Below are 57671 nucleotides of genomic sequence, written 5' to 3'. Positions count from 1 at the left end.
CCTGAATTAGCCGAATGGCAAAATCGTCCTTTCAGTAACTATTACCCATTTGTATTTGTAGTTTGCTTCTATACAACAATTCGTATCGTGTATGAAATTAGGTTATACCATAGAAGGCAAGAAAGAGATTATGGGTTTATGGTTAAATGAAACAGAAAGTTAGCATAATTGGTTGTAAATTTTTGATGAAATCAAATCACGTGGTGTAGAAGATATTTTCTTTATTTCGATGGATGGCGTTAGTGGTCTGGAAGAAGGAGCATGTGCAATTTTTCCTGATGTCACCGTTCAGCGATGCATCGTTCATTTGGTTCGAAATTCCATCAAGTATATCCCAAGCAAAGACTATAAGCCTTTTACTGCTTCCTTAAAGAAAGTATATGGAGCTCCAAGCCTTAAGGCTTGTCACAGTGCGTTTGAATCCTTTAAAAATCAGTGGTCCGCGTACCCTGGTGCAGTAGATGTATGGAAACGAAATTTTCAACATGTAGAACAATTATACGATTATGGAAGTAACATTCGTAAAATCATGTACACAACCAATGCCGTTGAAAGCATTCACTCAAGCTTTCGAAAAGTCACGAAAAAAGGAGCATTCCCCATGAGAACGCTCTGTTAAAAGTATTATATTTGCGGATTAAAGAGTTAGAAAACAAATGGAATGGCGGCCATATTCAACACTGGGCTATGGTGATGAATCAACTACTCCTTCATGATCACCTTAAAGATCGTGTGTTAAAGTACTTAGAATAACTTACACACTTTAGTTGACAAGCCCGATAAATAAAAAGTATTAGAAAATACCGTAAATCATTAATTCACATTTGTACTTCCTGACTTCGTTGTAATTTCCATCTTATTCTCACCATTTCCGGAGAAACCTTGTAACTTTTTATTCGTTTGTGTTTTGCCGTTTAAAGTTAAGTCAATTGATTGTCTACCACTGTTTGTATTTATATTTAACTCTAAATTAGGCTGTTGTTCTTTAAAATTTACTGATACCTTACCACTTGTGGTTGTTAATTTTACATCGTTATTTAATTCTACAAAATAAAGTTTAATATTACCACTGCTTGTTCGTACTTCAATATCATTTTGAATCAATTCCTTACCAGAAACATTACCGGAAGATCCATCCATAATTATTTTCCCTTTAAATTGCTGTGGTACCTTTACCTCTAAAGATGTTTGGTTTTTAAGGTTAAACAGGCGTGTAATATCCTTATCTAAATCAATTGATAACCGTTTTGAAGACTTATCTAATATTGCACCGGTTCCGTCATCGTAAACATTTAAATGTGTTTCTAGTTGATCTGATTCACCCGGCGAAATTTTTACATCTGTACTTGCAAAATTTATCTTGATCTCCTCAATATCTTCTACGGATTCTTTATTTACGATTACTTCTTCCTCTCCTGTTGAACAGCCTGCAAGCATAATTAGTACTAAAAATAAACTTATGGTTGTTGGTTTGATCATTTTTCTCCCTCCTTAAACCTGATTATATTAAATGACGCAGGGTCAGTTTCAATTTTTTTCAATGAGATGTTTAAATTAGTTGAAAGTGACCTTACGTCATCTTTTATACTGTTATTAATACTTTTACTTTACAATTTATTGAAAAGGAGAATCCTAATTTGAAGAAAGACGATATTATTATTTATGCTTGCGTTATTATTGGAGCAGGAATAGGTTTATTTTTTGATAATGCTTTTCCAGGAGTACTTATTGGCTTAGGAATTGGTTACCTATTTAAAATCATGTTTTTTAATAATACTAATGAATAAGAAGGTAGGATATTAGCTTGTTTCATATTAACGAATTTAAAAAGCTAAGCGGTGTATCAGTTAGAACCTTGAGATATTATGACAAGATAGGACTTCTAAAACCTGTATCAAAAACTGAAGGAGGCCATCGATTATACACCAGCACTGAGTTGAAGAAACTTCAGCAAATACAATTCCTAAAAATTATAGGCTTTAAATTAGGTGAGATCAAAATTATGTTAGAGTCTGAGGAATGGGATTGGTCCAACGGTTTAATGAAACAACTATCTCACGTTTTGCATGAAAAGGATCGACTCTCAAAGATAGAAATGAGTTTAAGGGAACTAATAAACGGTATAGCGATTGATGGGGAAGAATTTAAGATTAAAAAAATCATGAATCTATATACTAGGGACTCTAGGGACTCTAAAAAAATATTAAATTATTATCGAGATGAATTAAATGTCAAAAACAAGGAAGTATTAAAAAAACTTCCCAATATGGCTAGTAGCGATCCTGACTCCTTGGAGTGGATTGCTTTAGTAGGGCAAATAAAAAAATATATGCACCTTGGGTTTAGAAATTCAAGAATACAAAATATCATAAAGAGAATGGATGTAAAAAAAGGTGAAGATTTTAAAAACGAAGAAGTTTTTTTAGACAAACTTTGGGGCATTAGAATGTCACCAAAGGAATCAAAAGATTATAATCTATATCCAATTGACCATGAAGCCCTTAACTTTATGGAAATGGCTTATAAGTATTATCTCGATAATAAATCATAGTTTTGAACACAAATGCTCATGTGGAGGGGGAAATGGAGATAGATATATTAATTTATATGGGTGGTTTAGCACTTTTAGATACATTAAGCCCTACAATAATTGGAGTTACGCTATATCTGGTTTTAACAGATAATAAAAACTTAACAACAAGGCTATTAGCATATCTATTTACGGTTGCACTTTTGTATTTTTCACTAGGTATCCTGATGATGTTTGGCTTGAATTATATTATAGAGGCATTTACAAATATCTTTCAAAACAAAATCTTTAGCTGGGTAATCTTCATTATAGGGATGATTTTATTTATTTCTAGTTTTCTTGTACCCGCAAATAAAAAAAGTAATATTCCTAAGCCTAAGTCTCAAAGCACCTTATCAATTATAATCATTGGTTTTATCACTTTTATCATTGAGGCAGGCACAGCTTTACCGTATTATGCCGCAATTGGTTTATTAACTTCAATTGATATTCCTTTTTATCAATGGATTCCAATTATAGCAACTTATAATATTATAATGATTTTTCCAGCCCTGCTTATATTTTTAGGATATAGATTATTTGGAAAGTCGATAAACCATATCTTAGTTAAGATCCGGAATAAAATATCAAAAAGTTCCAATTCAGTATTATCCTGGGTTATGTGTATAGTAGGGGTCATTTTAATATTTTACACCATAGATTATTTATAATTAATCTTTCGGGGGAAGGAGAAATTATCATTGGTCGTACAGAAAATTCTCAATATGTTGGACATCTTGAAGATATATTCCTAGCAAATGAACAGGTAGCTTTTGAAATGCTAACATAAAATAACAGACCTTATGACACGATTATTTAAGGAATATCGATTTTGCATGCGAAAGATACTCACTGAAATATTTTGCATATTAAAGCTATAACCAATACATTTGTGAAAAGATGTACTTAAAGTAATGGGTGCTTTCCTTAGATAAAAGGGGAAGCCTTTTTCTTATGGTGCTATAGGGGCAGTTTACTTGAAGAAGGAATTCACGTGAATATTGTGGAATCATTTGAGAATATAAAAGGAGGACTCGAACTAATTGTTAAAAAATAATGGATTTGAATTTCTCGACTTTATTAATGTAAAGGAGACAAGTATATGCCAATATACTCCCTTAGCAGGTTCTTTTGCAGTATTGAAATGCGATGGAAAATATCTCCTAGGATATAACACCTTACGTAAACAATGGGAACTACCTGCGGGTGGTAGAGAAAGTAATGAAACACCAAAGGAATGTGCCATAAGAGAACTGAATGAGGAAACAGGTCAATATGTAACTAAACTAGTCTTTATAGGTTTAATAAAAGTGCGAAAAATATCAGACGGACACATTAAATATAACCCAGTTTACTTCACGACAATTGAAAATCTACTTCCTTTTAAAGAAAACATAGAAACATCAGAAATAAAACTTTGGGACTTAAATGAAGAAATAGGTTTCATTGACTCCGTTGATAAAAAGGTACTTGACTATATTGATAAGAATATGTAAATCATTGTACTTAAACAAATGGGGGCATTGATTCAAGATGAACGAATGAATGCCTTTCTATCTTTTAATGCACTAAAGAGGCAGCATTCCTGTAATAAGTGAAAATGAGATTTGATAGAAAAAAGACCTCTTGATAAGATAAATGTGTCCTAAGCCGGCTAGCTAAAAGGGACAAAATATCTATTCGGAGGTCTCAAAATGAATTATAACCAAAATCATAAAATAGCTCAAATTACACCAAAAACCTTAATCATTGGTATTGATATTGCCAAACATCATCATGTAGCTAGAGCACAGGATTATCGTGGAATAGAGCTAGGTTCTACTTGCTTTTTTGATAATACTCAAGAAGGAATTCGAACATTTATTAATTGGATTAATCAAATAAAAGATTCATACCAAATGGAGTCTGTCATTACTGGAATGGAGCCAACAGGCCATTATTGGCTTAATTTAGCTCATATTCTAAAGGATGAACAGATTAAGTTCGTCACGGTCAACCCCTTACACGTCAAGCACAGTAAGGAACTAGACGATAATTCTCCAACTAAGAATGATGTGAAAGACGCAAAAGTCATTGCACAACTAGTCAAAGATGGTAGATACTCCGAACCAACGATACCACAAGGGGTTTTCGCAGAACTGCGTGTGGCTAAGAAATTGCGTGATCTATTAAATGTAGACTTACAAATAGTGCAAGGACAGATACACAACTGGATTGATCGGTATTTTCCAGAGTTCTTTACCGTCTTTAAAAGTTGGGAAGGGAAGGCAGCTCTTCATTTATTAAAGCTTGAAGCATTACCGGAAGAACTGGTGAGATATACAGAAGAAGAATTACTAGAATACCTTAGGCAAGCAGTGAAACGCAGTATAGGGATTAAGAAGATTCGTGCCTTAAAAGAAGCAGCCAATCGCTCGATTGGCATCCGCCAGGGTGCCATGATGGCTAAAATGGAGTTAAGAACGTTAATCCAAAAGTATGAACTCATTCAAAACAAGTTCGAAGAGCTTGACCAAACTCTGGATACACTACTTCAAGATATTCCAGGCGTTGATCAAATGTTAGAAATAACAGGAATTGGCCGCGATACAGTGGCGGGTTTCTTCGCTGAAGTAGGCGATTTGAGTGAATACAATCATCCTCGCCAGATAACTAAACTGGCTGGACTTAGCTTAAAAGAAAATACATCAGGTAAGCATAAAGGGAGAACCAGAATAACCAAACGTGGTCGAAAGAAATTACGAGCATTGTTATTCCGTTCATCTATGATTCTAGTAGCCAAGAACAAAGCCTTTAAAGCCCTCCATCATTACTACACAACGAGACCTGACAATCCGTTGAAAAAGATGCAGTCTTTAATTGCTTTGTGTAATAAGCTCATCCGTATACTATTCTCTATTGGTAAGAAAGAGTTTGTGTTTCAAGAGGAGAAGATGTTGAAGGATATACCCCATATGCATGCATTTATCCAAGAACCAATAGCAGCTTAATCACTATTAAACTAACGATTTAACCAATAGATTTGAAAAGATGAACAGACAAAATCAGCATGGGATTAGTTGGCAACGCAACTAACGTAAGGACTTAGATCCTGTGGGGCAGCATGACCGACATCCACCTTATGGAAAGGTTGAACGAAGGAATGTAGGAGCGTAGACTCTGTGAGACTTGGGAGGGTAGACCCCCATAAGAAATGTGGACATCCATTGGTGCGTACATAGCTATTTATCCAACTTTTAGAAATTAACCGAAGGTTGGCTAGTTTCTTGCGCTCATTTTCTTCGTAAACAGCTTGATTGTGTACTTTTCTCTCTAATCAAATCTGTAAAGTAAAACAAGATAGATAGCAATACGGTGAAAAACTGCGTAATTAAGAGATAAGTGTTTGTTTATTGAGGGAGGTTTGTTGAATAGAGAATATAAGGTCCCATTAATTCTACAGCTAAAGTTGTAGGGGATTTCAATCTATACATGGAGGTAATAATTTGGTGACTATTTAAAATTAAATGTAAGGAGCATTCCTGTTAGAAGGATTTTCGGGGACTTGAACAAAAAAGAGCCCTCTTGGTATGATTCGGGGTGTCAAATCGTGTGGCGAAATGACCCCTAACTTAGGTAACCAAGGAGGACTCCAAAATGGATTTTAAACAAAATCAGAAAATAAATCAAGTCACCGAAAAAACACTCGTAGTCGGAATCGACATTGCCAAGCGAAAACATTTTGCTTGCTTTGTAGATGATCGTGGACGGGTACTACAAAAATCTTTCTCGGTATTACAATCTAGTGATGGTTTCTTGAGTTTTTATCAACGTATTTTGGCTGCAATGAAAGAATACGAAAAAACGGAAGTCATTGTCGGGATTGAACCTACAGGCCATTACTGGCTTAATTTAGCCTATTTCCTCGAGGATCGGGGGATTCCCCTGGCTATGACCAACCCTATGCACGTCAAACGGTCAAAGGAGTTGGATGACAATTTACCAACCAAACATGACCGCAAAGATGCTTTAGTGATCGCTCGTCTTGTTAAAGATGGACGCTTTAGTTATCCGCGAATCTTGAAAGACGTGGAGGCAGAACTTCGTGTTGGGTCAACGTTTAAAAGTAAGTTGACAGAGGAACTTGGAGCTGTTAAAAACATGATGATTCGCTGGTTAGATCGCTATTTTCCTGAGTTCACCCAGGTCTTTCCGTCATTCGGAAAGATGGCAATGGCAGTACTAGAGTGTACCCCATTTCCTAGTGATCTTCACCAGAAACATCCCGATGAAGTATTAGCACTTTACCGCCAGGTTGATGGGCTCAAATCTCCCCAACGACCGAAAGCAATTCGCCTTATTGAAGTCGCTGCTAATTCCATCGGAGTAACAGAGGGACGTGAAATGGCCCGTATTGAAATCGCCACACTCGTTCGTCGTTACAACCAATTGGAACAAGAAATTGAAAGTATTACACAGCACTTAGTTGAGCTCGTTCAAACATCTGTAGAGTACGAATGGCTCTCAACGGTTCAAGGACTTGGTGATACCACAATTGTCGATTTGTTAGCTGAAATCGGTAGCTTTTCACACTATGAAGATCCACGCCAAATCATTAAACTCGCGGGATTAACATTACGTGAAAATTCCTCCGGTCAGCACAAAGGACAAAAACGCATCTCCAAACGGGGCAGAAGAAAGCTACGCGCCCTCCTTTTCCGAGTGATGATGCCAATGATTCGCCATAATGAAGCCTTTCGAAAGCTACATGAGTATTACACAAACCGTAAGGTTAATCCGTTACGTAAGAAGCAATCCATCGTGGTTCTATGCGGAAAACTATTAAAAGTGTTACATGGGATCAGTACCAAGCACAAAGCATTTGACGCACAGCGAATGATGAAGGATATTCCTAGTCTCGCAGAGGCTATGTAAAGTTCTACATCCCCTTAACAGACCTAGACAACAGGATGACACGGAGAAGCTGGCATTATTTTTTCCATTCGACCTCGAGTCCCTAAAGGAGCTTCGCTAGCCTCTGCCTTATGACTAGACCGAACGAAGGAATGTAGGCACTTAGATGCCCAGAGACATGGGAGGGTACGTCATCATAAGCTACGCAGAGATCCATTGTGCATCACATATTTTCCTAGCACTACTTACCATCATTATCCAGTAGTGACCGCGTAGCGTACCCATACGTTGGAATAGTTTCACATATTATTAAAATTTTGTTAGAAGACGTGTCGAAAAATATTTTTTTGACACCCCACCAACGGGTCAAACCGTTGATAAATCAACATTTATAGAGGGAGGTTATATAAATGATTAAAGGGATTTATGAAGCCCATTTACCTGTAAAAGATTTAGATAAATCAATAGAGTTTTATTATAATTTAGAATTAAAGCTTGCCTGGCGTAGTTCAGATACCGCATTCTTCTGGATAGTTGAAGGGGAAAGTTGGGTAGGGTTATGGGAAGGGAAAGAAGTTAAAACCCTATACCACCCTTCTTTAAGGCATTTAGCCTTTACTATTTCTTATGAGGATATGAAAAGTTCGTTAGGATGGTTAAAAAGTAAAGGTATTTCAGCTGTTCCTTTCGGAGGTAGAACATCAGTAGAACCTTTTGTAAGACCATATCAAGGAAATGCTTCTGTATATTTTGAAGATCCTGATGGAAACAGTTTAGAATTAATGTGTTACATTGAAATACCTGAACATTTAAGAAATATTGATAAGGTATCTATAGAAGAATGGGAAGAACTCTACATAGGTAAATAGAAAAAATCCGTTTTGCTTTTACCATTTAGAGTGATATGTTCAAGAACAGCTGCCAATTTAGGCGGCTTTTTTCTAATGGACTAAACGGGGCAGGTTAGCTAAGGAAAAAAGGATTTTAATAGAATATATTGAATTTAGAAGTTTGAAAAGAATTTGACCAATCTATAAATAATATGAGGTATTAATATGGCATTTAGAATTGAGTTCTTTGTAAACGATATTGAGAAATCAATTTTTTTCTATCAAAACCTTTTAAAGCTTGAATTATCACAACAGGGAGAAAAAAGTGTAAGTTTTATTAGCAACGAATCTTTTCTTCTTTTAACTTCAATTGAGGTTTTAGATGACAATCATTATTTTAAAAAGCATAACTTTGCTAAAATGGGTGGTGGTGTAGAATTTATCATTATAACAGATCAAGTTGAAGAGATATATAAAAATATAAAACAAAAAAATCCTAATTCAATTGAATCTGATTTAAAACTACAAACTTGGGGGATGCTTGATTTTAGAGTCATTGATCCTGATGGTTATTATATAAGAGTGTCCTCTAAACGAAAATAGTACCATAATCATGATATTTATTACTTTCAAAACTTTATAGCTGTAGTAAAAAAAGAAGTTTGTAATAAACTTCACTTAAACAAACAGATGCTTATGTTCAAGATCAGCTGCCAATTCAGGCGGCTTTTCTTATGTAACAAAAGGGGCAGCATTCCTGTAATAAGTGAAAATGAGATTTGATAGAAAAAAGACCTCTTGATAAGATAAATGTGTCCTAAGCCGGCTAGCTAAAAGGGACAAAATATCTACTCGGAGGTCTCAAAATGAATTATAACCAAAATCATAAAATAGCTCAAATTACACCAAAAACCTTAATCATTGGTATTGATATTGCCAAACATCATCATGTAGCTAGAGCACAGGATTATCGTGGAATAGAATTAGGTTCTACTTGCTTTTTTGATAATACTCAAGAGGGAGTCAGGACATTTATTAATTGGATTAATCAAATAAAAGATTCATACGAAATGGAGTCTGTCATTACTGGAATGGAGCCAACAGGCCATTATTGGCTCAATTTAGCTCATATTTTAAAGGAAGAACAGATTAAGTTCGTCACGGTCAACCCCTTACACGTCAAGCACAGTAAGGAGCTAGACGATAATTCTCCAACTAAGAATGATGTGAAAGACGCAAAAGTCATTGCACAACTAGTCAAAGATGGTAGATACTCCGAACCAACGATACCACAAGGAGTTTTTGCAGAACTGCGTGTGGCTAAGAAATTACGTGATCTATTAAATGTAGACTTACAAATAGTGCAAGGACAGGTACACAACTGGATTGATCGATATTTTCCAGAGTTCTTTACCGTCTTTAAAAGTTGGGAAGGGAAGGCAGCTCTTCATTTATTAAAGCTTGAAGCATTACCGGAAGAACTGGTGAGATATACAGAAGAAGAATTGCTTGAATATCTTAGGCAAGCAGTGAAACGAAGTATAGGGATTAAGAAGATTCGTGCTTTAAAAGAAGCAGCCAATCGCTCGATTGGCATCCGTCAGGGTGCCATGATGGCTAAAATGGAGTTAAGAACGTTAATCCAAAAGTATGAACTCATTCAAAACAAGTTTGAGGAACTTGACCAAACTCTGGATACACTACTTCAAGATATTCCAGGCGTTGATCAAATGTTAGAAATAACAGGAATTGGCCGCGATACAGTGGCGGGTTTCTTCGCTGAAGTAGGCGATTTGAGTGAATACAATCATCCTCGCCAGATAACTAAACTGGCTGGACTTAGCTTAAAAGAAAATACATCAGGTAAGCATAAAGGGAGAACCAGGATAACCAAACGTGGTCGAAAGAAATTACGAGCATTGTTATTCCGGGCATCTATGATTCTAGTAGCCAAGAACAAAGCCTTTAAAGCCCTCCATCATTACTACACAACGAGACCTGAAAATCCGTTGAAAAAGATGCAGTCTTTAATTGCTTTATGTAATAAGATCATCCGTATACTCTTCTCTATTGGTAAGAAACAGTTTGTGTTTCAAGAAGAGAAGATGTTGAAGGACATCCCCCATATGCATGCATTTATCCAAGAACCAATAGCAGCTTAATCACTATTAAACTAACGATTTAACCAATAGATTTGAAAAGATGAACAGACAAAATCAGCATGGGATTAGTTGGCAACGCAACTAACGTAAGGACTTAGATCCTGTGGGGCAGCATGACTGACATCCACCTTATGGAAAGGTTGAACGAAGGAATGTAGGAGCGTAGACTCTGTGAGACTTGGGAGGGTAGACCCCCATAAGAAATGTGGATATCCATTGGTGCGTACATACCTATTTATCCAACTTTTAGAAATTAACCGAAGGTTGGCTAGTTTCTTGCGCTCATTTTCTTCGTAAACAGCTTGATTGTGTACTTTTCTCTCTAATCAAATCTGTAAAGTAAAATAAGTTAGATAGCAATACGGTGAAAAACTGCGTATTTAAGAGAAAAGTGTTTGTTTATTGAGGGAGGTTAGTTCAATAAGTTAAGCTTATGGATATTTATAAATAATCCCTTATTCTATTTAAATTCCACATTGTGTATGTTGGAAAAAGGGGGTTTTAAGTGAAATCCACTTTAGTAGGAATGGGAGGGGTAACTTTGCAAATTGCTATTGTTCCAATAGCTCAAGTGAATAATAATCGTATAGTTATTGAGGATGACAATTGGGGGTCAGTTATATCAACTATTGAGTTAGCAGACAATATGAGTGAATCTTCTTTGGAAGGTATTAATGAATTCTCTCATTTGGAAATCATCTTTTACTTTGATAAGGTTGCAGATGATAAAATTCAACTTGAAGCAAGACATCCAAGAAATAACAAAGAGTATCCTAAAGTAGGTATTTTTGCACAAAGGGGTAAAAATAGACCTAATAAGTTAGGAGTTACTATTGTTGAACTCTTAGATAGTAATAATAAACAATTAATTGTAAAAGGGTTAGATGCAATAGATGGGACTCCTATAATAGACATCAAACCAGTAATGAAAGAATTTTTGCCAAAAGGTGAAGTGATTCAGCCGAATTGGTCAATATCTTTGATGGATAAATATTGGAACGCCTAAATCAAAAACTAAAATTCAAGTATGAATTAAAGTACTTTTTTATTTAGCTTAAAGGATCTATATGAAGCCCTGGCTGCCACTGAGGCAGCTTCTACTATTTCACTAAAGGGGCAGCATTCCTGTAATAAATGAAACTTTGCTTATGGTAGAAACGGGCAGGTTAGCTCCATAGGAAAAAATAGTTAATATGTTGAAAAAGTGCTAAAATTAACATTATTCTTTTATATTCGAGGTGTAAAAATTGATATTAGTTAGCTCTTGTTTAGCAGGGTTTAAAGTAAGGTATAACGGAACAGATAGTTTAGACGATAGAATACTTAACCTTTTATCAGAAAATAAAGCTATAACTGTTTGTCCAGAACTACTTGGAGGTTTTTCAACTCCAAGAGAGCCTGCTGAAATCGTCGGAGGAGATGGGGAAGATGTATTAGATGGGAAGGCAATAGTTATTGAAAAGTCAGGTAAAGATGTTACTGAATTATATATAAACGGTGCATACTTAACATTAAAGAAAGCTCAAGAGTTAAGCGCAACAACTATTATACTTAAGGAATACAGCCCATCTTGCGGTAGTTCACTTATTTATAATGGTGAGTTTAAAGGAATTAAAGTTACTGGAATAGGTGTCACTACGGCTTTGCTTAAAAGAAATGGTTTAAAAGTAATTTCCGAAGAAAATCTGTCTGATTTTCTTTATGAATTACAATAATGTTTTCAATTAACAAGTGTTAAGTTCAAACTCAGCTGCCAAACTCTAGGCGGCTTGTTTTATTCCATAAACGGGGCAGTTTTATTTATTAAGAAATCGACATAAATTTTTGTCTCTTTAGAGCCTTGCTACAATACATGTAGCAAGGTTTATAATTTTCTACTTTTAATTTTTATACTCCAATTTGACACACATATTAGAAATTGCTAATATAATATCACACATCATATTAGAATTTTCTAATATAAGGAGGGTATTTTATGTTAGAAGAAAAAATTGATATAGATACAAAAGTAAAATTCCTACAAGGATTTGCTCATAAAATAAGAATTCAGATTCTTGAATCGATAAAGGATGAAGAAAAAACGGTATCCGAAATATTAACTTCTCTTAGCTGTAGTCAATCAAGTGTATCTCAACATATAGCTTGTTTGAAGGGGTGCGGATTAATAAATGGCAGACAAGAGGGAAAATTTATTTACTACAGCTTGAGCAGTCAAAAAGTCAGGGAACTATTACAGATGTTTAATCATGTCCTTGATGATGTTCAAAACGATGTGGCCTGCTGTGAAAATCACATTGTCTAAGGAGATGAAAAAACATGGGGGAAAAATGTTGTGGAGTAAACCAGCAAAAACCATTAAATGAGGACACAGAAACAAGCTGCTGCAGCAAGACGAATGATGATAAAGCAGCTTCAAATATTAAATTAGATACTCAGGAATGCAGTTCTAACGTTGAACTTAAAGTGGTTGACTCATCCTGCAGTCAAAAACAAAGTCACGCTTGTTGCAGTACAGCAAGTAATAGGGGAAACGATCAATTAAACACCCTCTCAACTAAAGGTGATAAAACGGAATATCGGATCTTCGGCATGGATTGCCCATCTTGTGCAGTGACAATTGAAAAGGCACTAAATAAGATGAAGAATATAGAAACAGTACAAGTTAACTATAATACAAGCAAACTGCAAGTTATTGGAGATGCGAATTTAGAGCATATTGAGCCAGAAATACAAAAGCTTGGCTATAAGATTGAACCAATGAACCAAAATAAAAATGAACGCATTTACCATATTGAAGGCATGGATTGCGGTAGTTGTGCAAAAACCATCGAAAACCACCTCAGTATAATTCCTAAGGTGAAAAATGTAAGTGTAAATTTCTCTACAGGAAAAATGAAGGCTGAACATGAGAATAGCGTTGATGATATTATCTCAGAGGTTTCCAAAATTGGTTTTAAGGCTTCATTGGCATCCAAGAATAAACCAGCTGATGTTTCAAGAAACACAGAAGGCAAAGGAATTATTATCTCATCTGGGATCCTTCTTGCATTAGGTTTTTTAGGGTCTTTTGCAGGAGTATCTCCCTTAGCATCGAACTTGCTATATGCCCTAGCTATGGTAATCAGCGGCTATAAGCCAATAAAAAGTGCTTATTATTCAATTAAAAGTCGTTCGTTAGATATGAATGTCCTAATGTCGGCTGCTGCGATTGGTGCAGCATTCATTGGCGAATGGTTTGAAGGAGCAACCGTAGTATGGTTATTTGCACTTGGCACCACTTTGCAAAATATGTCGATTGAGAAAACAAGAGATTCGATTCGGGGTCTGATGAATTTAGCCCCATCAGAAGCTTGGATCAAGAATGGGACACAATTGATTAAAAAATCAGTTGAGGATGTAGCGATAGGTGAAATCTTAGTTGTTAAACCAGGTGATAAAATTCCGTTAGATGGTGAAATTATTGCTGGAGAATCAAGTGTGAATCAATCGCCCATTACAGGCGAATCTATACCTGTCGATAAACAGGCTGGGGATACAGTCTTCGCGGGAACCATTAACCAAAATGGATCGATTGAAGTACGCGTAACGAAGCTAGTTGAAGATACCACGATAGCGAAAATTATTCATTTAGTAGAGGAAGCACAGGAACAAAAAGCACCTACACAGGCATTTATTGATAAGTTTGCAAGTATTTATACGCCGATTGTTTTTGTATTAGCCCTAGTTGTGATAGTCGTACCTCCACTAATTGGGTTTGGGACTTGGGGAGATTGGTTCTATAAAGGTCTTGAACTATTAGTTGTGGCTTGCCCATGTGCTCTTGTTATCTCTACACCTGTTGCAATAGTATCTGCAATCGGAAATGCCGCGAAGAATGGTGTCCTCATTAAAGGGGGAACTTTCTTAGAAAAGGCAGGAGCTATTCATGCTATAGCTTTTGACAAAACAGGGACTTTAACGGAAGGTAAACCGAAAGTGTCTGAGATTAAGACAACTACAATTTCGGAACAAGAGCTACTATCCATTGCAGTAACACTTGAAGAATACTCAACTCATCCTATCGCTCAAACCATTGTCTCATATGCAAAGGATAACGGAACCCAGCCTAAGCAGGGTGAATTATTCAAAAACATTGTCGGAAAAGGTGTTCAGGCTACTATTGATGGTGTAATTTACTATGCTGGTAACAGTCGGTTATTCAATGAACTCAATATCTCTATAAATGAAGTAAAAGAATATGTGGAAGAAATGCAGCAGACAGGTAAGACGGTTGTTATTATCGGTACAGAAGATAAATTACTTGGTGTTATTTCAGTTGCTGATTCTATACGTACAACAACCATCAAAGCATTAGAAGGCATAAAGCAGGTTGGCGTCAATGAAGTCGTGATGTTAACGGGAGATAACGAAGGAACAGCTAAAATGATTTCAAACGAAGCTGGGGTTAATCGTTACTTTGCTGATCTTTTACCAGAAGATAAAGTAGATGCGATTAAGAAATTACAAAGCGAAGGACAAAAGGTAGCAATGGTTGGTGATGGTATTAACGATGCCCCTGCCCTAGCTACTGCAGATTTAGGGATTGCAATGGGAGGAGCTGGGACAGATACAGCGATGGAAACAGCCGATATAGTATTAATGGCTGATAATCTTGAGAAGCTTCCTCATACGATCAAGCTAAGCAGAAAAGCTCTAACGATTATCAAACAAAATATCTGGTTCTCATTAATAATAAAATTTATTGCTCTTGCGTTCATTTTCCCCGGTTGGCTTACACTTTGGTTAGCTGTTCTAAGTGATACTGGCGCGGCGATCATCGTCATCTTAAATGCGCTGCGGTTATTAAGAGTTAAGTAGTTACCTAGAAAGTTGTTCAGAAATATTTAATTCAACTGAACAACTTTCTAACAAAAATATATTAGAGTGCAGCCGGAGGTTTTATTGTGAAAAGAATGTTATTTATTTTATCAATTCTTATTTTGTCCGCCTGTTCAACTTCATTTGAGGCAGAGACAGACTGGAAAGTACAGAGTTTTGAATATACAAACCAAAATAATGAAAAGGTTTCTTTGAATGATTATAAAGGTGACATCTGGCTGGCCGACTTTATTTTTACAAACTGTGAAACGGTTTGTCCGCCAATGACATATAATCTCTCACAAATACAACAAAAACTCACTGATGAAGGACTTGATGACATAAAATTTGTTTCATTTAGTGTTGATCCAAAAGTCGATTCTCCTGAAATTTTAAAAGAGTATATTGAGAAATATGATGTCAATTTGGAAAACTGGGATTTACTAACGGGCTATACACAGGATGTCATAGAGACATTTGCAATGGATTCATTTAAAACTGTTGTAGTAAAAGATAATCAATCCGATCAAGTCAATCATGGTACAAGCTTTTATTTAGTAAATAAAGAAGGAACTGTAGTAAAAAATTATAGTGGAGTCCAAAATGTCCCATTTGATCAGATTGTTTCAGATATTAAGTCATTATCAAATTCTTATAAGTAATCTATCCATGAAAGGAATTAATTATGAAAACGATTCGGGTCATCAGTATAGTTTTAGTACTATTAATTGTTACTCTTTATTACGTCCCTTTTACTTTTAATCCGCCAGGTGATACAAGGATGATCATTGATCATAATACTAGTACATATATGGCACCTCCATGTTTTGAGGAGTCAGAAGCAACGAACTATCTTGAAGAAACGACTTTAAAAGATGTAAAGGTAACAAACTACAATTCTAGGTCAACTTGCACTGAGGATATACTGGCACCTGAGAAAATGACGTTAATTGAATTTTTAACGGGCTCTAAATGGAATTGGTAAAAAGAGGATGAATTAATTTTCTTGTTTTTTAAAATTCTTGATTATTCAGTATAGGGAGGAAGCTGATGGAGTATTCTGTTGGAATCATTGGAGGAGGACAAGCAGGTATAACGATCGGATATTACTTAAAAAAAGTAAATATTCCTTTTATCATCATAGATAAACATCATAGGGTGGGTGAATCATGGAGAAATCGCTATGAGTCCCTCGTTTTATTTACTCCTCATCAATATAGTGTTTTGCCAGGACTGCAAATGAAGGGTTTATCAAAAAAAGACTTCCCAACAAAAGATGAAATGGCTGATTATTTAGAGGACTATGTACAGCACTATAACATTCCGATGATGCTTAATACGACTGTTGATAAGTTGAAAAAGGAAGAAGACGGATCCTTTTTCATAGAAACGAATAAAGGAAGAATGAAAACTCAGCAAGTGATTGTAGCATCAGGTGCATTCCAACAAGGGTTTATTCCCGATGTCACAAAAACACATACTGAGGCGATTCAGCTGCATTCTTCTGAGTATCGTTCACCGGCAGATGCATCTGGAAATGAAATATTGGTTGTTGGCGGAGGGAATTCTGGAGCACAAATTGCTGTAGAACTGTCAAAAAGCAAGAATGTTACTATTGCAGTTAGTCACCAGTTTAAATTTCTACCTTTATCAATATTGGGGATCAGTATTTTTAGCTTGCTAGAAAAAACGGGGCTATTATATGCAGGAGCAGATACAATAAAGGGGAAATGGTTTAGAAAACAGAAAGATCCTATATTTGGAAAAGAGCTTCAAACGTTAATTAAAAACCAAAAGATTACTGTAAAGCCGAGAGTTGTTCAAGTTGGTGATAAAGGTGTTGTATTTGAAGACCAGACCCTTCAGAAATTTGATAGCATAATTTGGGCAACAGGATTTGTTCCATCTTATGAATGGATTCAAATTGAACATGTTACCCATAATGGTAAACCTGTACATAACAGAGGCATAGCAGATGTTAAAGGACTTTATTTTATTGGACTACCTTGGCAGCATCAACGTGGTTCAGCTCTAATATGTGGAGTTAGTAAAGATGCTGAATATTTAGCGCAATTTATTACAGCATATTATACAGATTATAAAAAGACTGATTGTCAATAGCTACACCTAAACTATAGGGTGCTTTCCTTAAGTTAAAGGGAAGCCTTTTTCTTATGTCGCTAAGGGGGAAGATTAGTGGAAAGGAAAGTAATTGACATTATCAATTAATGACGATATCATCTAAATAAGAGGCGATGATATATGAGAACACAAGATAAAATACAAATTAGAGAATTACTGCAACAACTAGTTCGTGACTTTGGACTTCTCCAAAAAGATGGCTCTGATTGTTGTGGAATAACAGTAACACAAAGCCATATCGTTTATGAATTAGGAAAATATCCAAATATTTCTCTTCATACTTTAGCTGAAAAATTAATTATGGATACTGGCCTTTTGAGCAGACAGGTTAATAAACTTGTGGAACTTCAGTATATATTAAGGGTCCCAGATCCGAATGATCGAAGATATGTACTTTTATCTTTGACAGAGTTAGGTGAGGCAAAAGCTGAAGAAATATCGAACCAAATGTTAGATTACTTAGGTAACATCTTAGCTCATATTCAAGAAGATAAGCATTCACAAGTATTAGAAAGTCTAAGTTTATTGCTTGATGCAATGAATAAAAATGATGGATTAGGTAGTTGCGCCACCAGATAGGTGGCTTTCATTAAATATTATATTTGATAAAGTCAATTAATGTTGAAGTCAAATAAAAAAAGGAGGGTAATAATGCTTATTAGGAGAGCCTCTATAGAAGATTTAAACGAAATACTTGAAATTTATAACCAAGGAATAGAAGACAGATTGGCAACATTTGAGGAAGGTTTAAAAGACACAGACTATATGAAGAATTGGTTTGCTGTTCACCAGGGAAGGTATGCTGTATTTGTTGCTGTAGATTCAGATGGGGAAATTATTGGATGGGCTTCTATAAACCCTTATAACACAAGGCATGTCTATGATGGGGTAGGTGAGCTTTCTATATATATACATAGGGAATTTAGAGGAAAAGGGATAGGACAAATACTATTGAATGTGCTAGAAGACGAGGCAAGAATACATAACTTTTATAAAATAATACTCTTTACATTTCCAATTAATACATTGGGGCTGGCTCTTTACCAAAAGTTAGGTTATCGGGAGGTTGGTCTGCTTAAAAATCAAGGCAGATTAAATGAGAGATTTGTGGACGTTATGATTATGGAAAAGTTGTTGTTTAATGAAGAATATTACTTATAAAAAGGAGATTAATAAATATGTCTGAATTTAAAATTTTGTCTAATTGCTGTCAATCATCTAATGATTTCGAGGAGAAAAAACCTGATTTAGATTTACCTGTAGCTATAATCGGTGCTGGTCCTGTAGGTTTAGCTGCAGCAGCTCATTTAATTAAATACAATCAAAAAGTTATTATATTAGAAGCCGGTTCCGAAGTTGGATCCAATATTCTAACTTGGTCACATATAAGACTATTCTCTCCATGGAAATATAATATTGATAAAGCTGCATTATCTTTATTAGAGAAATACGATTGGAATCAACCAAAATTTGAAGATATACCTACTGGTAAAGAGCTTGTGGAAAATTATTTAGTTCCCTTAGCTAAAACTCCAGAATTAAAAGACGTAATTTCACTGGATACAAAGGTCATTTCTATAGCCAGAAAAAACATCGATAAAATGAAAACAGCAAACAGAGAGAACGTTCCATTTGTTATTTATACGGTGCACAAAGGCAGTCCTAAATTCATTGAAGCAAGAGCTGTTATAGACGCTACCGGAACATGGGGAAATCCCAATCCATCTAACTCTAATGGAGTTTGGTTACAATCAGAGAAAGAACTAAAGGATCAGATCTTCTATGGATTACCCGACATATTAGGAAAGAATAGGAAGCGTTATATAAATAATAAAACGGCCGTAATAGGGAGTGGACACTCAGCTATTAATGCTTTATTGGAATTAGGAGCATTAAAAGAAAATTATCCTCAAACAGAAATCCTTTGGATTATACGTAAAGAACATGTTGAGCAGGCATATGGGGGGGAAGAAAAGGACGCGCTAGAGGCAAGGGGATTATTAGGTAGTAGAATTCATGAATTGGTAGATAGTGGTCAGGTTCAAGTGTACACTTCCTTTCAAGTAGAACGTATATTAGGTGGAGCTAACGCAACCTTAAAGATTGTAGGTGAAGTCAAAGATTCCAATATCACAATAGAGTCTATTAATGAAGTTATCGTTAATGCCGGAAATAGACCTAACTATTCTTTTTTAAGTGAATTACGCACAAGTATAGATTTTGCTACGGAAAGTGTAGAGGCGATTTCTCCCTTAATCGATCCTAATTTACACAGTTGTGGAACAGTTCGACCACACGGTGAAAAGGAATTGAGACAACCGGAAAAAAACCTATACATTGTAGGTTCAAAAAGCTACGGAAGAGCACCAACTTTCTTAATGGCCACGGGTTACGAACAGGTACGTTCAATAGCTGCTTATATTGCAGGGGACATAGAAGCATCAGAAAAAATAGAACTTGATTTACCAGAAACAGGAGTCTGCAGTGTTAATTTAGTACATGCTAATAGTGTAATAAATAAAAATAGTTGTGATAAAGATAGTTGTTGTTCTTAAGAAGGCAAATTAAAAATATTGTATATAGAAATTGTGGAAAAGGATTAATGTATTGGAGATTGACATTAATCCTTTTCTTTCATTAAGATATAAGCATATAATTATATATATTTTATTTTTTAAAAGGTAGGTGGAACCGTATGAAAGAAGAAAATACTCAAGACTTAAAAGAGACTGCAAATGTGCTAAAACTTTTAGGAGATAAAACCAGATTATCTATGGTTAACATGTTATCGGAACAGGAATGTTGTGTATGTGAATTTGTGGAGATTTTTCAAATGTCACAACCTGCAATTAGCCAGCATCTCCGCAAGTTAAAGGATATTGGTATTGTAAAAGAGCAAAGAAAAGGACAATGGGTAGTCTATTCCTTAAATACTGAAAGCGAATATTACTTACTGATAAAAGATGTTTTAAATCATGTACCGAGTGAACGAGATAAATTTACTTGGCTAGAGAAAAATGGATTTAGAATTATATGTAATTAATGGGGGTTAACAGCTTTGATACAAACATTTTTAGCAACGATTATTTTTTTATTAACACTGACATTAGTTATCTGGCAACCAAAAAATCTTTCAATTGGTTGGTCAGCATGTGGAGGAGCGATTTTAGCTCTTCTCGTAGGAGTAGTTGATTTCAATGATGTGATCGACGTGACAGGCATAGTTTGGAATGCCACATTGGCATTTGTAGCAATAATAATCATTTCACTAATCTTAGATGAAATTGGCTTTTTTGAATGGGCAGCTTTACATATGGCTAGAGTTGCAGGTGGTAATGGTTTAAAAATGTTTATTTACGTCTCTATATTAGGCTCAATCGTTGCAGCACTATTTGCGAATGATGGTGCTGCACTTATACTGACTCCAATCGTTCTGGCAATGGTCAGAGCATTAAAATTTGAGGAAAAAATGGTCTTTCCGTTTATTATAGCAAGTGGATTTATTGCAGATACAACTTCTTTGCCTTTGGTGGTAAGTAACCTAGTTAATATTGTTTCTGCTGATTTCTTTGATATTGGTTTTGTAGAATATGCTACTAGAATGATTGTCCCTAATATCTTCTCATTATTAGCAAGTATTCTTGTCCTGTATCTATATTTCCGCAAACGTATTCCAAAGTCATATGATTTAAGCCATCTAAAAACTCCGGTTGATGCTATTAAAGATCAAAAAATGTTTCGTATATCTTGGGGTATTTTAGCTATACTGCTCATTGGATATTTTGCGAGTGAGTTTCTTTCCATCCCAGTGTCATTTGTTGCGGGTGTAATTGCAATCGTCTTTCTTTTGTTTGCAAGAAGAAGTCCTGCCGTCTCCATTAAGCAGGTAGTAAAAGGTGCCCCATGGGCAATCGTCTTCTTTTCGATCGGAATGTATGTAGTCATTTATGGACTTCGCAATGTAGGATTAACAGATTTACTATCCAATATTATTCAAGCAGCTGCAGACCAAGGTCTATTCGTTGCTACCCTAGGTATGGGATTCATTGCTGCCATCATTTCATCCATTATGAATAATATGCCAACAGTACTGATAGATGCTTTAGCAATTGCTGATACAAATGCTACTGGGGTAATTAAAGAAGGATTAATTTACGCTAACATTATCGGTTCCGATTTGGGTCCTAAAATTACACCAATTGGTTCACTAGCTACTTTATTATGGCTTCATGTTTTATCACAAAAGGGAGTGAAAATTTCATGGGGTACTTATTTTAAAACAGGTATCATCCTAACAATTCCAACTCTTTTAATTACATTAATTGGACTATACTTATGGCTTTCTATTATTTCATAAAATATGAAGTAAAAATTTTAATTACAAACACCATAATATAAATACTAACCTTATGGAGGATAAATTCATGAAAGTAATTATTATAGGATCTGTTGCAGCAGGTACATCCGTAGCAGCTAAAGCACGCAGGAACGATGAAGAAGCAGAAATCACACTTTATAATGCAGATTATGATATTTCATATTCTGCATGCGGTATTCCTTATTTTCTAGGGGGTGAGATTGAGAATCTGGATACATTAACTCCTAGAAGTGCCTCATGGTTTAAAAAGCGATACAACGTAGATATCTTTACTCGTCATGAAGTAACTACTATTGATGCAGAACAGAAAAAAGTGAAAGTGAAAAATTTAGATACGGACGAAGTAAAAGAAGATAGTTATGATGTATTAGTATTTGCAACTGGAGCATCACCATTAACTCCTGATGTTTCTGGAGTAGATAAAGAACATGTTTTCCAAGTACGTACGATACAACATACAGCAGCCATTGACCAATTTATAAAAATAAATCAGCCAAAGAAGGCAACGATAATTGGGGCTGGATATATTGGTCTTGAAATGGCAGAGCAACTTACTCAAAGGGGATTAGAAGTTACAATTGTACAACGTAGTAATCAGGTAATGGCACACCTCGATAAGGATATGGCTTGCCGCGTGGAAGAACATTTGGTGAAAAAGAAAGTAAATCTGATCTTAAATGATGAAGTAACTGAGATAAGTAAGAAAGAAGTATTAACTAAATCAGGTGAAACGATTGCTACGGATATTGTCTTATTAGCAACCGGTGTTCGTCCAAATGCACAACTAGCTAAGGAGATTGGTGTAACTATTGGCACTTCCGGGGCTATTGCCGTTAACAGTAAGATGCAAACTAATATTCCTAATGTATATGCTGTCGGCGATGTGGCTGAAAGTTACTCAGTTATTACAGGCAAACCTATTTATCGCCCATTAGGGAGTACAGCAAACAAAATGGGAAGAATAGCTGGAGACGTAATTACAGGAGGTTCTTTAGAACATCGGGGTATTTTAGGTACTGGTATTTTAAGAGTATTTGATTTGGCTGTCGGTCAAACTGGTATGAATGAAGTGGAGGCATTAGAAGAAGGTTATGATATTGAAATACTTCATAATATTAAACCATCCAGAGCAGAGTACCTCGGAGGAAAAGAATTAGTCATAAAAGCCATTGCTGATAGGGACACTGGCAGAGTATTAGGTGTACAAATAATAGGAGAAGATGGCGTAGATAAACGAATTGATGTATTCGTAACAGCAATAACCTTTAAGGCCAAAGCAGAGGACCTCTTCCATCTTGATCTTGCCTATGCTCCCCCATTCAGTACAACGAAAGATCCAGTGATGTACACGGGAATGGCCTTGCATAATGCTATTGAAAAGAAAAATAAGCTAATTACACCGAAGGAACTATCGGAGAAAATTGAAAAGGGAGAAGCGATTCAAGTAATTGATACCCGTTCTCCAAAGCAATATGATTTTTCAAAAGTGGAAACTGCAATTAATATACCATTAGGCGAATTGCGTGAAAAATGCACAGGACTTAATCCTGATTTACCAACAGTAACTTACTGTAATGGTGGAGTGACTGGGAATGCTGCTCAAAATGTGATGCGTAACTTAGGCTTTAATGATATCTATAATCTTTCTGGTGGTAATAAGAATTACCAAAATTATATGAAGAACAAATAATCAATAGTAGACCTTAGGCGTTCCTAGGGTCTTTTTTAGGTCATAAAAGGTGCAATATCCTTAAATAACTGTTTGTGACAGAATAGGATTGTGAACCAATACACTTAAACTAACGGGTGCGTTAGTTCAAGATCAGCTACCAATTAAGGTGGCTTTTTTTCTGTAAAATACACGACAGTTAAAGAAGAATAATAGGCTTTTCCTTCTCAAATAAATCCTCTGGAGAACTTTTCACACACCGTAAGCTATGCAATGATTTGTGTTTCCTCAGCAATAGTAAAAAGTAGCTGTTTTAAAAATTTGCTATACTAAAAATTTTAGGTTTTGTTCTTTTACCACAATGTTCTTATTCAAGTAACGGTAAAGGGTAGTTCAATAAGCATGAAGGAATTAGATAAAAGTTAATGCTTATTTTTGTTGAAGTCTTATTTGTAATTTAATTGGAAGACTATAAGCTAATGCTTATAAATATGACTAAAGATTTAAAGTAGGAATATGATTGGACCATTTAATAGAGAAACTAAAAGAAATTAAATCAGAAGAATGAATCCTTATTTATTCAAGCTTAAAAAGAAAAATTGAATGTTCATTTCAACAAGACTTGTCCGTACCGCTTGCTTCAACTGCAAAAGTAGTGCTTGGTTACTGGGTTGCACGTCTGGTTGAAGAAAATGTATATAAATGGACTGACGAAATTAAGGAGATAAGTTTTAATCCAAAAGAAGATAGTAAGGAATTGTACCCTCATTTTCAAAAAAGATATAGTTTATCACTAGAAGATGCAGTTGAGGTAATGATTGCGTGCCATGATAGTTATATTGCGAATCACATTGTTGAGTTCTGTGGTGGGTGGAAAAATGTAAGTCAAGGTATTAGCTGCCATTTCTCAAAAATAAATGTTACTCAGAATCCAAGGGATATTAAAAATAATGGTGAACTGAATCAATTGCTTGAAGTTTTAAAGTTGATTTTTGAAGGCTATGATACCAAACCTGAGATATGGAATCCTATTATTAACGGATTAGTTAGACAGCGCGGAGAAATAGAAGGCATCCCACATTATCATTTAAACCATATCACCGGTGGATTGGATACCGTGGTTGTCGATATTGGGATTATCGGGGAATTTTCAAATAAACCATTCTTATATGTATTGGCTGCTAAGGAATTACCAAATCGTTTATATGAACAACATGCAGATGAAATAATCATGGAAGTGTTAAGGAACTTATATAAAGAATATTATAAACAGGATTGCAATAATTGAAGATTCCTAGGTTACTAAATAGCGTATGACTAGCAGGACAGAATCGTTTAAGTGCACTTATTCCTCAAAGTCGTAGAAAGGCGTATATGCTAGATTTAGTAATTGTTATTTTATTACAAAAAGATCATACACGATGATTAAATATACTATTACGCTTACTTGTCACAGAGTCTTTTTAAAAATGTAAGAAAAAAGTAAGATTTTATACAGTAATTATTAATAAAAGTCCTTTGTTATAGTGGTTTACTAGTACTAGAAAGGAGAGTAAATAAATACTATGACAAAAAAGATCATTGTAAGCATCACAGGGATAATTGTGTTATTTTTACTTATAAATCCTACTTTTCGATTAGAATCAATTCATTTGAACGAACACATTGATAAAAAATTAATTGGAGTAGAAAAAGTTTCAGATAAAAATAATGGTTTATTAAATGAGAGAGAATTAGAAGAAAATATAGCTAGTAAAAATGTCTACTTACTTAGGTTAGATCAAAATAAAGTCCTTTATCAAAAACAGCCTCAAAAAGAAATTTCCATTGCTTCTTTAACTAAGATCATGACAACACTTGTTGCAATTGAGCAGCTTGATGAAATTCATGAACCTGTGACAGTTTCTTCGGAAATGTTTTCAAAACTGTATGAAGAAAATCTTTCTGTAGCTGGTTTTTTACCAAATGAATCTGTTCGTGCAATTGATTTGCTTTATGGAGTCATGCTGCCTTCAGGTGCCGATGCTGCTCTTGCATTAGCTCAACACTTAGCGGGTTCTGAAGATAACTTTGTTAAACTAATGAATGATAAAGCAAAAACTTTAAATATGAATCATACGTCTTTTTCAAATGTAACAGGTAACGATCAGGCAAAGCATTACTCTACAGCAGAAGACATAGCTATTTTACTAAAAGAGGCATTACAGAATCCTACTTTTAAAGAGATCTTTACAAGTGAGCGTCACTCTACTGCAAGTACTAATTTAAGAACCGAAGGAATTACCATGCATAGTACGATGTTTCAAATGATGTCCGATCAAACGATTGATTCATCTATACAGGTTTATGGAGGCAAAACTGGTTACACAAGTCAAGCAGGCTTATGTCTTGCTAGTTACGCAATTATCAATAATGTTGAGTATATTTTAATAACAGCTGGAGCGCACGGTTCAAATAAAACTCCTCCATACCATATAATGGATGCTATTCTTGTATATGAAAGCTTGCTATAACATCAACAGATTTAAAGTGAGAGCTGGTCAACAAGCGTTGGTCGGCTTCTTTTCTGTAAACAATTAAGCTTCTGTACCATTCTAAAGATCAAATGAATAGGTAAAAGAAGGGATTCTTATGACCAGAATGGAAGTTAACTGAATGAATCATTTATAAACTAGAATTAAATTTTATAAAAAACATAAGCAAGGAGTGACATAAAATGATTGAAAATAAAGGTACAGAAGTAAAATCCTCTTCAAAAGCAGAAAACATTCTAACTCGAATCAATAGTAAAACGAAGCTAGGCGATTTACGTAAAATCGCAAAGGACATTAAAAAAGATCATGAACTAGCTATGGAACTTTGGTCAACCGAAGCGTATTTGCCGAGGCTATTAGCTATTTTAATAATGGACAAAAAAAATCTTTCACAAGACGTGCTAAATAAGCTTGGTCAGGATATGCAGACCCACACTTTTGATGAGCGAAACAACTTAATGGATTGGTTAATGGCTAATCAGCTCAGCAAAGACAAGAAGACAATTGCTTTAATGGAGTCATGGGAGAATAGCTCTTCTGCGCTCCAAAGGCGAACTTTCTGGTACTATCAAGCACGTTTGAGATGGACTGGACAAACACCGCCTGATAATACCGAATACTTGCTATCTGCATTAGAAGCGAATATTGCCCAGGAAGAACGGGAAGTTCAATGGGCAATGAATTTCACTGCAGGCTGGATAGGCGTTTATGATGAAAAGCAACGTGCACGCTGCATTACACTTGGTGAGAAAACGGGTCTATATAAAGATGAAAAAGTAGCAAAAGGATGTACACCAAGTTATTTGCCTGAGTTCATTGCCATTGAAGCTAACAAAAGACACAATAATTAGTGCCTTTGAAAAATTTATTAGGATTAATTCAAAGAATAATTATAAACAACAAATAGACAAATCGTGTTGAATTTTAGGGGGATCATCATAATGGAAGAGAAACAAAAAAGCGGCAAAGGAATACTCCTGACAATTGGGTGGTTAACAGTGGCATTATTAATGTTAAATTTAATGCCGCCTGTGTTTTTATTTATCCCTATAGCTCTCGGAGTTGTATTAAAGCGAGATTACCAGGGAGGTTCGGCTCTCATTATTTTTGGGGGTTTAAGCGGGATTGTGGGCTGGCTTTTAGGGATGTTTGTCATTAATAACATCCTGTAGGGAATTAACTAGATTTAACCTATTTAAACAAAAGGCCATACAAATAGTGACTAAACAGAAAAGACCACTTCCAAATCAAAAGTGGTCTTTCTTGCCATACTTCTGTAAGTTACTAGATTAATAAGCAGACTTATATTGTCTAAATGTTTTCCCTTTCCATAAAATGACCAGAGCGATCAGCAGCCCAACAGTAGAAAAGGACAAAATAACGTGCTGAATATCAATACCTTTGGACACAAGCAAGGTTACACTTGCATATGCAAGCGGATCGAAGCCATTCATTGCCAGAAAGACTATGCTCATAACTCTTCCCATGATCCGGGGATCTGTATCCTCCTGTGCTGAGGTGAAAAATGGGATCGAAACAAAAGTCATAGTGAAGCCAATTAAGAACGCTAATGCAGTCAAAACATATAAATTAGGAATCTGGCTAAATGCGATAGCTGTGATTAATGTGGCAACTAATCCAATCATTGATGTTAATCCTCTATGTCGTATTTTTACGATTCCAATGATGACAGTACTTACAAGCATCCCTATCGCTAAAGCGGTCTCAATGTAACTAAGATTAATCGGTGACCCTCCATACGTTTCTACTAAAATAGGAATGGCAATCGATATCGCCCCGAAGGCAAAGAAGTTTAAAGTAATTAAGACCAGAATTCCCGTAATCAAAAATTTATTCTCTTTCACATAGGAAAATCCCTCGATCATATCTTTAAGCGGCGTTTGTTTAATTGTATTGTCTACTGGACCTTCTTTTAAGAAAGGAGGAAACATAAAGAAGGCTGACAAAAGAACAACAATAGCGGACACTGAATACCCAATTGTTACGCCGCCGAACTCCATGATACTTCCAGATATAATTGGCCCAACTATAAACCCGGCCTGACCCAGACCCTGAATAATGGCATTTGCCTGTTTGATCTGGCTTTGATGCACTAGCTTTGGAATTAATGATGTTCCAGCTGGTCCAGAAAAAGCATCCAATGTTCCAAACAGGAATCCAAGAATGACTAGATACATAAAGGTTAATTGACCAGCATGGTTCAGTAGGAATAAGATAACGAGCAGAACCCCTTGAATGGAGCTCGTACTAAACATAATCGTTGTCTTCTTGAATTTATCTGCGAGAACTCCGCCAAATGCCATCATTAAAATGCGTGGCACAGTAGTGGCAATAAGTATAATGCCCAACGAGCTGGCAGAACCTAAATCCGAAATGACAAACCAAGTCGTTGTCATAAAAAACATGCTAAAACCGATGATCGCCAAAAAAGCGCCAATAAATAGAAATATAAAAGGGCGATTACGGAAAAGTGATTGCTGCTGTTCCATCTAACATCTTCCTCTCAAATTGAATATGTAACCAATCTTAAATGGTGACGTTATGTCGTAAGCAAGAGTTTTTCGTTAAAAAATTTAATAGGAGATTTACGCTTTGCATGTGACGTTACGTAACAGGTTAAAATGAAACGAGGGGAGGGATTTGTATGGAAGTAACCATCGGTCCATTTGCAAAAATGGCAGGAACAACAGTCAGAACTTTACGGTACTACGATAAAATTGGATTACTTTGCCCAAAAAACTACAATGACAATGGAAATAAAATATATACAGCAGCTGAGTGGGAACAATTTCAGCAAATTAATATTTATAAACATCTTGGATTGTCTTTAAAAGAAATTAAGGAACAAATGAAGAATGAGAGATCGAAGAATCGGGAGCTGCTGCTGTTGCAAAAGCAATTAATTTTAAAAAAACAGGAGGAATTGAATGAAATTCTTGACGTGATCACAAGAATGGAACGTCTTTACAATATAAAAGACATTTCTGATGAAGATCTAGATGAGTTCGCCTTTATCATGCTCGATTTATTTAGGAGAGAAAAATCACAAATTCAATCATTTGAAAAACATTTTAACGATGACGAACAGCTCATGCAGCAATTGAATTTACTGAAAGATCCTGAATTCAAAAAAAAGATGGATAGAGAAATATGGAACTTGCTGCAGGCCATAAAAAGCTCCATCCAGTTTAATGATTCTGAAAGCAGAAAAAAAGTACAAGAAATTCTAACTGAAATGGATGCTTTATTTCCAGGCACTGTAACCTTCTTAAATATGACGGATGACGATATATTTATCACCGAGCATATTCACGAATTTAATAATTATTTCCCTGAAGATATTGCTAATTATATTTATAAAGAAATGAAGGCTTATTATGAGGAAAAGAAAAATCAGATAGAGGAGGATTACTGAACTGTAAATTGCATTCAGTAATAATCTAAAAGAACAGCTGCTATTGGGCAGCTTCTTTTCGTTTTAGAAGGAAAGCAGTGTATACATATCGAAATAACCTTTTAACTTTACTCTAATCAGGAGGGACATTTATGAATGATGAAGTGAAAACTTATGATCAGGCAGTACGTGTGATAGAAGAGATCGGTCTACTTCCTCTTGCTCCTCTATTTCCAGACTTTCCTTCGCTAGATAGCGTCACTGATTCCGATTCTTGGCATTCAGGAACAGAGTATGATCCTTGGTTATGGAGAACACAATTTTCAGCTGATGGAATCGCTGGATATGGCAAATTCATAAAGAAAAAATCTATATTGGTCTCTCGTGAACTTCTACCTTATGTAAAAAGTGTGCTAGGTTCTGCTGACTCAGTTGAGGAGCGTTACTACAATGGAAATGTTTCAAAAGAAGCTTTCGAAATCTATAATATAGTCAGTGAAGAGGCTGGAATAGATACAAGAACATTAAGAGCTAGAGCAGGACTAAAGGAAAAAGAGCAAAAAAGGATTTTTGAAAATGCATTGTTAGAATTGCAAGGTTCAATGGATATCTTGATCTCCGGCATCCAAGAAAAAATCAACGAAAAAGGAGAAAAAAGCGGCTGGAACAGTACTGCTTTTGAGACCTATGATTCTTGGGTGATTAGAAATGGGATTCAGACCTTAAAGATAGAGAGAGAAGATGCAAAACAATTTTTGATCAGTCATTTTCAAAAAAAGTGCAGCATTGAGGGAATGAAGAAGATTGAAAAAATATTTGCCTGAACGGAAAGAAAGAGCGTCCTAAGAATTAGTTGTTTTTAAACAATTTTCAGATAAGATTTTTCTTTTATCAAAAGGATATAAGGTGATTATCGACATTGGTAAATAATATGGTGTTTTGTATTAAGGAACCTGTCCCCAGAATGGAGGAAATACAAGTGAAGCACGCATTAGTTGTTGGTGGGACTGGTATGTTATCAGGCGTTTCACTCTGGTTAATAGATAACGGCTATCATGTGTCGATCATTGCCAGAGATGCTGAAAAAGTGAAGCAGCTTCAAGAAAAGGCGAGTTCGAGCAGCCAAGTAACCCCGCTATTAGTTGATTATAGGAATAATGATGAATTAATAGAGAAACTAAAAGTAACAATCAAGCAAACTGGAGAGATAAATATAGTCGTGGCATGGATCCATTCAATTACGAAAAATGCTCTTCAAAGTATTATTAGTGAGGTTTCAAAAGAAAGCAATTCTTGGGAGTTATTTCATATACTAGGCAGTCGTTCAAATCTAGGAGAAATAAAAAAGAAGCTTACTGCATCTTCCAGTTGTGCATATTATCAAGTTCAATTAGGTTTTAAAATGGCAGGTTCTCAGTCAAGATGGTTAACGCATAGGGAAATTTCTGAGGGTGTAATTGAAAATATTAAGAAGAAAAAGCATGTGCTTATTGTTGGGCAGGTTGAGCCTTGGGAAAATCGTCCGAATTGACGATTTGATAAAACGAATGAGGAATAGTTTTTTGTTAGCGCATTAAAAATATGAATGGAGGAATTAACATGGAGTTTCAATACGTGAAAGTAGAAGTGCTTTTACCAGAAGAGTACATTGAAAAGGTAAGAAATGAGCTAAATAATATAGGTGTTCTAAAAGTTGGCGCATATGATAATGTAGTGTCATATTCTTTTGTAAAGGGGTATTGGAGACCATTGGAAGAGGCCAATCCTTTTAACGGAACAAAAGGAGAGGTTTCTTCTGGAACAGAGTGTAAAATGGAATTTAGATGTTTATTTGGGAGAATCAAAGAAGCAGAAATGCTAATTAGAAGTATTCATCCTTATGAAGAACCTATAATAAATATAATACCAATACTAACCTAATAAGTGACTATGTTACCGGCATAATTTAAAGGAATCGACTGATCCTGGTGGACAGGAAATTATTTTAAACTTCTCCAAAGAGTGAGGGGAAAGGTAGAAATTGATCGGAATTAATTAGTAAGGAAGCAAAAGAAATTATTGATCCTATAAAGTTTATTTTCGATTGTAAAAAGAACAAGAGGTGTATTTGAATGGGATGGAAATTAAAGGCATTTGATGAGTTGACAAATATTGAACTATACAATCTTTTAAAAGAAAGAACTTTAGTTTTTGTGGTGGAACAAAATTGTCCTTACCTAGAAGTCGACGGTAAAGATCCTTCTTCATATCATCTTTTTAAAGAAGATAATGGAGAAATCATCGCATATTCAAGGATTTTACCTGCGGGAGTTTCCTATCAAGAAGCTTCAATTGGAAGAGTCTTTGTTAAGAAAGAATACAGGGGACAAGGAATTGCAGAGGAACTTCTAAAGAATAGCCTCGACTTTATTCAAAACGAATTAAAAGAAACAAATGTTAAAATCCAAGCTCAAGACTATTTAAGAAAATTCTATCGTTCTTTTGGTTTTCAAACTATATCCGAAACATATTTAGAGGATAATATCCCTCACGTCGATATGCTTTTACAAAGATAATACGGTCTTAAAGTTGTTAAAAGGTTGCCTTGGCCATTGTGTCCTTGTTTTTACGTGCAGCTAACAATATTGCATCAGAAAATGACTAGACATTGCAATTCTATTGAGTTTCAGACTATTAAGTAGAAGCTGTGAAGGGTGCAGCTTCTTTTTTACTTAATACTTAGGTTTGTGCGTGAATGAATTGAATCGAGAAGACTGTTCATAAAGTTCTTAAGTCTATCTGAAACTAAACATACATTTGAATCGTAAAAAGTTCAGAGGTGATAAAATGTATTTTCCGTCGAAAAAAGACTTATGGATGACAATCGTTATTTGGCTATTTGCCGTTTTATTTATTGTTCCGCCTATATTATTTCCTGATTTTGGCGTTTGGATGACTCCTGAGTTCTTAAATAAACAGTGGATAAAAGTGGTGATCTTATGTCCAATTGGTTTAAGTTTAATATGGATTTGGTTCAATACAGGATATTCAATAAAAGACAATATACTTAAAATCCAGTACGGGCCATTTAAGAAGGCAATCAAAATTGAAGAAATTCAAAGCATTAGGCAAACCACAAATCCATTTACAGCTCCCTCACTTTCAATAAACAGAATTGAAGTTAACTACAGAAAATATAATACGATACAGATCTCACCTAAGGATATGAATGGATTTTTAACACAGTTGATGAAGATGAATTCTGGTATATTAATAAAAAAGTAGGAATCAAACTGGGCAGGTTAATTCAAAAATTGGAAGGAAAAAGGTATATAGTAAGGGAATATTTGATATAGCGGATTAAATAAAGGAGAGAATGATATGAGTAAATCATTTATTGATCAAGTCCATTATATTAGAATTCCTGTAAAAGATTTAGACCTGTCTGCACAATGGTATAGTGATGTACTAGGGCTTCAGGTACTAAACAATACCGAGGAACGTGTAATATTGAAAGTAAATGAAGGCGCTTTTTTACTGATCTTAGTTCCTACCAAAGATGAAACATTTGCACATTTTACAATTGATAATGAACAAGAATTTAGCATTGGCTTTACAAGTCCTGAATTACCTAAATTTCATCAGCACTTAATTGATCATCAAGTTAAGGTCGACGAGATACAAGAAGATAACGGTCATGCCTTTTTCCACTTTTATGACCCAAACGGCAATAAACTTCAAGTACACTGGTAAAATTATAACTAAATAAATCACCTTTATTACGTGAACTAGTGCTTAAATTCTTCATCAGCTGCCAAAACAGGCGGCTTTTTCTCTTTTTGTCATGATAAATGATGCTGTTTATGCCGTTGGCTGCTAATGGAGTGATGTACATTGATACTTATAAAGTCATTTGTTGAAAGAAATTTAGTTCCATTTTTACCTTTATCGGTGAAATTGAATTTGGTAATCAGGGCTTATATCTAAAAAGTATTAAGTCTATCTCGATATGATAAACGTTTCATTTTAGTTCCAGCCCACGAATTAGGCTGCTTCTTCAGTTTCACAATAGGAGCAGGATTGTTAAAAAAGGGAGAGCATATGAATATGAGAAAGATTGTACTTATAGGCTCAGGGGGAGCAGGCAAGTCCACATTAGCAAGGCAATTAGGTGAAGAGCTTAAAATAGATGTTTATCATCTAGATGCTTTATTTTGGAAGCCAAATTGGGTAAGTGTTCCAAAGGATGATCAAAGGAAAATCCAAAATAAGCTAGTGGAAAAAGAAGAATGGATTATTGACGGGAATTATGGTGGCACAATGGAGATTAGATTGAATGCAGCAGATACAATCATTTTTCTCGATATTCAAAGAACAATCTGTGTTTACCGTGCTTTCAAAAGAATATTACAATACCGAAACAAAACAAGACCTGATATGGGTGAGGGTTGCAAAGAAAGATTTGACTTAAACTTTTTAAAATGGATATGGAATTATCCCAAAACGAAAAGACCAGAAATTTTAAAGAAACTCAATCAAATATCTAAAGATCAACGAGTTATCATTTTAAAATCACCCAAAGAAGTTAAACAGTTTTTAAAAAAAGTTGAATGATTTTTTTTCTTTTTATTTATTATAGATTGAATTTATAGCATAAGAGCTGCCTAATGGCAGCTTCTTTCATTTTACTAACGGGTCAAGGTAGTCTGGAATCAGAAAGAACAATTAGCAGATTGGGAGCGGAGCAAGCGATTTATTGTATCAAATCATCCTAACTAAACCCAACGAAAACCTTCTTAACTAACGGTTGTGTTGCTGAATAACACCCATAAAAGAAACTAACCCAAGTGCGAAATTAGAGTGTATCAAAAATGTCTGAGTATATAGTTTCTTGCAAGTGTGTATATAAAGTGTTAAACTTTAGAAGAGTTATTTTTGTTCGGTGTAAAGGATAGTAAGATTAGCTTTTCGTCTTGATGATCACTGAGTGCAAGGATAGTACCAAATTGTGTGCAAAGCACACAGCAGGAGGAAACATAATGGAACAAGGTAAAGTAAAATGGTTTAACGCAGAAAAAGGTTTCGGATTCATCGAGCGTGAAGGTGGAGAAGATGTATTCGTTCACTTCTCAGCGATTCAAGGCGAAGGGTTCAAATCTTTAGACGAAGGTCAAACAGTTACTTTTGATGTTGAGCAAGGTCAACGTGGAGCTCAAGCAGCAAACGTGCAAAAAGCTTAATAACAAGAAAAAAAACAGACTTTTTATAGAGTCTGTTTTTTTTATGTAAAACAATTAGTCCAAAAGGGTACATCTATACAATTAAGATTAAATGGTAATCAATGTGTATTACCAAAAAATCAAACCAAGCTATTTAAAGAGAATCCATTTTGAACACTTAAAAATGGGTTTTTGTATTCGTGTTTATAAAGAGTCATTAAATGAAATAAATTAACCATGATTTCAAAGAGATATCCATCGAATTCGGTTAATGCTCCATTAGACAGTAAGCATTGTTTCAGTGAAACTGTGTTTTTTAGACTAAGTAAAAGTCTCGAAGTATTAAATACACACCTCCTATATATCCATCAGAGTTAATTTGAATTAAATTTCGATTTTGTTCACACATTTTTTAAATAACTCTTCTCCGATCACTCCATGAATATAAATTTAAACAGAATCTATCGTATAATGTTTTATGACAACAGTCGACATGAGGAGTATAATAACTAGTTGTTTCAAGTACATAATAGGAGGTTTTCTAATGAAGGCTTTTAAGATTGGATTTATTATATTGCTTTTGCTGCTTATTACAGCTTGTGGACAAGACAATAGTGCGGATAACAGTGATACACAAGAACAGGAAACATTTAAAATCGGTGCAATTCCAGATCAGGATGCGGCTGAATTAAGCAGGAGTATGGATGGAATTGCGGATTACATAGCAGAGGAGACCGGGTTAGAGGTTGAATATGTTCCTTCGGTCGATTACTCTGCTCTTGTTACTGCGTTTGATCGCGGAGAAATTCAATTAGCATGGTTTGGTGGTTTGACAGGTGTTCAAGCACGTAATTTAGTTCCAGAAGCTGAAGCAATTGCACAGCGTCCTCGGGATGAGGAGTTTACTTCTGTCTTTATTGCTCAGAGTGATGCTGGAATAGAAAGCTTAGAAGATTTAGAGGGAGCATCATTTACTTTCGGGAGTGAAAGTTCAACTTCTGGTCATTTAATGCCAAGACACTTTTTAATGGAAGCAGGCATTACTCCAGAAGAAGATTTTGATGGAGTGCCTAATTATTCTGGATCACATGATAAAACCTATAAGCTTGTAGAATCAGGTGCTTTTACCGCTGGTGTTCTAAGTGAGGCTGTATGGGAAAGTGCAATAAGTGATAAAAAAGTCGATCTATCAAAAGTGAAAGCTTTTTATACAACACCAGAATACTATGATTACAACTGGACAATTAATACGGTTGATGACACTTTCGGAGATGGAACAAAGGATAAAGTGAAAGAAGCGATTTTAAACATGGGCAGCGGACAAGCAGATTATCTAGACTTGTTCCAAACGGATTCTTTTATTGAAACACAAAATGACAACTATAAAGATATTGAAGAAGTAGCCAAACAGCTTGGCATCATTAAGTAGCAGGTGAAGTAGATGAATGACAGCAGCATTGACGTTACAAATATGACGGTGGCATATGGGCATAAACATGCCCTCTCCTCCCTCTCTCTTTCTATAAAAAGCGGTGAACAAATCGCCCTAATAGGTCCTAGCGGAGCAGGCAAAACGACGTTTCTTAATAGTTTAGCTGCACTGACTGTTCCAAGTGAAGGAGAAATTGCTCTTTTAGGTCAGAATGTACGCAATATGAAAGATCCGAAGCGGCGTGCTAAAACCATTGGTATGATTCGGCAGCAATTTGATTTAGTGAACGAACTGCCTGTCATTCATAATGTACTAGCAGGGAGGCTTTCGGAATGGGGCTTGCTTAAATCACTGCTGTCACTTGTTTTCCCTCAGGAAAAACAGGCAGCCGTACAAGCCTTAAAAAAAGTTGGGCTTGCAGACAAACTATATACAAAAACGGGGCTGCTTTCTGGAGGAGAGCAGCAGCGGGTGGCAATGGCCCGCTTGCTTCTGCAAAATCCGGCCATTATTCTAGCAGATGAGCCTGTCGCTTCCCTTGACCCGGCACGATCTGAAGATCTTTTGCAAATGCTGACACAGCTTGCTGCAGAGGGAAATCAAACCCTTATAGCCAGTCTCCATTCTGTTGATTTCGCTCTAACCTATTTTTCAAGAATTATCGCTTTGAAAAACGGAAAGTTATTTTTTGATTTAAAAAGCAATGAAATTACGAAGGATAGGCTATCCGAATTATATGCAATTGAGGAAGAGCAGAATGACTAAAATTTATGATGTTCATAAACGCTTATTTTTGACGCTCCTCCTAATTGGAATCTTTCTATGGTCGCTTTCTTCAGTTACATGGAACAGTGATCTTGTACATGGAAGCGGCATGGATACCCTAATGGAGATAGTAACAGCTCTTTTCATGCCGGATTTATCAGGAGAAATACTTACTGTAGCACTGGAATCAATTGTCATCACGGTGGTGTATGCTGTGGCAGGTATGTCACTGGCATTGGTTTTAGCTTTTTTCCTCGGTATTTTTGCTTCGGGGATACTAGCTGAAACAAAGGCTGGAAAGATAGTGTCTTCCAGCTTTTTTAGAGGAATTTTGAGTTTTATGCGAGCGATTCATGAGCTAGTATGGGCATGGCTTTTTGTTGCGTCCTTTGGATTATCACCATATGCTGCAATCCTCGCGTTAGCACTTCCTTACGCAGGCATTCTGGGAAGAATTTTTGCCGACCTGCTTGCCGATGTGCCAAAAGAACCCATCGAGAGTTTAAAATTGGCTGGTGCAAGCAAATGGCAAACCCTTCTGTATGGATATTTGCCGCAGGTCCGAGCAGGTATTCTCAGTTATGTGATGTATCGTTTTGAATGTGCTATTAGATCTTCAGCTATTATGAGTTTTGTTGGGCTAGGGGGAATCGGCTATCAGATTCAGCTTTCTTTAGATGACTTGGCGTACAATGAAGTGTGGACTTTTTTATATTGTTTAATCGCCATGGTTCTATTAATAGACCTCTGGAGCAGATACATACGCCATTCTAATGCAGCTTCTGCAGCCAAACAATGGTTTAAGTTTCTTATCCCAGCTGCCCTTTTGTCAGGTTCATGGATTTATATTATTTTTGTTCAGAAAGCTGAGTTTCTGTCATTATTTTCTTCAGAGAATCTACTGTATGTGAAAGAATTTTTCAGCGGATTAGCGGGATTAGAGGAGGAAGAACCAGCTTTTTTAAGCGGACAAGCCTGGATGGAGGCTCTTCAGCTCACCTGGGAAACACTGAAGATGAGCATTATGGCAATTGGAATATCGGCGGTTTTAATGATGATTACCGTCCTGCCTGCTGCCCGGAATATAGCCGATGGATCATTAATACTTCAAAAAAATTGGTATAGTCAATTGCTGTATGGTATTATTCGGATCATTTATATCTTTAGCAGAGCTATACCAGAACTGATATGGGCAATGATGATTATCTTTGTATTTAAACCTGGCATTCTTCCTGGCGCACTAGCGCTTGCACTGCATAACTTTGGTATTCTTGGCAAGCTGTGCGCGGAAACCATTGAGGATAGTGATGAACGGCCGATAAAAAATCTGGCTGTTGCCGGCGCACGAAAATACCAGTTATTATTCTATGGAATTCTTCCCTCTGTTTTGCCTAAATTCCTTTCTTATATTCTGTATCGCTGGGAAGTTATCATGCGTACTACCATTGTCGTCGGATTTGTTGGTGCAGGAGGACTTGGCCAGCAATTTAAAATGAGTATGAGCTTTTTTCATTATTCAAGCATCACACAACTGCTATTATGCTATATTGTGCTTGTATTCATCGCGGACGCATTTTCTGAAGGTGCACGCAAGGCGGTAAAGTAATAAAGTTTTTTTAATATAGTAGTCATTACAGAAAAAAAGCGGTCTTTTCTCAACATCCAGTTGGGATGCGGCCGCTTTTTTTGGTCATTTTTGTATATGTTGTTCCTTTGATTACTGGTCGGCAGGATACTAGAATCTGCTTAACTTTTAGAATGGGAATTGGCTCACCTTTGTATTATAAAAGGTGAACTGCTGCAGGAAATGGTAAAATTAATTCTAGAGATTATATGCCAATTAAGGATTTTCTAATCTGACAATTGGAGCAGGTTAGTGAAAAAAATCATTACAATGACCGAAAATGGATCAAAAAGGAATCAAGGGGGACCTGTAAATGAAAAGCAAAGTGCAAATATATGAAATCGAATCCCAATATTTCAGCCCCAAAGACCATTTTATTTCACGTATTAATGAGATGGAGAAAAAATCTGTTCGAGGGGCTAAGCTGGCAAAAAAGTGGACAGAAATTTTAAATCAGACTCTTAATAGTGAAATTTATCCTGTCATTCATCCGATTGGGCAAGAGACATTTTCATTATATGCCGAGTATCCCACAGGTGTATTTGAATATGCTTTAGACATTGACGGAGCTGCTTCACTTATAAAAGAAATAGATTTAAGGCCCGTACAGTTTAATCCGTCGGATATAATTAATGCTGTTGATCAAGGCAATCTAAATAAAGACCCAAACCGCATAAAACCAAATCATAAAAATCCTGTAATGGTAGTGCAGAGTCGTTATTTGACTCATAACAAACTTTATTGTATCAATGGAAACCATCGCATATTCGAAGCATATCGTAATAATGATGAACAAATAGAGGTATATGTTTTTAAAGACCTGGAGTTTGATCCTTTCTTTTATGACGCTTTAAGTAAGGCAATATATTATTTAGAAATTGATTACTGTCATGTAGTTAATGAGAAATGAAGTTTGCAATAAGGATTTAGAGAGTGTTTAAAGTTTTCAGAAAGTTATGATACAATTAATTTAACTAATTTTGTGATTTATTAAATATTTCATTCAAATGACAGGGGATTTATGGACAGTAATCGCAAAAATGGGGGTGTAAAAGGTGAACTTATTACTCTGGGTTACGATCGGTTTCATAACAATCGGATTTACTGTGCCGAACTTTATGAAAAAGGGTGCTGAAGGTAAGCTTGCTTTTATAACAGCTAATATGGAAGATGAGGAAAGTTCAACAAAAGCTAAATTCATCATTTGGTGGATAGTAAGTACCACTGGTTGGGGAATAGTGAGTATGTTTTTAATTGTTTGGTGTTTTCATTATTATCTTGGATAACTGTGGGTCAAACCTGATCGATAGGATAAAAGGATATAGAGTAGAACTTCCAGATCATTGGAAGTTCTATTTTTAACCATATTAACACTTAAACTCTAACAGAGCCAAAATTTTAAAAGCATTTATGTAGTCGATCGTATAACTATAGTAGGCATTTTAAGTATAGTGGATTAATAGTGGTATCTTTATTGTTTGGTCTTTGGAAGACATGACGGTAATAAAAATTTTCAAGTAAAATAGTTAGCTGTAACTTGAACGGCTGGATGCATATTAAGGAGGGATTTATCCTTTGTATTCATGGAGAGTAACAAAATATAATCCTATTCATAGAGATGTTGATGGAACTTATAAAAATCAGGATGAATGGACGTCTTATTCAGACATAGGCAGGAATGTTCATAAAGATGAATATTTAAGTACAGAAGAAAACTATATAAATGCAATTTTTGCTTTTATGGAAGAAATGAACATAGCTATGATGTATTTGAATGCTTTAGAGCTGAAATCGGATGGAGTGAAGGAGCAAAATGCCTCTGTGTTTTTGTACAACCTGTGGGTAGGTAAAGCGGTGTCAAAACGGGAAATTAAAAAGCTGGCCAAGCTAACCTTGCGGGAAACGATTTGGTGTAAATTAAGCAGCAAAAAAGACTTCTTTGTTCATTTTGGATACGACTATTATATGTATATTGGTGCTATATATGATTGTCCAAATGCCCGTTTGAAAATAGAAGACAGTGGCCTATTCGTTGAAAAATATACATCACCGTATATGGACTGATGTGGAATATATTTGGTTTTGAAAAAATACGAGTTTGTGGTGATATTTTTATATCAGCTGCCTAAACTTTTCTTTTTTCTAAAAGAGGAAATTGATTAGTTTAACAATGCGGATTCCTTACATATTTAGAATCCTAAAAAAGTTAAAAGTGTAAGGAATCGATCGAAGCCCACCCCTAAAATCCTTAAAAAGGAAAACAGAGGGGTGAAAGTGGGCGAAACACACCGCGATAATCCTAAAAAAAGGAAAACAGATGGATGAAAGCGTCCGAAACACACCCCTATAATCCTAAAAAAAGGAAAACAGAGGCATAAAAGCAACTTGAGCCACACGAAACCATCCCATACTCCACAACCCAAAAACCATCCAAAAAATCAAAAAACAATCTGAAAACCCTTACAATTTTTTATTGACATTCCCACAACTAAGGATTAAATTGGTAGTAATAAGTTAATCGGTTAACCGGAGGTCGAAAATGAACAAAAAACCTACGATAAGAGACGTAGCGAAGCAAGCAGGAGTATCTCCAGCAACCGTTTCATATGTATTGAATGATGTGAAGAAAGTCTCTGATAAAACAAAAGCAGTAGTACTTGAAGCGATTGAACAATTGAATTATTTTCCTGACTTCACCGCAGTTAGTTTATCGAAGAAGAAGTCAAATTTAATTGGAATCATGCTTCCGATTATAGAAGATTCACCTGCATCGGTCTTTAAGAACAACCTTTATTATAATGAATTTGTTAGCGGCGTGGAGCTGGTAGCACGTAATCGGAAATTTGACACAATGATTACTGGTGTTGGAGATCTTGATGAATGCAAGAATTGGATAATGAAAAGAAATATCGATGGCCTGATTATTTTAGGGATGTTTCCTGAAAGTCTCTATAATGAATTGAAAAACATAAATATTCCTATTGCTCTTATTGATACATATGAAGATTATACGAATCTATTTAACAATGTAAAAGTAAACGATGAATATGGCGGATATTTAGCAGCAAAGCATTTAGTGGAATTAGGACACAGAAATATTGCATTTGTTGCAACGAATCTTGCAATGAGTCCAGTAGACAGAAAACGGTATCAGGGGTTTGAGGAAGCACTCAAGGAAGCGGGAATTCAGCCTAGCAGCAAATTCATATTCGAAACACATGATATTACATTTGAAGATGGAGCAAAGGTGGGGAAAGAACTTCTGAGCTCTGACCATGGTATAACAGGAATAGTTACAGTGTCTGATGTGCTGGCAATTGGGATGATCAAAGCGATTCAGCAGGAAGGTAAACAAGTTCCTGAAGATTATTCAATCGTTGGATTTGATGATCTGAGTATTTGTAAATACATCACACCGAGTTTAACAACCATCAGACAGGACATCTTTGAAAAAGGGAAACTAGCAGCTGATCAGCTGGTTAATGCAATAGAATCACTTAACTCTGAACAAAAAACAATTGAAATGCCGGTTGAACTTATTGTAAGAGAATCAACACGAAGCTTATAAAAACTTCATCTGAAAAGTGCTATTTATAAAAGTAGCACTTTGTTATTGGACTATAATTTAACCGGTTAACCAATAAAGGAGGTGGTAGGTAAAAAGTAAAAGCGCAAGCGTTTTATAGCACAATCATTGTTTCACATTTCAACTAATTATAAGGGGGAATAGAAGTGAAGAAACGTTTTCTTGCATTAATATCAATATTACTGATTTTATTTTTAGCAGCCTGTGGACCTGATCGAACCAACACAAGTGAAGATCAAGAAGAAGATCAAAACGAAAATAATACTGAAGCAGAAAACCCTGAGAGTTTATTGATTTGGGCACCTGTTGATCAAGCACCTGATATAGAAGAAATTGTAGCAGGATACACAGAAGAGACAGGAATTAATGTAGAAGTTCTTCCATTTGCAATGGACGAACAAGAAGAAGCCATGTCACTTGATGGACCTTCAGGTAATGGTCCTGACTTGTTCTTCCAGCCTGGAATTGGAAGCTTATCAGTAAAAGGTTTAGTTCAGCCGATGACTGTGGATCAGGAAGTTCTTGATACGTATTCTGAAGGTTCTGTAGAAGCGTTAAGTTATGAAGGTGAAGTCTTTGGTTTACCGGCTGTCGTAGAATCACTGGCTCTATACTACAATAAGGATCTTGTTCCAGAAGCACCAGAAACGATGGCAGACATCGAAAATATTGCAGCGAATTTAACAGATGCATCAAATGATGAATATGGTTTCCTTTATCCGGCAACAGATTTCTATTTCTCTTTCCCATTCATGGCAGGTTACGGTGCTGACATTTTTGGAAAAGACGGAGATGTTTTTAATATTGATGAGCTTGGATTGGCAAGTGAGAGCGCAGTAAAAGGTGGAGAATTAATTCAGGGTTGGTTTGAAAACGGATACATTCCAACTGGTATTACGATGGATGTTGTAGGCGGGTTATTTAATGATGGTAAAGTCGGTGCTGTTATAAATGGTCCTTGGGCTTTAGCTGAGCACAAGGAAGCCTTAGGAGATAAACTAGGGACGGCTCCAATTCCAAAACTTGAAAACGGTGAGCACCCAGTTACTTTCTTAGGGACGAAAGGATGGATGCTATCAGCATACTCAGAGTATCCAGATGCAGCTACTGACTTAGCAATCTATTTAACTAGTGAAGCTTCATTAAAGGCTTATTTTGATAGTACGGGTGAAATGCCGGCAAACTCAGCTATTTTAAGCAGTGAAGAATTCCAAAACGATCCATTATTAAATGGATTTGCAACACAATTAGAAAATGCAAACCCATTCCCGCCAGTTCCTGCTCTATCTGCTGTTTGGGATCCTATGGCTGACGCATTAACCTTCATTACACAAGAAGATGATGTGAAGGGAAGCTTGGAAGCTGCTGTAGATACAATAAATCAGGATATTCAGCTTAACTATAAGTAATCATTCACAGCTTAAATGTTATCCTGCAAAATGGATAACATTTAAGCCCATTATGATGAGTAAAGACGAATATTTAAATCCATCAATGCCTTTTAAAGAAGAGGGAGGGGTGCGAAATGGCATCTGATCAAACTCGATCACATAGCGTGAAAATAGCCACCTTGCTGTCCATCATACCAGGCCTTGGACAATTATATAATAAACGTTTTATCAAGGGGACAATATTCCTTATACTTTCAGCAGCCTTTTTAATCGTCTTTTATGACATCTTAAACATAGGGTACTGGGGACTATTTACATTAGGTGAAATTCCAGCAGTTGATGATTCGAGGCTGTTATTAAGTCAGGGGATTATCGCGTTAATTTTAACAAGCTTTGGATTGACCTTCTATGTTGCTAACCTTTTTGATGCGCGCAGAGACGCAAAGAAAATACAGGATGGTTCAGCTATCACTTCGATCAAAGAATCATTCTTAAATGCATGGGATTCATCTTTTCCATATTTACTAGTAGGTCCAGGTTTGTTTTTATTAGTATTTATCGTTATTTTCCCATTATTATTTATGGCGTTTCTGGCGTTTACAAATTATACGCTGATGAATTCGCCGCCAAAGAATCTATTAGATTGGGTGGCTTTTGATAATTTCACAGCATTAGTTACGATCCCAATGTGGAGAAGTACCTTTCTTTCGGTTTTATCATGGACGCTCATCTGGACATTTGTAGCAACAACCATCCAGATTGCATTAGCTATGTTCCTTGCTGTTATCGTTAATGACCCAAGAGTAAAAATGAAAAGATTAATCCGAACCGTATTGATTTTACCGTGGGCAGTACCGGGCTTTGTAACGATTCTAATCTTTACAGCGCTATTTAATGATAATTTTGGTGCTATCAATAGAGATATTATCATGCCTCTATTCGGCGATGGTATTCCGTGGCTGAGCGATCCTTTCTGGACTCGTATTGCTTTAATCGGTATTCAAACCTGGCTCGGCTTTCCATTTGTATTTGCTCTATTTACTGGTGTTCTTCAGAGTATTTCAAGTGAATGGTATGAGGCGGCAGATATGGATGGTGCCAGCCGTATGCAGAAATTCAGGTTCATTACATTTCCGCATTTAATGTTTGCAACTGCTCCATTGTTGATCATGCAATATGCAGGAAACTTTAATAATTTTAATTTAATTTACTTGTTTAATCAGGGCGGACCTGCCGTACAGGGACAAAATGCTGGAGGAACGGATATTCTCATTTCCTGGGTATACGATCTGACATTTCAATCAAGTCAATTCAGTATTGCAGCAGCCATCTCCTTAATACTCGGTCTAATCGTCGCGATATTTGCGTTTTTCCAATTTAGAAAAACATCGACATTTAAAGAAGGGGGAGAAATGTAATGAATCACAAACTAAAAAACGGCATAGAATTGACTGGTATTTATGGGTTTCTACTGGTCATGTTTATTATCATTCTATATCCCCTGCTTTGGACATTTGGACTATCCCTCAATCCAGGGTCGAGTTTATATGGTGCAGATATCATTCCTGATAACTGGTCTTTTAAGCATTATATTTGGTTATTTACAAATCCGGATAGTGATTATTTAATTTGGTATAAAAATACGCTTATTGTCGCAACGGCGACTTCTATTGGATCCACGATTTTTGTTTCATTAGTTGCTTATGCTTTTTCAAGATATCGCTTCTTTGGCAGAAAGTATGGAATTTATACTTTTCTATTACTACAAATGTTTCCTGTCTTAATGGCAATGGTAGCGATCTATATATTATTGAATCTAGTTGGTTTGCTGGACACTCTCTGGGGATTAATCCTGGTTTATATTGGCGGGTCCATTCCGATGAATGCTTTTTTAGTAAAAGGCTATTTCGATACGATCCCTAGAGAGCTGGATGAGTCCGCAAAAATGGATGGAGCCGGTCATTTTAGAATTTTATTTACGATTATGCTTCCGCTGGCAAAACCAATTCTTGCAGTTGTCGCTTTATTTAATTTCATGGCTCCATTTATGGACTTCATCTTACCTAGAATTATTTTGCGCAGCCCGGAGAACTTCACTTTGGCATTAGGGCTTTATAACTTTGTAAATGCACAGTTTGCCAATAACTTTACAAGGTTTGCTGCCGGATCTATCTTAATTGCGATTCCGATTGCGCTCGTTTTCCTTATGCTTCAGCGTTATTTAATTAGCGGACTAACATCCGGAGCAACAAAAGGTTAATCACATTGGCTTGTATATATTTTTTAAAAACAGCAAGGAGGTCATAAAATGCAAGATACTAGTTTTGCAATACTGCCTGAAAATGAAAAAAAAGTAATGAATACAGATTATAAAAATATAGGTGCACTTGTTACCTATAAGTCTAAAGAAAATAATTCAGTTGAGCTTCAGTGTGAGAATGGTTATGTTTCCATTCAATTTTATCGGGATGATATTGTTCGGTTGATCATGAACCCTAAAACAATACCAATTCAAAAAACTAGCATAGCAGTAATAAAGGAACCGGAAGAAATTAAATACACGATTAATGAAGGCAAGGATGAAATTACAATAACCTCTCAAAAGATAAAACTGGTAATCAGTAAAGCGCCTGTTTTCATTTCGATCTATGATTCAGAAGGTCAGTTAATTGTCAGCGATGCAAAAGAAGGAATGGGCTATTCCAGTAATCAAGAAGTGATTTGCTATAAGAAAATGGATCAAGATGATCATTTTTATGGATTTGGTGAAAAAACAAGCTTCCTTGATAAACGCGGCGAAAAGATGACGATGTGGAACAGTGATGTTTATGCGCCACATAACCCTGAAATCGATGCTCTGTATCAATCAATTCCTTATTTTATGAGTATTCGAAACGGTAATGCCTATGGAATTTTCTTTGATAATACATCGAAGACGGTTTTTGACATGAAATCATCGGCAGATATGTATTCATTTTCAGCTGAAGCTGGTCAATTGGATTATTACGTATTCGCTGGACCTTCTCCAAAGGATGTTCTGGAACAATACACAGACATTACGGGAAGAATGCCGCTTCCGCCCAAATGGTCATTAGGTTACCATCAATCCCGTTATAGCTATAAGTCCGAGCAAGAGGTAAGGGATCTGGTAGCTGCATTTAAGGAAAAAGACATTCCGTTAGATGCTGTCTATCTGGACATTCATTACATGGATGGCTATCGGGTATTTACATTTGATGAAGACAGATTTCCTAATCCAAAAAAATTAATTCAGGAGCTGAAGGATGCAGGAATACAGGTGGTGCCAATTGTAGATCCGGGCGTAAAAGAAGACCCAGAATACTACATTTATCAAGAAGGCGTTAGAAATGATTACTTCTGTAAATATATTGAAGGAAATATTTATTTTGGACCTGTATGGCCGGGAAACAGCGCATTTCCTGACTTTACAAGCAGTGAGGTTCGAAAATGGTGGGGCGACAAATATCAGTTTTATACCGAAATGGGAATCGAAGGTATCTGGAATGATATGAATGAGCCAGCCGTCTTTAATGAAACCAAAACAATGGATGTCAAAGTAATCCACGAAAATGATGGTGACCCTAAAACGCACCGAGAGCTGCATAATATTTATGGTCTTCTTATGGAAGAGTCAACGTATGAAGGGATGAAGCGGCAGCTTGATGGAAACCGTCCTTTCTTATTAACTCGAGCTGGGTATGCGGGTGTTCAGCGCTATGCATCGGTATGGACGGGTGATAATCGCAGCTTTTGGGAGCATTTGCAAATGGCCATTCCGATGTGTATGAACTTAGGGATGTCAGGTGTACCATTCTGCGGGCCGGATGTTGGAGGATTTGCACATGATTCAAATGGTCAATTACTGACTCGCTGGACACAGTTTGGAACATTCACTCCATATTTTAGAAACCATAGTGAACAAAGCACGATTTCTCAAGAGCCTTGGTCGTTTGGTGAAAAGTACGAAAAGGTAATTAGAAAGTATATTCAGGAAAGATATGTATGGCTTCCATATCTATATACTTTATTTAAGGATGCTAGTGTTACAGGTGTGCCGGTTATGAGACCGCTAGTATTGGAATATCCGACTGATAAAAATACATTTAATTTGTCAGATCAATTCATGATTGGATCTGACATGATTGTTGCCCCAATCCTTACACCTGATACGTATCATAGGGTCGTTTATTTACCTGAAGGCAGCTGGGTAAATTATTGGACAGAGGAAAAGCTAGAAGGCGGAAAACACCATCTCGTTGAAGCGGACCTGTCTACACTGCCGATTTTTGTAAAGGAAGGTGCAATTCTAACACATGGGACAGTAAAAAGCTCAACAGAAACAAAAGAAAGTGAGCTGAATGTTCATATTTATCCAGCAGATGGCCATTCAACCTCTTTCACCTACTACGAAGATGATGGGAAGTCATTTAAGTATGAAGAAGGATCCTATTTTGAATGCAAATTTGATATCGAATTTAAGAATAATAGGTTGGAAATTACAACATCCTTAGCACAAGATAAATATGATCCGGACTGGGAGAAAGTTCAGGTTATTGTACATGGAATAAGCGATGAAGCCGTCATATTACTTAATGGCACAGAGCAGGGAAAGGTTGAATCCTTAGGCAGAAGCAGATATAAAATTTTGGCTGGAAAACAGGACTTTAAATAATTTCTTTACAAGAAGGGGGGCTATGATTAGCTCCTCTTTTTATTAGGTGTGAATTTGAACATAATACCATGACCTCAGATTTTTTCTTTTTACTAAAGAGACAGAGTAACGGAAGCAATGGTAAAATAACAAAAGGTAAAATTAGGAATTATTTAGCTGTTCTGAAAGGAAGTGTTTTCTTTGGATCAATTAGCGTTAGGGTCAATTGGAATCTGGTTAGGGGTATTCTCAGCGATTATGTTTACTGCATGTCTTTACTTCATCCTTACATACTTTGAGCATCTCAAAAAGAGTGATGACCGACTGACAAAACAATCAAAGCTCTTTGCTGTTCTTACTCTTTTCCTTGCTTTGGGAGCGCCTGGGTTTTATCAACTATATATTTTCAGTCAAATGATGTCATGACTACAAGGGAAAGAAAGATTAATAGCTGGGTAATTTACTCTATATTTGCTCTCGTTACAGTTGGTTTACTGTATTATATGTATTTTTATAAACCTAAAAACACAATTGAATTGTATCAGGAATTGACTTTCTCAGACAGCTATGAGGAAATTCAAAACCTAATCTTAGAGGGGTATGAAGAAAATTTTTCTGAAGAGGATTTTGAAAATATTCAAAATAATACTGCCGTAAGAGTCGGGCAATTCTCACTTTTTGAGTATCACAATACATCTTATATCATTATGACTTCTCCAGGAACTGAGAAATTAAAAGTACTTGCTGTCGAAGAATTGCCTGAGGATATTCGGGAGTTTTTTATGGGAATAGCGAATTAGGATTTCCCCTGAAACTAATGCTAACTTTAAGAAATAATATGGATTCTCAAATCTAATTTAATGATAGTTTTGTGAAGCCTGTGCCAACTTGCTTGTATGATAGAAAAAACCGCATTTTGTGTGAAAATGCGGTTTTCTTCTATTAAAATATATAATTATGTTGATCAATCTATCGAAATCAAACCCCTATTTTGATCTTTCAATCTTTGCTAGTACCTTCATCACTTTCAAGCCAATTAACAATAGAATCAATAATTGCTTCTTGTTGTTCTTTTACAGTTAATTGAGCTTCGTTGTCACCAGATTGGCTGCCATATACACCGAAGTAAGCATGGTTTCCGCCTTCAATTTCAAAGAATGTAGTGTCTGCTGGCAAGTGGGGGCTATTATCTTTTATCTTTTCTGGCGTGCTTAAGCCATCCTCTGATCCGCTTATAGATAAAACGGGCAAGTTGGACTCATGTAAAAAATCGTTTCCGGCTGCATATGCGCCAAGTAATATCAGTCCATGAATCCGATCTAAGTTTTGATCTGCATACATCGCTGCTGCAGCGCCTCCCATTGAATGCCCGGCGATATACCATTCAGTGCTGTCATTCTGATCTAGTATTTCATCTGCCTTCGCAACATCAAATATCGGCAGATTTAATCTAACGGAGGGTATAGCTACTGAAATGTTTTGCTTAGATAATTCTTGAGCTAAAAAGGCATATGCTTCAGGCTCAACTTTGGCGCCAGGATAAAAGATAATGCCTTTCTCAGCATTTTCAACGGTATTGAGAAACCAGCCATCCTTTAAATCTCTGACTTCCTCTACTGCGATTTGATTAGCATCAATTGCCTCGTACGTATCTTGAGACCATATCAAAAAGGCAGACAAGCCCAAAATGACCAATATACATATAGTAGAAACTATGATGATTAACTTTTTGCTCTTGAGTATTTTTTTCATTGTATTGTACCGAATTATTCCAAATTGAGTTGGCTTAAGATCGGTTGCCAGTCCACGAACACAGGAATAATAATCCTTTCCTTTGTTTTTCTAATGATGTAGCTTTCGTTTGCTGCAGGGATTACCCATGTATGGGTTAAAAATCGTGAGGTATTATCACATGACGGTGCGAACATGCAAAAGTAAGACATCTTTATTTCATATGTCATTTTAGACATATGAAACTATAGTTATAATAACCAAGGATTATGAATATGGTCAAGTAAATATGCTATAATTTCAATATTGACAAAATAGTAAGGAATGGATCTAGTATGAGCATACGTTATGCTTTGTTAGGAATAATCTCTAAAAAACCAGTCACTGGTTATGATGTGGTGACTATTTTTAAGCAAAAGATGATTTATTTTTGGAGTTCGACTCATAGTCAAATTTATAAAGAATTGCATAAGATGGAAGAGGAAGATCTAATCACTCACCAATTAGTCATTCAAGGTACTTCGCCAAATAAAAAAGTATATTCTTTAACAGATCAAGGAAAGAAAGACTTAATCCGCTGGGCGATTGAAGAACCTTTAAAACCGGCAAAGATCAAAGATGAATTTTTAATTAAGACAACAATTTTCCCTATTTTATCGGAGGAAGAAATTAACCAATTGCTAGATGAGGTAATAGAGAGAGAACACAATATTTTAGCTAAGACAAAAGAGTGGAAAGAACACTTTCACAGTCAGGGAGACTCAGACATAGGCACGATCTTAACAGTCGAATACGGAATCAGATATTCGGAAATGTATCTGGAATGGTGCAAGTGGGCAAAACAAATGATCCAGGATAAAGCGTAAGGAATCATCGATTTTCAGGAAAAAGGGCTTTTTATCGGCAGGAAAGCTCATTTCTTTTATGTGTTTGATATTCGTTAATCAATATTTTGGGGTTGTTGACTATAGTAGTGGAGGTCGCACGATGAAAAAAATACTCATTCTATTTACCGTCATTAGTGTATTATCAGCTGGCTGTTCTCAGCAGGATGATAACAATTATTCTGTATGGATTGATGCATCAACTTCAACACAAGCTAGTATCGATTCAGCACTAGATAGACTGACAAGTTCAAACGTTGAATTTATTGTTGATGACAATGGGGATATATTATTAAATGAAAAAGAGATGGAAAAGGCTGTTATGTGCTGCTCATAACTTTCGTTTGCATTTATGGATCACGAAGCAGTTGTAAACGGCTGTTCACTAGAGAAGTTAAAGAGGTTCCGCAGAGTGAAACTTTCACTTCATAAAAACGTATAATAAATTGAGGGCTATCCGATTGATATACATAGAGAGGTGAACAAATTTGGTTGTCTTTATTATTTTAGCGGTATTTTCTATTCCTTTTTTCTTTTGGCTGTCATTAACGTATATTGGATATAATAAGGCTGGTCATGCAGACTCAAAGAGAAAGAGTATATATTTTGGATTCATGATTACGCTTGTCCTTTTTAATTTTGTTAGTAATAGTCTGTTTTCACTCAATGCCTCATACGGTTTGCCAATCGTGATTTCAATAATCTTGTTATTTAGTATTTATATGTTGATGGCTGTAGCAAAAGAGAGAAGAAAGGTTATTACTTGAGAGGGCAGGTATAGACCTGTTATTTTAAAATAAATAGTAATGAACATAAAAAAAGCTGCTAAATTTCGCAGCTTTTTCCTTTTTAAATGAAGAGTATTTACCATTAAAGGTAATGGGGCAGGATGATATCTTAACCTTTGTAATCAATCAGAATAGAAGCAATTCCTTTTTGAATCAAGGGAAAGCTGTTCCTAAAAACCTTCTTTACTCTTTCAGTAGGAAGTTATGGCAGGCAATCAGCCCGTCTTTAAATCCTTTGCTAACTCTTTCTGAATCGTATGCACAAACCGAAAGAAGTTTTGTTTCCGCCACAATTTCCTCTGCCTCATGTTCAGAATCCAGCAGTTTACTGACTTCGTGCTCATCCCGCCATTCCACATGCGCCCAGCTTCGAATAACTAAATCAAGTTCAGAGGAATCTTCAATGACGTTTGGAAGAAAATCAAATACAGAATTTATCTGAAAATCTCCGCTGGCATAGTAGAAATCATAATTATTAACAAAAATCACTTTTTCTAGCTGACTACTACTCATTAATGCTGTGAGTCTAGTTTTTATCAAAGAAATATTGCGATCATTTTCCACAATGATACAATATTCATCCCTTTCTAATCCTGAAGTAATAAAGTCAGCCACAAAGACAATATACTGATCTTGGCTTTCATAGAAATATAAGACATGTCCCTTGGTAAGATTCCGAATTTGATTAACTTCTACTATATGTGTACTCCCCACGTGTGCACCTCATTGAATTAGATATAGATATAGCTATTAAATAACTTTACCATACAGTTGAAATGGGGGATAGAGAATTTGGAATGAGTAGTCTTATCTTAGATACAGCAGAAACCACTTGTATAAGAAGAAACTCAGATAAATGGTTGATGAACTTCTTATTCAGACTATTTATTATCCAAACTGTTTACACAATCATTTTCCAAGTGTTTGGATTTATTTTTCTTATCATAATAACTAATGGGTTTTTGTGTTGAATAAAGCCAGTACCGTTCACAAAACTGCTTCACTTCTTTCCCTTTTCTTGTTAGAGCATAAAAATTAAGTAGAAAAACATTGGCTAATATTTAATAGTTTTAATGTTTCATTAATCCTCTTTTGGTCATATAGGGAACAAACAGCTTTATGGAAGTCAATAATTGATGAGGATCGTGATAATCAGGATTAAAGTTTTCTGAAGTTGGTTAAAAGATTATAATTTTAATGTTATTAATTTTTTATTGACTTCTATAAAATAATAATGTTAAGATACTAAAAGTCGATGCAAACAAGTGATTTGCAAACGACATTTTATTCTAGGAATATTTCATAGAAGTTGACAGAGACGAAGTGTTTGATTATAATGAACATTATTCTCATTCAAAGAGTCATCTTATTAACAGAAACTTAGTTTGATAAAAGATATTGACTTCTACGAATTATTATAGTAATATAGTTATTGTCACTTCGAAAGTTGAGTGGATTTTTCTTTCTTATAAATTTTCGCAGAAGTTGACAAAAACGAAATGATGTTATATCATATATATATTACTGACACTAATTGTTCTTTGAAAACTAAACAAAGCAGAACGTCAACGTTTTAAAAAAGATTCTTCGGAATCAACAATGTACATTATGTACACAAGAGCTAATCAACTCTTTTTTGGAGAGTTTGATCCTGGCTCAGGACGAACGCTGGCGGCGTGCCTAATACATGCAAGTCGAGCGGACGGATGGGAGCTTGCTCCCAGAAGTCAGCGGCGGACGGGTGAGTAACACGTGGGCAACCTGCCTGTAAGACTGGGATAACTTCGGGAAACCGGAGCTAATACCGGATAATGCTTTTGGACTCATGTCCTTAAGCTGAAAGATGGTTTCGGCTATCACTTACAGATGGGCCCGCGGCGCATTAGCTAGTTGGTGAGGTAACGGCTCACCAAGGCAACGATGCGTAGCCGACCTGAGAGGGTGATCGGCCACACTGGGACTGAGACACGGCCCAGACTCCTACGGGAGGCAGCAGTAGGGAATCTTCCGCAATGGACGAAAGTCTGACGGAGCAACGCCGCGTGAGTGATGAAGGTTTTCGGATCGTAAAACTCTGTTGTTAGGGAAGAACAAGTACCGGAGTAACTGCCGGTACCTTGACGGTACCTAACCAGAAAGCCACGGCTAACTACGTGCCAGCAGCCGCGGTAATACGTAGGTGGCAAGCGTTGTCCGGAATTATTGGGCGTAAAGCGCGCGCAGGCGGTCCTTTAAGTCTGATGTGAAAGCCCACGGCTCAACCGTGGAGGGTCATTGGAAACTGGGGGACTTGAGTGCAGAAGAGGAGAGTGGAATTCCACGTGTAGCGGTGAAATGCGTAGAGATGTGGAGGAACACCAGTGGCGAAGGCGACTCTCTGGTCTGTAACTGACGCTGAGGCGCGAAAGCGTGGGGAGCGAACAGGATTAGATACCCTGGTAGTCCACGCCGTAAACGATGAGTGCTAAGTGTTAGAGGGTTTCCGCCCTTTAGTGCTGCAGCAAACGCATTAAGCACTCCGCCTGGGGAGTACGGCCGCAAGGCTGAAACTCAAAGGAATTGACGGGGGCCCGCACAAGCGGTGGAGCATGTGGTTTAATTCGAAGCAACGCGAAGAACCTTACCAGGTCTTGACATCCTCTGACACTCCTAGAGATAGGACGTTCCCCTTCGGGGGACAGAGTGACAGGTGGTGCATGGTTGTCGTCAGCTCGTGTCGTGAGATGTTGGGTTAAGTCCCGCAACGAGCGCAACCCTTGATCTTAGTTGCCAGCATTCAGTTGGGCACTCTAAGGTGACTGCCGGTGACAAACCGGAGGAAGGTGGGGATGACGTCAAATCATCATGCCCCTTATGACCTGGGCTACACACGTGCTACAATGGATGGTACAAAGGGCTGCAAGACCGCGAGGTTTAGCCAATCCCATAAAACCATTCTCAGTTCGGATTGCAGGCTGCAACTCGCCTGCATGAAGCCGGAATCGCTAGTAATCGCGGATCAGCATGCCGCGGTGAATACGTTCCCGGGCCTTGTACACACCGCCCGTCACACCACGAGAGTTTGTAACACCCGAAGTCGGTGGGGTAACCTTTTGGAGCCAGCCGCCTAAGGTGGGACAGATGATTGGGGTGAAGTCGTAACAAGGTAGCCGTATCGGAAGGTGCGGCTGGATCACCTCCTTTCTAAGGATGAAATGAAGTTTATCTTCATTAAAATGACGTTTCTGCTTGTTTAGTTTTGAGAGAATAATCTCTCAAATATCAGTTGTCGAAAGACAGCATGATGAATAGCTGCGAAGTTCAATCTTAATATGATTGAAGTAAGTGGCATTGTTCCTTGAAAACTAGATAATGAAATGACAAGACATCATTGAAATAAAGTAAGTTCTTCTAACACAAGAACAATAACCGCGAGCGTAAAAAGTATGTGTATTCACACTTATCTTTTTACCAACCGTGAGGAAAGCGAGAAGCAAACAGGTCGAGGAATCAAGTGAGGAAAGGCCGGAACGTACGTAGTTGGTACGCGAGGACCTTGACGAGTGAGATGACAAAGAGATGTGTAGCTTATCAATTTCCGAACACTGGTTAAGTTAGAAAGGGCGCACGGTGAATGCCTTGGCACTAGGAGCCGATGAAGGACGGTACTAACACCGATATGCTTCGGGGAGCTGTAAGTAAGCTTTGATCCGGAGATTTCCGAATGGGGGAACCCATCATCCGTAATGGGATGATATCTTTACCTGAATACATAGGGTATTGAAGGCAGACCCGGGGAACTGAAACATCTAAGTACCCGGAGGAAGAGAAAGCAAACGCGATTCCCTGAGTAGCGGCGAGCGAAACGGGATTAGCCCAAACCAAGAGGCTTGCCTCTTGGGGTTGTAGGACACTCTACACGGAGTTACAAAGGAACGAGGTAAGTGAACAGGTCTGGAAAGGCCGGCCAGAGAAGGTAAAAGCCCTGTAGTTGAAACTTCGTTCCCTCCAGAGTGGATCCTGAGTACGGCGGGACACGAGAAATCCCGTCGGAAGCAGGGAGGACCATCTCCCAAGGCTAAATACTCCCTAGTGACCGATAGTGAACCAGTACCGTGAGGGAAAGGTGAAAAGCACCCCGGAAGGGGAGTGAAATAGTTCCTGAAACCGTGTGCCTACAAGTAGTCAGAGCCCATTTACGGGTGATGGCGTGCCTTTTGTAGAATGAACCGGCGAGTTACGATTACATGCAAGGTTAAGTTGATAAGACGGAGCCGCAGCGAAAGCGAGTCTGAATAGGGCGAATGAGTATGTGGTCGTAGACCCGAAACCAGGTGATCTACCCATGTCCAGGTTGAAGTTCAGGTAACACTGAATGGAGGACCGAACCCACGCACGTTGAAAAGTGCGGGGATGAGGTGTGGGTAGCGGAGAAATTCCAATCGAACTTGGAGATAGCTGGTTCTCTCCGAAATAGCTTTAGGGCTAGCCTCATGTAGTAAGAGTCTTGGAGGTAGAGCACTGTTTGGACTAGGGGCCCTCATCGGGTTACCGAATTCAGACAAACTCCGAATGCCAAAGACTTATCCATGGGAGTCAGACTGCGAGTGATAAGATCCGTAGTCAAGAGGGAAACAGCCCAGACCACCAGCTAAGGTCCCAAAGTATACGTTAAGTGGAAAAGGATGTGGAGTTGCTTAGACAACCAGGATGTTGGCTTAGAAGCAGCCACCATTTAAAGAGTGCGTAATAGCTCACTGGTCGAGTGACTCCGCGCCGAAAATGTACCGGGGCTAAACGTATCACCGAAGCTGTGGATGGACACCATTAGGTGTCCGTGGTAGGAGAGCGTTCTAAGGGCGTTGAAGCTAGACCGTAAGGACTGGTGGAGCGCTTAGAAGTGAGAATGCCGGTATGAGTAGCGAAAGATGGGTGAGAATCCCATCCACCGAATGCCTAAGGTTTCCTGAGGAAGGCTCGTCCGCTCAGGGTTAGTCGGGACCTAAGCCGAGGCTGAAAAGCGTAGGCGATGGACAACAGGTTGATATTCCTGTACCACCAAAATCCGTTTGAGTGATGGGGGGACGCAGGAGGATAGGGTAAGCGCGCTGTTGGATTAGCGCGTCCAAGCAGTTAGGCTGCAAGTGAGGCAAATCCCGCTTGCATACGGCTGAGCTGTGACGGCGAGGGAAATATAGTACCGAAGTTCTTGATTCCACACTGCCAAGAAAAGCCTCTAGCGAGGATTAGGTGCCCGTACCGCAAACCGACACAGGTAGGCGAGGAGAGAATCCTAAGGTGAGCGAGAGAACTCTCGTTAAGGAACTCGGCAAAATGACCCCGTAACTTCGGGAGAAGGGGTGCTCATTAGGGTGTTAAAGCCTTGATGAGCCGCAGTGAATAGGCCCAGGCGACTGTTTAGCAAAAACACAGGTCTCTGCGAAGCCGCAAGGCGAAGTATAGGGGCTGACGCCTGCCCGGTGCTGGAAGGTTAAGAGGAGGGGTTAGCGCAAGCGAAGCTCTGAATCGAAGCCCCAGTAAACGGCGGCCGTAACTATAACGGTCCTAAGGTAGCGAAATTCCTTGTCGGGTAAGTTCCGACCCGCACGAAAGGCGTAACGATCTGGGCACTGTCTCAACGAGAGACTCGGTGAAATTATAGTACCTGTGAAGATGCAGGTTACCCGCGACAGGACGGAAAGACCCCGTGGAGCTTTACTGTAGCCTGATATTGAATTTTGGTACAGCTTGTACAGGATAGGTAGGAGCCTGAGAAACCGGAGCACAAGCTTCGGTGGAGGCGTCGGTGGGATACTACCCTGGCTGTATTGAAATTCTAACCCGCGCCCCTGATCGGGGCGGGAGACAGTGTCAGGTGGGCAGTTTGACTGGGGCGGTCGCCTCCTAAAAAGTAACGGAGGCGCCCAAAGGTTCCCTCAGAATGGTTGGAAATCATTCGTAGAGTGTAAAGGCACAAGGGAGCTTGACTGCGAGACCTACAAGTCGAGCAGGGACGAAAGTCGGGCTTAGTGATCCGGTGGTTCCGCATGGAAGGGCCATCGCTCAACGGATAAAAGCTACCCCGGGGATAACAGGCTTATCTCCCCCAAGAGTCCACATCGACGGGGAGGTTTGGCACCTCGATGTCGGCTCATCGCATCCTGGGGCTGTA

54 protein-coding genes, 2 rRNA genes and 1 pseudogene (2 of these 57 cut by a window edge) are annotated in these 57671 nt (G+C 37.0%); 53 read left to right on the top strand and 4 right to left on the bottom strand.

Annotated features, from left to right (window positions below; genetic code table 11):
- Positions 1–753 (top strand): annotated as a pseudogene (locus tag A6754_RS22495) (IS256 family transposase) (it extends 384 nt beyond the left edge of the window).
- A 60-nt stretch (positions 754–813) separates the two neighbouring features.
- On the opposite strand, the gene A6754_RS17390 reads toward A6754_RS22495, so the two are convergent.
- Positions 814–1479 carry a DUF4097 family beta strand repeat-containing protein gene (locus tag A6754_RS17390; protein WP_066448730.1) on the bottom strand — a complete coding sequence of 222 codons (666 nt, stop codon included), beginning with the start codon at positions 1477–1479 and terminating at the stop codon, positions 814–816.
- A gap of 158 nt (positions 1480–1637) precedes the next feature.
- Here A6754_RS17390 and A6754_RS23050 point away from each other — a divergent pair, with 158 nt between their 5' ends.
- The 26 genes from A6754_RS23050 (at position 1638) to A6754_RS17265 (ending at position 27206) form a co-directional block, all read left to right on the top strand.
- Positions 1638–1787, top strand: coding sequence for a hypothetical protein (locus tag A6754_RS23050; RefSeq protein ID WP_180320243.1), 150 nt, complete (start codon positions 1638–1640; stop codon positions 1785–1787).
- 17 nt (positions 1788–1804) lie between these two features.
- A complete protein-coding gene (locus tag A6754_RS17385) occupies positions 1805–2551 on the top strand; it encodes a MerR family transcriptional regulator (protein WP_066448727.1) in 747 nt (248 codons plus the stop codon).
- 32 nt (positions 2552–2583) lie between these two features.
- Entirely contained in the window at positions 2584–3240 is a 657-nt protein-coding gene (locus tag A6754_RS17380) for a GAP family protein (RefSeq protein ID WP_066448722.1), read from the top strand.
- A 372-nt stretch (positions 3241–3612) separates the two neighbouring features.
- On the top strand, positions 3613–4065 hold the full coding sequence (locus A6754_RS17375; protein WP_066448719.1) for an NUDIX hydrolase: 453 nt from the start codon (positions 3613–3615) through the stop codon (positions 4063–4065).
- A gap of 198 nt (positions 4066–4263) precedes the next feature.
- Entirely contained in the window at positions 4264–5559 is a 1296-nt protein-coding gene (locus A6754_RS17370) for an IS110 family RNA-guided transposase (protein WP_066448713.1), read from the top strand.
- 646 nt (positions 5560–6205) lie between these two features.
- Entirely contained in the window at positions 6206–7483 is a 1278-nt protein-coding gene (locus A6754_RS17365; RefSeq protein ID WP_066442640.1) for an IS110 family RNA-guided transposase, read from the top strand.
- Positions 7484–7872: 389 nt separating this feature from the next.
- A complete protein-coding gene (locus A6754_RS17360; protein WP_066448710.1) occupies positions 7873–8331 on the top strand; it encodes a VOC family protein in 459 nt (152 codons plus the stop codon).
- A 186-nt stretch (positions 8332–8517) separates the two neighbouring features.
- A complete protein-coding gene (locus A6754_RS17355) occupies positions 8518–8895 on the top strand; it encodes a VOC family protein (RefSeq protein WP_066448707.1) in 378 nt (125 codons plus the stop codon).
- A 263-nt stretch (positions 8896–9158) separates the two neighbouring features.
- Positions 9159–10454, top strand: a complete 1296-nt coding sequence (locus A6754_RS17350) for an IS110 family RNA-guided transposase (RefSeq protein WP_066448703.1) — start codon at positions 9159–9161, stop codon at positions 10452–10454.
- A 526-nt stretch (positions 10455–10980) separates the two neighbouring features.
- Positions 10981–11460 carry an SAM-dependent methyltransferase gene (locus tag A6754_RS17345; protein WP_180320292.1) on the top strand — a complete coding sequence of 160 codons (480 nt, stop codon included), beginning with the start codon at positions 10981–10983 and terminating at the stop codon, positions 11458–11460.
- A 241-nt stretch (positions 11461–11701) separates the two neighbouring features.
- A complete protein-coding gene (locus A6754_RS17340; protein ID WP_066448701.1) occupies positions 11702–12169 on the top strand; it encodes a 2-thiouracil desulfurase family protein in 468 nt (155 codons plus the stop codon).
- A 260-nt stretch (positions 12170–12429) separates the two neighbouring features.
- Positions 12430–12756: an ArsR/SmtB family transcription factor gene (locus A6754_RS17335; protein WP_066448698.1), complete on the top strand. Its 327-nt coding sequence runs from the start codon at positions 12430–12432 to the stop codon at positions 12754–12756.
- A 14-nt stretch (positions 12757–12770) separates the two neighbouring features.
- Positions 12771–15311 carry a heavy metal translocating P-type ATPase gene (locus A6754_RS17330; protein WP_082851727.1) on the top strand — a complete coding sequence of 847 codons (2541 nt, stop codon included), beginning with the start codon at positions 12771–12773 and terminating at the stop codon, positions 15309–15311.
- A gap of 95 nt (positions 15312–15406) precedes the next feature.
- Complete coding sequence (locus A6754_RS17325) at positions 15407–15973, top strand: SCO family protein (protein ID WP_180320291.1); 567 nt, start codon at positions 15407–15409, stop codon at positions 15971–15973.
- Between the two features lie 23 nt (positions 15974–15996).
- Positions 15997–16296, top strand: a complete 300-nt coding sequence (locus A6754_RS17320; protein ID WP_066448692.1) for a hypothetical protein — start codon at positions 15997–15999, stop codon at positions 16294–16296.
- 65 nt (positions 16297–16361) lie between these two features.
- The gene (locus A6754_RS17315; RefSeq protein ID WP_066448690.1) at positions 16362–17432 is read left to right on the top strand and encodes a flavin-containing monooxygenase; all 1071 of its coding nucleotides are present in this window, start codon (positions 16362–16364) and stop codon (positions 17430–17432) included.
- Between the two features lie 141 nt (positions 17433–17573).
- Complete coding sequence (locus tag A6754_RS17310) at positions 17574–18032, top strand: MarR family winged helix-turn-helix transcriptional regulator (protein WP_066448688.1); 459 nt, start codon at positions 17574–17576, stop codon at positions 18030–18032.
- 72 nt (positions 18033–18104) lie between these two features.
- Entirely contained in the window at positions 18105–18614 is a 510-nt protein-coding gene (locus A6754_RS17305; RefSeq protein ID WP_066448686.1) for an arsinothricin resistance N-acetyltransferase ArsN1 family A, read from the top strand.
- A gap of 17 nt (positions 18615–18631) precedes the next feature.
- Positions 18632–20008 carry an NAD(P)-binding domain-containing protein gene (locus tag A6754_RS17300; RefSeq protein ID WP_066448684.1) on the top strand — a complete coding sequence of 459 codons (1377 nt, stop codon included), beginning with the start codon at positions 18632–18634 and terminating at the stop codon, positions 20006–20008.
- A 140-nt stretch (positions 20009–20148) separates the two neighbouring features.
- Positions 20149–20496: an ArsR/SmtB family transcription factor gene (locus A6754_RS17295; protein ID WP_066448681.1), complete on the top strand. Its 348-nt coding sequence runs from the start codon at positions 20149–20151 to the stop codon at positions 20494–20496.
- Positions 20497–20511: 15 nt separating this feature from the next.
- Complete coding sequence (locus A6754_RS17290; RefSeq protein ID WP_066448671.1) at positions 20512–21810, top strand: arsenic transporter; 1299 nt, start codon at positions 20512–20514, stop codon at positions 21808–21810.
- 67 nt (positions 21811–21877) lie between these two features.
- Positions 21878–23521 (top strand): FAD-dependent oxidoreductase, encoded by a 1644-nt coding sequence (locus A6754_RS17285; RefSeq protein WP_066448669.1) that lies wholly within the window; start codon positions 21878–21880, stop codon positions 23519–23521.
- Positions 23522–24068: 547 nt separating this feature from the next.
- A complete protein-coding gene (locus A6754_RS17280; RefSeq protein ID WP_257299210.1) occupies positions 24069–24788 on the top strand; it encodes a serine hydrolase in 720 nt (239 codons plus the stop codon).
- A 277-nt stretch (positions 24789–25065) separates the two neighbouring features.
- Entirely contained in the window at positions 25066–26013 is a 948-nt protein-coding gene (locus A6754_RS17275) for a D-alanyl-D-alanine carboxypeptidase family protein (RefSeq protein WP_066448668.1), read from the top strand.
- Between the two features lie 203 nt (positions 26014–26216).
- Positions 26217–26885, top strand: coding sequence for a DNA alkylation repair protein (locus tag A6754_RS17270; protein WP_066448666.1), 669 nt, complete (start codon positions 26217–26219; stop codon positions 26883–26885).
- A gap of 90 nt (positions 26886–26975) precedes the next feature.
- Positions 26976–27206, top strand: coding sequence for a hypothetical protein (locus A6754_RS17265; protein WP_066448663.1), 231 nt, complete (start codon positions 26976–26978; stop codon positions 27204–27206).
- 117 nt (positions 27207–27323) lie between these two features.
- Here A6754_RS17265 and A6754_RS17260 read toward each other — a convergent pair whose 3' ends face one another.
- Entirely contained in the window at positions 27324–28544 is a 1221-nt protein-coding gene (locus A6754_RS17260; RefSeq protein WP_066448659.1) for an MFS transporter, read from the bottom strand.
- 155 nt (positions 28545–28699) lie between these two features.
- Here A6754_RS17260 and A6754_RS17255 point away from each other — a divergent pair, with 155 nt between their 5' ends.
- The 22 genes from A6754_RS17255 (at position 28700) to A6754_RS17150 (ending at position 48917) form a co-directional block, all read left to right on the top strand.
- Positions 28700–29470 (top strand): MerR family transcriptional regulator, encoded by a 771-nt coding sequence (locus A6754_RS17255; RefSeq protein ID WP_066448657.1) that lies wholly within the window; start codon positions 28700–28702, stop codon positions 29468–29470.
- 131 nt (positions 29471–29601) lie between these two features.
- On the top strand, positions 29602–30273 hold the full coding sequence (locus tag A6754_RS17250; protein WP_066448654.1) for an AlkZ-related protein: 672 nt from the start codon (positions 29602–29604) through the stop codon (positions 30271–30273).
- Between the two features lie 155 nt (positions 30274–30428).
- Positions 30429–30980, top strand: coding sequence for a short-chain dehydrogenase (locus A6754_RS17245; RefSeq protein WP_082851724.1), 552 nt, complete (start codon positions 30429–30431; stop codon positions 30978–30980).
- 68 nt (positions 30981–31048) lie between these two features.
- Positions 31049–31369, top strand: coding sequence for a YqfO family protein (locus A6754_RS17240; RefSeq protein WP_066448653.1), 321 nt, complete (start codon positions 31049–31051; stop codon positions 31367–31369).
- A gap of 191 nt (positions 31370–31560) precedes the next feature.
- Positions 31561–32004, top strand: coding sequence for a GNAT family N-acetyltransferase (locus A6754_RS17235; RefSeq protein ID WP_066448652.1), 444 nt, complete (start codon positions 31561–31563; stop codon positions 32002–32004).
- Between the two features lie 271 nt (positions 32005–32275).
- Positions 32276–32713 carry a PH domain-containing protein gene (locus tag A6754_RS17230; RefSeq protein WP_066448649.1) on the top strand — a complete coding sequence of 146 codons (438 nt, stop codon included), beginning with the start codon at positions 32276–32278 and terminating at the stop codon, positions 32711–32713.
- A 96-nt stretch (positions 32714–32809) separates the two neighbouring features.
- Entirely contained in the window at positions 32810–33181 is a 372-nt protein-coding gene (locus tag A6754_RS17225) for a VOC family protein (RefSeq protein WP_066448647.1), read from the top strand.
- A gap of 354 nt (positions 33182–33535) precedes the next feature.
- Complete coding sequence (locus A6754_RS17220) at positions 33536–34042, top strand: DNA topology modulation protein (protein WP_066451701.1); 507 nt, start codon at positions 33536–33538, stop codon at positions 34040–34042.
- A 425-nt stretch (positions 34043–34467) separates the two neighbouring features.
- On the top strand, positions 34468–34668 hold the full coding sequence (locus A6754_RS17215; protein WP_066448645.1) for a cold-shock protein: 201 nt from the start codon (positions 34468–34470) through the stop codon (positions 34666–34668).
- 523 nt (positions 34669–35191) lie between these two features.
- A complete protein-coding gene (locus A6754_RS17210; RefSeq protein WP_066448643.1) occupies positions 35192–36076 on the top strand; it encodes a putative selenate ABC transporter substrate-binding protein in 885 nt (294 codons plus the stop codon).
- 12 nt (positions 36077–36088) lie between these two features.
- Positions 36089–36844 (top strand): phosphonate ABC transporter ATP-binding protein, encoded by a 756-nt coding sequence (locus tag A6754_RS17205; protein ID WP_066448641.1) that lies wholly within the window; start codon positions 36089–36091, stop codon positions 36842–36844.
- A complete protein-coding gene (locus tag A6754_RS17200) occupies positions 36837–38450 on the top strand; it encodes a PhnE/PtxC family ABC transporter permease (RefSeq protein ID WP_066448637.1) in 1614 nt (537 codons plus the stop codon). Before A6754_RS17205 ends, A6754_RS17200 begins: the two co-directional genes overlap by 8 nt.
- Before the next feature lie 331 nt (positions 38451–38781).
- A complete protein-coding gene (locus tag A6754_RS17195; protein ID WP_066448635.1) occupies positions 38782–39378 on the top strand; it encodes a hypothetical protein in 597 nt (198 codons plus the stop codon).
- A 145-nt stretch (positions 39379–39523) separates the two neighbouring features.
- Positions 39524–39754: a hypothetical protein gene (locus A6754_RS17190; protein ID WP_066448631.1), complete on the top strand. Its 231-nt coding sequence runs from the start codon at positions 39524–39526 to the stop codon at positions 39752–39754.
- 289 nt (positions 39755–40043) lie between these two features.
- The gene (locus A6754_RS17185; protein WP_066448628.1) at positions 40044–40532 is read left to right on the top strand and encodes a hypothetical protein; all 489 of its coding nucleotides are present in this window, start codon (positions 40044–40046) and stop codon (positions 40530–40532) included.
- Positions 40533–41007: 475 nt separating this feature from the next.
- Entirely contained in the window at positions 41008–42036 is a 1029-nt protein-coding gene (locus tag A6754_RS17180; protein WP_066448626.1) for a LacI family DNA-binding transcriptional regulator, read from the top strand.
- A 164-nt stretch (positions 42037–42200) separates the two neighbouring features.
- A complete protein-coding gene (locus A6754_RS17175; RefSeq protein ID WP_066448623.1) occupies positions 42201–43463 on the top strand; it encodes an extracellular solute-binding protein in 1263 nt (420 codons plus the stop codon).
- A gap of 116 nt (positions 43464–43579) precedes the next feature.
- Positions 43580–44863 (top strand): carbohydrate ABC transporter permease, encoded by a 1284-nt coding sequence (locus tag A6754_RS17170; protein ID WP_066448621.1) that lies wholly within the window; start codon positions 43580–43582, stop codon positions 44861–44863.
- Positions 44863–45705 (top strand): sugar ABC transporter permease, encoded by an 843-nt coding sequence (locus A6754_RS17165; RefSeq protein WP_066448616.1) that lies wholly within the window; start codon positions 44863–44865, stop codon positions 45703–45705. The genes A6754_RS17170 and A6754_RS17165 overlap by 1 nt, the downstream gene beginning before the upstream one ends.
- A 48-nt stretch (positions 45706–45753) precedes the next feature.
- A complete protein-coding gene (locus A6754_RS17160; protein ID WP_180320242.1) occupies positions 45754–48138 on the top strand; it encodes a glycoside hydrolase family 31 protein in 2385 nt (794 codons plus the stop codon).
- A 180-nt stretch (positions 48139–48318) separates the two neighbouring features.
- Positions 48319–48543 (top strand): hypothetical protein, encoded by a 225-nt coding sequence (locus tag A6754_RS17155; RefSeq protein WP_066448614.1) that lies wholly within the window; start codon positions 48319–48321, stop codon positions 48541–48543.
- Complete coding sequence (locus A6754_RS17150) at positions 48540–48917, top strand: hypothetical protein (RefSeq protein ID WP_066448612.1); 378 nt, start codon at positions 48540–48542, stop codon at positions 48915–48917. Before A6754_RS17155 ends, A6754_RS17150 begins: the two co-directional genes overlap by 4 nt.
- A 199-nt stretch (positions 48918–49116) precedes the next feature.
- On the opposite strand, the gene A6754_RS17145 is transcribed toward A6754_RS17150, so the two are convergent.
- Entirely contained in the window at positions 49117–49785 is a 669-nt protein-coding gene (locus tag A6754_RS17145) for an alpha/beta fold hydrolase (RefSeq protein WP_180320241.1), read from the bottom strand.
- A 398-nt stretch (positions 49786–50183) separates the two neighbouring features.
- Here A6754_RS17145 and A6754_RS17140 point away from each other — a divergent pair, with 398 nt between their 5' ends.
- Together A6754_RS17140 and A6754_RS17135 are read left to right on the top strand one after the other, a co-directional pair.
- Positions 50184–50714 carry a PadR family transcriptional regulator gene (locus A6754_RS17140; RefSeq protein ID WP_066448607.1) on the top strand — a complete coding sequence of 177 codons (531 nt, stop codon included), beginning with the start codon at positions 50184–50186 and terminating at the stop codon, positions 50712–50714.
- Between the two features lie 121 nt (positions 50715–50835).
- Positions 50836–51069 (top strand): hypothetical protein, encoded by a 234-nt coding sequence (locus A6754_RS17135; protein ID WP_066448601.1) that lies wholly within the window; start codon positions 50836–50838, stop codon positions 51067–51069.
- A gap of 634 nt (positions 51070–51703) precedes the next feature.
- On the opposite strand, the gene A6754_RS17125 is transcribed toward A6754_RS17135, so the two are convergent.
- On the bottom strand, positions 51704–52234 hold the full coding sequence (locus A6754_RS17125; RefSeq protein ID WP_066448596.1) for an MEDS domain-containing protein: 531 nt from the start codon (positions 52232–52234) through the stop codon (positions 51704–51706).
- Positions 52235–53153: 919 nt separating this feature from the next.
- Between A6754_RS17125 and A6754_RS17120 the strand changes: the two genes are divergently transcribed.
- Positions 53154–54703, top strand: a 16S ribosomal RNA gene (locus A6754_RS17120).
- A 403-nt stretch (positions 54704–55106) separates the two neighbouring features.
- A 23S ribosomal RNA gene (locus A6754_RS17115) occupies positions 55107–57671 on the top strand (it continues 369 nt past the right edge of the window).
- Together the 16S and 23S rRNA genes form the textbook arrangement of a ribosomal RNA operon.

Origin of the sequence: Cytobacillus gottheilii (genome assembly GCF_001636345.1) — a bacterium.
In the GTDB taxonomy this organism is placed as follows: domain Bacteria; phylum Bacillota; class Bacilli; order Bacillales; family Cytobacillaceae; genus Cytobacillus; species Cytobacillus gottheilii.
This window is presented reverse-complemented; position numbering and strand designations above follow the sequence as displayed.

Bases quoted from the DNA above. Each gene is read 5' to 3' on its own strand.
- A6754_RS17390 (WP_066448730.1), bottom strand. From the start codon at position 1,479: ATGATCAAACCAACAACCATAAGTTTATTTTTAGTACTAATTATGCTT.
- A6754_RS17380 (WP_066448722.1), top strand. From the start codon at position 2,584: ATGGAGATAGATATATTAATTTATATGGGTGGTTTAGCACTTTTAGAT.
- A6754_RS17370 (WP_066448713.1), top strand. From the start codon at position 4,264: ATGAATTATAACCAAAATCATAAAATAGCTCAAATTACACCAAAAACC.
- A6754_RS17365 (WP_066442640.1), top strand. From the start codon at position 6,206: ATGGATTTTAAACAAAATCAGAAAATAAATCAAGTCACCGAAAAAACA.
- A6754_RS17360 (WP_066448710.1), top strand. From the start codon at position 7,873: ATGATTAAAGGGATTTATGAAGCCCATTTACCTGTAAAAGATTTAGAT.
- A6754_RS17355 (WP_066448707.1), top strand. From the start codon at position 8,518: ATGGCATTTAGAATTGAGTTCTTTGTAAACGATATTGAGAAATCAATT.
- A6754_RS17350 (WP_066448703.1), top strand. From the start codon at position 9,159: ATGAATTATAACCAAAATCATAAAATAGCTCAAATTACACCAAAAACC.
- A6754_RS17345 (WP_180320292.1), top strand. From the start codon at position 10,981: ATGGGAGGGGTAACTTTGCAAATTGCTATTGTTCCAATAGCTCAAGTG.
- A6754_RS17335 (WP_066448698.1), top strand. From the start codon at position 12,430: ATGTTAGAAGAAAAAATTGATATAGATACAAAAGTAAAATTCCTACAA.
- A6754_RS17330 (WP_082851727.1), top strand. From the start codon at position 12,771: ATGGGGGAAAAATGTTGTGGAGTAAACCAGCAAAAACCATTAAATGAG.
- A6754_RS17325 (WP_180320291.1), top strand. From the start codon at position 15,407: ATGTTATTTATTTTATCAATTCTTATTTTGTCCGCCTGTTCAACTTCA.
- A6754_RS17320 (WP_066448692.1), top strand. From the start codon at position 15,997: ATGAAAACGATTCGGGTCATCAGTATAGTTTTAGTACTATTAATTGTT.
- A6754_RS17315 (WP_066448690.1), top strand. From the start codon at position 16,362: ATGGAGTATTCTGTTGGAATCATTGGAGGAGGACAAGCAGGTATAACG.
- A6754_RS17310 (WP_066448688.1), top strand. From the start codon at position 17,574: ATGAGAACACAAGATAAAATACAAATTAGAGAATTACTGCAACAACTA.
- A6754_RS17305 (WP_066448686.1), top strand. From the start codon at position 18,105: ATGCTTATTAGGAGAGCCTCTATAGAAGATTTAAACGAAATACTTGAA.
- A6754_RS17300 (WP_066448684.1), top strand. From the start codon at position 18,632: ATGTCTGAATTTAAAATTTTGTCTAATTGCTGTCAATCATCTAATGAT.
- A6754_RS17295 (WP_066448681.1), top strand. From the start codon at position 20,149: ATGAAAGAAGAAAATACTCAAGACTTAAAAGAGACTGCAAATGTGCTA.
- A6754_RS17285 (WP_066448669.1), top strand. From the start codon at position 21,878: ATGAAAGTAATTATTATAGGATCTGTTGCAGCAGGTACATCCGTAGCA.
- A6754_RS17275 (WP_066448668.1), top strand. From the start codon at position 25,066: ATGACAAAAAAGATCATTGTAAGCATCACAGGGATAATTGTGTTATTT.
- A6754_RS17270 (WP_066448666.1), top strand. From the start codon at position 26,217: ATGATTGAAAATAAAGGTACAGAAGTAAAATCCTCTTCAAAAGCAGAA.
- A6754_RS17265 (WP_066448663.1), top strand. From the start codon at position 26,976: ATGGAAGAGAAACAAAAAAGCGGCAAAGGAATACTCCTGACAATTGGG.
- A6754_RS17260 (WP_066448659.1), bottom strand. From the start codon at position 28,544: ATGGAACAGCAGCAATCACTTTTCCGTAATCGCCCTTTTATATTTCTA.
- A6754_RS17255 (WP_066448657.1), top strand. From the start codon at position 28,700: ATGGAAGTAACCATCGGTCCATTTGCAAAAATGGCAGGAACAACAGTC.
- A6754_RS17250 (WP_066448654.1), top strand. From the start codon at position 29,602: ATGAATGATGAAGTGAAAACTTATGATCAGGCAGTACGTGTGATAGAA.
- A6754_RS17240 (WP_066448653.1), top strand. From the start codon at position 31,049: ATGGAGTTTCAATACGTGAAAGTAGAAGTGCTTTTACCAGAAGAGTAC.
- A6754_RS17235 (WP_066448652.1), top strand. From the start codon at position 31,561: ATGGGATGGAAATTAAAGGCATTTGATGAGTTGACAAATATTGAACTA.
- A6754_RS17230 (WP_066448649.1), top strand. From the start codon at position 32,276: ATGTATTTTCCGTCGAAAAAAGACTTATGGATGACAATCGTTATTTGG.
- A6754_RS17225 (WP_066448647.1), top strand. From the start codon at position 32,810: ATGAGTAAATCATTTATTGATCAAGTCCATTATATTAGAATTCCTGTA.
- A6754_RS17220 (WP_066451701.1), top strand. From the start codon at position 33,536: ATGAGAAAGATTGTACTTATAGGCTCAGGGGGAGCAGGCAAGTCCACA.
- A6754_RS17215 (WP_066448645.1), top strand. From the start codon at position 34,468: ATGGAACAAGGTAAAGTAAAATGGTTTAACGCAGAAAAAGGTTTCGGA.
- A6754_RS17210 (WP_066448643.1), top strand. From the start codon at position 35,192: ATGAAGGCTTTTAAGATTGGATTTATTATATTGCTTTTGCTGCTTATT.
- A6754_RS17205 (WP_066448641.1), top strand. From the start codon at position 36,089: ATGAATGACAGCAGCATTGACGTTACAAATATGACGGTGGCATATGGG.
- A6754_RS17200 (WP_066448637.1), top strand. From the start codon at position 36,837: ATGACTAAAATTTATGATGTTCATAAACGCTTATTTTTGACGCTCCTC.
- A6754_RS17195 (WP_066448635.1), top strand. From the start codon at position 38,782: ATGAAAAGCAAAGTGCAAATATATGAAATCGAATCCCAATATTTCAGC.
- A6754_RS17180 (WP_066448626.1), top strand. From the start codon at position 41,008: ATGAACAAAAAACCTACGATAAGAGACGTAGCGAAGCAAGCAGGAGTA.
- A6754_RS17170 (WP_066448621.1), top strand. From the start codon at position 43,580: ATGGCATCTGATCAAACTCGATCACATAGCGTGAAAATAGCCACCTTG.
- A6754_RS17165 (WP_066448616.1), top strand. From the start codon at position 44,863: ATGAATCACAAACTAAAAAACGGCATAGAATTGACTGGTATTTATGGG.
- A6754_RS17160 (WP_180320242.1), top strand. From the start codon at position 45,754: ATGCAAGATACTAGTTTTGCAATACTGCCTGAAAATGAAAAAAAAGTA.
- A6754_RS17150 (WP_066448612.1), top strand. From the start codon at position 48,540: ATGACTACAAGGGAAAGAAAGATTAATAGCTGGGTAATTTACTCTATA.
- A6754_RS17140 (WP_066448607.1), top strand. From the start codon at position 50,184: ATGAGCATACGTTATGCTTTGTTAGGAATAATCTCTAAAAAACCAGTC.
- A6754_RS17135 (WP_066448601.1), top strand. From the start codon at position 50,836: ATGAAAAAAATACTCATTCTATTTACCGTCATTAGTGTATTATCAGCT.